General features: G+C 68.1%; 63 protein-coding genes (2 of these 63 cut by a window edge). 37 read left to right on the top strand and 26 right to left on the bottom strand.

Annotated elements, in window-relative coordinates; all coding sequences use genetic code 11:
• Positions 1-370, top strand: partial view of a pseudouridine synthase gene (locus ACVWZN_RS13090; protein WP_456954202.1) — the end only. The gene continues 440 nt to the left of window position 1, outside the view; the window shows 370 of its 810 coding nt (coding positions 441-810); its start codon lies beyond the left edge, outside the window; the stop codon is at positions 368-370.
• A 771-nt stretch (positions 371-1,141) separates the two neighbouring features.
• On the opposite strand, the gene ACVWZN_RS13095 is transcribed toward ACVWZN_RS13090, so the two are convergent.
• Positions 1,142-1,828, bottom strand: coding sequence for a glutathione binding-like protein (locus ACVWZN_RS13095; RefSeq protein WP_456954203.1), 687 nt, complete (start codon positions 1,826-1,828; stop codon positions 1,142-1,144).
• 148 nt (positions 1,829-1,976) lie between these two features.
• On the opposite strand from ACVWZN_RS13095, the gene ACVWZN_RS13100 reads away from it, so the two are divergent.
• Genes ACVWZN_RS13100 through acs form a run of 3 tightly spaced genes read left to right on the top strand, consistent with a single transcriptional unit; the run spans position 1,977 to position 5,953 of the window.
• Positions 1,977-3,347: an erythromycin esterase family protein gene (locus tag ACVWZN_RS13100; RefSeq protein ID WP_456954204.1), complete on the top strand. Its 1,371-nt coding sequence runs from the start codon at positions 1,977-1,979 to the stop codon at positions 3,345-3,347.
• Between the two features lie 28 nt (positions 3,348-3,375).
• Positions 3,376-3,954 carry a hypothetical protein gene (locus ACVWZN_RS13105; protein WP_456954205.1) on the top strand — a complete coding sequence of 193 codons (579 nt, stop codon included), beginning with the start codon at positions 3,376-3,378 and terminating at the stop codon, positions 3,952-3,954.
• A gap of 49 nt (positions 3,955-4,003) precedes the next feature.
• On the top strand, positions 4,004-5,953 hold the full coding sequence (acs, locus tag ACVWZN_RS13110; protein WP_456954206.1) for an acetate--CoA ligase: 1,950 nt from the start codon (positions 4,004-4,006) through the stop codon (positions 5,951-5,953).
• Positions 5,954-5,988: 35 nt separating this feature from the next.
• On the opposite strand, the gene ACVWZN_RS13115 is transcribed toward acs, so the two are convergent.
• Positions 5,989-6,882: a LysR family transcriptional regulator gene (locus ACVWZN_RS13115; RefSeq protein ID WP_456954207.1), complete on the bottom strand. Its 894-nt coding sequence runs from the start codon at positions 6,880-6,882 to the stop codon at positions 5,989-5,991.
• An 85-nt stretch (positions 6,883-6,967) separates the two neighbouring features.
• Between ACVWZN_RS13115 and ACVWZN_RS13120 the strand changes: the two genes are divergently transcribed.
• The 7 genes from ACVWZN_RS13120 to ACVWZN_RS13150 all read left to right on the top strand — a co-directional run bounded on the left by ACVWZN_RS13120 (position 6,968) and on the right by ACVWZN_RS13150 (position 11,438).
• Positions 6,968-7,141 carry a hypothetical protein gene (locus ACVWZN_RS13120; protein ID WP_456954208.1) on the top strand — a complete coding sequence of 58 codons (174 nt, stop codon included), beginning with the start codon at positions 6,968-6,970 and terminating at the stop codon, positions 7,139-7,141.
• A 43-nt stretch (positions 7,142-7,184) separates the two neighbouring features.
• A complete protein-coding gene (locus ACVWZN_RS13125) occupies positions 7,185-7,478 on the top strand; it encodes a cupin domain-containing protein (protein ID WP_456954209.1) in 294 nt (97 codons plus the stop codon).
• Positions 7,479-7,503: 25 nt separating this feature from the next.
• The gene (locus tag ACVWZN_RS13130) at positions 7,504-8,037 is read left to right on the top strand and encodes a GNAT family N-acetyltransferase (RefSeq protein ID WP_456954210.1); all 534 of its coding nucleotides are present in this window, start codon (positions 7,504-7,506) and stop codon (positions 8,035-8,037) included.
• A 46-nt stretch (positions 8,038-8,083) separates the two neighbouring features.
• Positions 8,084-8,953 (top strand): SAM-dependent methyltransferase, encoded by an 870-nt coding sequence (locus tag ACVWZN_RS13135; RefSeq protein WP_051234881.1) that lies wholly within the window; start codon positions 8,084-8,086, stop codon positions 8,951-8,953.
• A complete protein-coding gene (locus ACVWZN_RS13140) occupies positions 8,946-9,221 on the top strand; it encodes a hypothetical protein (RefSeq protein WP_456954211.1) in 276 nt (91 codons plus the stop codon). Before ACVWZN_RS13135 ends, ACVWZN_RS13140 begins: the two co-directional genes overlap by 8 nt.
• Before the next feature lie 125 nt (positions 9,222-9,346).
• Complete coding sequence (locus tag ACVWZN_RS13145) at positions 9,347-11,089, top strand: tetratricopeptide repeat-containing diguanylate cyclase (protein ID WP_456954212.1); 1,743 nt, start codon at positions 9,347-9,349, stop codon at positions 11,087-11,089.
• A 91-nt stretch (positions 11,090-11,180) separates the two neighbouring features.
• Positions 11,181-11,438 (top strand): hypothetical protein, encoded by a 258-nt coding sequence (locus ACVWZN_RS13150; RefSeq protein ID WP_456954213.1) that lies wholly within the window; start codon positions 11,181-11,183, stop codon positions 11,436-11,438.
• Between the two features lie 93 nt (positions 11,439-11,531).
• Here the strand turns inward: ACVWZN_RS13150 and rpmG are convergent, their stop codons facing one another.
• On the bottom strand, positions 11,532-11,696 hold the full coding sequence (rpmG, locus tag ACVWZN_RS13155) for a 50S ribosomal protein L33 (protein WP_027082328.1): 165 nt from the start codon (positions 11,694-11,696) through the stop codon (positions 11,532-11,534).
• A gap of 13 nt (positions 11,697-11,709) precedes the next feature.
• Positions 11,710-11,946: a 50S ribosomal protein L28 gene (gene rpmB / locus ACVWZN_RS13160; protein ID WP_027082327.1), complete on the bottom strand. Its 237-nt coding sequence runs from the start codon at positions 11,944-11,946 to the stop codon at positions 11,710-11,712.
• 377 nt (positions 11,947-12,323) lie between these two features.
• Here rpmB and ACVWZN_RS13165 point away from each other — a divergent pair, with 377 nt between their 5' ends.
• A complete protein-coding gene (locus ACVWZN_RS13165) occupies positions 12,324-12,737 on the top strand; it encodes a GFA family protein (protein WP_456954214.1) in 414 nt (137 codons plus the stop codon).
• A 32-nt stretch (positions 12,738-12,769) separates the two neighbouring features.
• Here ACVWZN_RS13165 and ACVWZN_RS13170 read toward each other — a convergent pair whose 3' ends face one another.
• From ACVWZN_RS13170 to ACVWZN_RS13185, 4 genes are all read right to left on the bottom strand, one after another.
• On the bottom strand, positions 12,770-13,096 hold the full coding sequence (locus tag ACVWZN_RS13170) for a lipid-A-disaccharide synthase N-terminal domain-containing protein (RefSeq protein WP_456954215.1): 327 nt from the start codon (positions 13,094-13,096) through the stop codon (positions 12,770-12,772).
• Positions 13,097-13,112: 16 nt separating this feature from the next.
• A complete protein-coding gene (locus ACVWZN_RS13175) occupies positions 13,113-13,838 on the bottom strand; it encodes a glycosyltransferase family 2 protein (RefSeq protein WP_456954216.1) in 726 nt (241 codons plus the stop codon).
• Between the two features lie 154 nt (positions 13,839-13,992).
• Positions 13,993-14,910 (bottom strand): ParB/RepB/Spo0J family partition protein, encoded by a 918-nt coding sequence (locus tag ACVWZN_RS13180; protein ID WP_456954217.1) that lies wholly within the window; start codon positions 14,908-14,910, stop codon positions 13,993-13,995.
• Positions 14,907-15,713: a ParA family protein gene (locus tag ACVWZN_RS13185; RefSeq protein WP_456954218.1), complete on the bottom strand. Its 807-nt coding sequence runs from the start codon at positions 15,711-15,713 to the stop codon at positions 14,907-14,909. The genes ACVWZN_RS13180 and ACVWZN_RS13185 overlap by 4 nt, the downstream gene beginning before the upstream one ends.
• A gap of 163 nt (positions 15,714-15,876) precedes the next feature.
• Here ACVWZN_RS13185 and rsmG point away from each other — a divergent pair, with 163 nt between their 5' ends.
• Entirely contained in the window at positions 15,877-16,527 is a 651-nt protein-coding gene (gene rsmG / locus ACVWZN_RS13190; protein ID WP_456954219.1) for a 16S rRNA (guanine(527)-N(7))-methyltransferase RsmG, read from the top strand.
• 73 nt (positions 16,528-16,600) lie between these two features.
• Here the strand turns inward: rsmG and ACVWZN_RS13195 are convergent, their stop codons facing one another.
• On the bottom strand, positions 16,601-17,200 hold the full coding sequence (locus ACVWZN_RS13195) for a 4'-phosphopantetheinyl transferase family protein (protein WP_456954220.1): 600 nt from the start codon (positions 17,198-17,200) through the stop codon (positions 16,601-16,603).
• A 69-nt stretch (positions 17,201-17,269) separates the two neighbouring features.
• Here ACVWZN_RS13195 and ACVWZN_RS13200 point away from each other — a divergent pair, with 69 nt between their 5' ends.
• Together ACVWZN_RS13200 and ACVWZN_RS13205 are read left to right on the top strand one after the other, a co-directional pair.
• Positions 17,270-18,637, top strand: coding sequence for an AMP-binding protein (locus ACVWZN_RS13200; protein ID WP_456954221.1), 1,368 nt, complete (start codon positions 17,270-17,272; stop codon positions 18,635-18,637).
• A gap of 160 nt (positions 18,638-18,797) precedes the next feature.
• Positions 18,798-19,070 (top strand): GlsB/YeaQ/YmgE family stress response membrane protein, encoded by a 273-nt coding sequence (locus ACVWZN_RS13205; protein ID WP_027082319.1) that lies wholly within the window; start codon positions 18,798-18,800, stop codon positions 19,068-19,070.
• Positions 19,071-19,138: 68 nt separating this feature from the next.
• Here ACVWZN_RS13205 and xth read toward each other — a convergent pair whose 3' ends face one another.
• Positions 19,139-19,933 (bottom strand): exodeoxyribonuclease III, encoded by a 795-nt coding sequence (gene xth, locus ACVWZN_RS13210; protein ID WP_456954222.1) that lies wholly within the window; start codon positions 19,931-19,933, stop codon positions 19,139-19,141.
• A gap of 69 nt (positions 19,934-20,002) precedes the next feature.
• On the opposite strand from xth, the gene ltaE reads away from it, so the two are divergent.
• Positions 20,003-21,007, top strand: a complete 1,005-nt coding sequence (ltaE, locus tag ACVWZN_RS13215; protein ID WP_456954223.1) for a low-specificity L-threonine aldolase — start codon at positions 20,003-20,005, stop codon at positions 21,005-21,007.
• 3 nt (positions 21,008-21,010) lie between these two features.
• Here the strand turns inward: ltaE and ACVWZN_RS13220 are convergent, their stop codons facing one another.
• On the bottom strand, positions 21,011-22,405 hold the full coding sequence (locus tag ACVWZN_RS13220; protein WP_456954224.1) for an aldehyde dehydrogenase family protein: 1,395 nt from the start codon (positions 22,403-22,405) through the stop codon (positions 21,011-21,013).
• Between the two features lie 43 nt (positions 22,406-22,448).
• On the opposite strand from ACVWZN_RS13220, the gene ACVWZN_RS13225 reads away from it, so the two are divergent.
• Genes ACVWZN_RS13225 through ACVWZN_RS13260 form a run of 8 tightly spaced genes read left to right on the top strand, consistent with a single transcriptional unit; the run spans position 22,449 to position 30,273 of the window.
• Positions 22,449-22,985: a gamma carbonic anhydrase family protein gene (locus tag ACVWZN_RS13225; protein WP_456954225.1), complete on the top strand. Its 537-nt coding sequence runs from the start codon at positions 22,449-22,451 to the stop codon at positions 22,983-22,985.
• Between the two features lie 49 nt (positions 22,986-23,034).
• Positions 23,035-23,583: an RDD family protein gene (locus ACVWZN_RS13230; protein ID WP_456954226.1), complete on the top strand. Its 549-nt coding sequence runs from the start codon at positions 23,035-23,037 to the stop codon at positions 23,581-23,583.
• Positions 23,580-24,293 (top strand): RDD family protein, encoded by a 714-nt coding sequence (locus tag ACVWZN_RS13235; protein ID WP_456954227.1) that lies wholly within the window; start codon positions 23,580-23,582, stop codon positions 24,291-24,293. The genes ACVWZN_RS13230 and ACVWZN_RS13235 overlap by 4 nt, the downstream gene beginning before the upstream one ends.
• Positions 24,290-25,306, top strand: a complete 1,017-nt coding sequence (locus ACVWZN_RS13240) for a stage II sporulation protein M (RefSeq protein ID WP_456954228.1) — start codon at positions 24,290-24,292, stop codon at positions 25,304-25,306. Before ACVWZN_RS13235 ends, ACVWZN_RS13240 begins: the two co-directional genes overlap by 4 nt.
• Positions 25,303-26,829 (top strand): DUF4129 domain-containing protein, encoded by a 1,527-nt coding sequence (locus ACVWZN_RS13245; protein WP_456954229.1) that lies wholly within the window; start codon positions 25,303-25,305, stop codon positions 26,827-26,829. Before ACVWZN_RS13240 ends, ACVWZN_RS13245 begins: the two co-directional genes overlap by 4 nt.
• Positions 26,826-27,971 (top strand): DUF4350 domain-containing protein, encoded by a 1,146-nt coding sequence (locus ACVWZN_RS13250; protein WP_456954230.1) that lies wholly within the window; start codon positions 26,826-26,828, stop codon positions 27,969-27,971. The genes ACVWZN_RS13245 and ACVWZN_RS13250 overlap by 4 nt, the downstream gene beginning before the upstream one ends.
• The gene (locus ACVWZN_RS13255) at positions 27,968-28,948 is read left to right on the top strand and encodes an AAA family ATPase (protein ID WP_456954231.1); all 981 of its coding nucleotides are present in this window, start codon (positions 27,968-27,970) and stop codon (positions 28,946-28,948) included. The genes ACVWZN_RS13250 and ACVWZN_RS13255 overlap by 4 nt, the downstream gene beginning before the upstream one ends.
• A 56-nt stretch (positions 28,949-29,004) precedes the next feature.
• The gene (locus ACVWZN_RS13260) at positions 29,005-30,273 is read left to right on the top strand and encodes a DUF58 domain-containing protein (protein WP_456954769.1); all 1,269 of its coding nucleotides are present in this window, start codon (positions 29,005-29,007) and stop codon (positions 30,271-30,273) included.
• Positions 30,274-30,323: 50 nt separating this feature from the next.
• On the opposite strand, the gene ACVWZN_RS13265 is transcribed toward ACVWZN_RS13260, so the two are convergent.
• On the bottom strand, positions 30,324-30,857 hold the full coding sequence (locus ACVWZN_RS13265) for a hypothetical protein (RefSeq protein ID WP_456954232.1): 534 nt from the start codon (positions 30,855-30,857) through the stop codon (positions 30,324-30,326).
• 185 nt (positions 30,858-31,042) lie between these two features.
• On the opposite strand from ACVWZN_RS13265, the gene ACVWZN_RS13270 reads away from it, so the two are divergent.
• Positions 31,043-31,504 (top strand): DUF3465 domain-containing protein, encoded by a 462-nt coding sequence (locus tag ACVWZN_RS13270; protein WP_456954233.1) that lies wholly within the window; start codon positions 31,043-31,045, stop codon positions 31,502-31,504.
• On the opposite strand, the gene ACVWZN_RS13275 is transcribed toward ACVWZN_RS13270, so the two are convergent.
• Complete coding sequence (locus ACVWZN_RS13275; protein ID WP_456954234.1) at positions 31,495-31,764, bottom strand: YkgJ family cysteine cluster protein; 270 nt, start codon at positions 31,762-31,764, stop codon at positions 31,495-31,497. The genes ACVWZN_RS13270 and ACVWZN_RS13275 overlap by 10 nt on opposite strands.
• Entirely contained in the window at positions 31,761-32,609 is an 849-nt protein-coding gene (gene aroE, locus ACVWZN_RS13280; RefSeq protein ID WP_456954235.1) for a shikimate dehydrogenase, read from the bottom strand. The genes ACVWZN_RS13275 and aroE overlap by 4 nt, the downstream gene beginning before the upstream one ends.
• Positions 32,610-32,697: 88 nt before the next feature.
• On the opposite strand from aroE, the gene ACVWZN_RS13285 reads away from it, so the two are divergent.
• Positions 32,698-33,579, top strand: coding sequence for a TolB family protein (locus ACVWZN_RS13285; RefSeq protein WP_456954770.1), 882 nt, complete (start codon positions 32,698-32,700; stop codon positions 33,577-33,579).
• On the opposite strand, the gene hemB is transcribed toward ACVWZN_RS13285, so the two are convergent.
• From hemB to ACVWZN_RS13325, 8 genes are all read right to left on the bottom strand, one after another.
• Positions 33,537-34,529, bottom strand: coding sequence for a porphobilinogen synthase (gene hemB / locus ACVWZN_RS13290; RefSeq protein ID WP_456954236.1), 993 nt, complete (start codon positions 34,527-34,529; stop codon positions 33,537-33,539). The genes ACVWZN_RS13285 and hemB overlap by 43 nt on opposite strands.
• Before the next feature lie 159 nt (positions 34,530-34,688).
• Entirely contained in the window at positions 34,689-35,789 is a 1,101-nt protein-coding gene (locus ACVWZN_RS13295) for a sulfate/molybdate ABC transporter ATP-binding protein (RefSeq protein WP_456954237.1), read from the bottom strand.
• Positions 35,752-36,564, bottom strand: a complete 813-nt coding sequence (cysW, locus tag ACVWZN_RS13300; RefSeq protein ID WP_456954771.1) for a sulfate ABC transporter permease subunit CysW — start codon at positions 36,562-36,564, stop codon at positions 35,752-35,754. Before cysW ends, ACVWZN_RS13295 begins: the two co-directional genes overlap by 38 nt.
• Before the next feature lie 28 nt (positions 36,565-36,592).
• Positions 36,593-37,453, bottom strand: a complete 861-nt coding sequence (cysT, locus tag ACVWZN_RS13305) for a sulfate ABC transporter permease subunit CysT (protein ID WP_456954772.1) — start codon at positions 37,451-37,453, stop codon at positions 36,593-36,595.
• A gap of 17 nt (positions 37,454-37,470) precedes the next feature.
• On the bottom strand, positions 37,471-38,472 hold the full coding sequence (locus tag ACVWZN_RS13310; RefSeq protein ID WP_456954238.1) for a sulfate ABC transporter substrate-binding protein: 1,002 nt from the start codon (positions 38,470-38,472) through the stop codon (positions 37,471-37,473).
• Between the two features lie 17 nt (positions 38,473-38,489).
• Positions 38,490-39,908 carry an OprO/OprP family phosphate-selective porin gene (locus ACVWZN_RS13315; protein ID WP_456954239.1) on the bottom strand — a complete coding sequence of 473 codons (1,419 nt, stop codon included), beginning with the start codon at positions 39,906-39,908 and terminating at the stop codon, positions 38,490-38,492.
• A 58-nt stretch (positions 39,909-39,966) separates the two neighbouring features.
• Entirely contained in the window at positions 39,967-40,158 is a 192-nt protein-coding gene (locus ACVWZN_RS13320; protein WP_036141596.1) for a YezD family protein, read from the bottom strand.
• Complete coding sequence (locus ACVWZN_RS13325) at positions 40,155-40,592, bottom strand: RrF2 family transcriptional regulator (RefSeq protein ID WP_456954240.1); 438 nt, start codon at positions 40,590-40,592, stop codon at positions 40,155-40,157. Before ACVWZN_RS13325 ends, ACVWZN_RS13320 begins: the two co-directional genes overlap by 4 nt.
• 114 nt (positions 40,593-40,706) lie before the next feature.
• Here ACVWZN_RS13325 and ACVWZN_RS13330 point away from each other — a divergent pair, with 114 nt between their 5' ends.
• Together ACVWZN_RS13330 and ACVWZN_RS13335 are read left to right on the top strand one after the other, a co-directional pair.
• Positions 40,707-41,537, top strand: coding sequence for an ABC transporter permease (locus tag ACVWZN_RS13330; RefSeq protein ID WP_456954241.1), 831 nt, complete (start codon positions 40,707-40,709; stop codon positions 41,535-41,537).
• Positions 41,534-43,096, top strand: a complete 1,563-nt coding sequence (locus ACVWZN_RS13335) for an ATP-binding cassette domain-containing protein (RefSeq protein WP_456954242.1) — start codon at positions 41,534-41,536, stop codon at positions 43,094-43,096. Before ACVWZN_RS13330 ends, ACVWZN_RS13335 begins: the two co-directional genes overlap by 4 nt.
• A gap of 1 nt (position 43,097) precedes the next feature.
• Here ACVWZN_RS13335 and ACVWZN_RS13340 read toward each other — a convergent pair whose 3' ends face one another.
• The 3 genes from ACVWZN_RS13340 to ACVWZN_RS13350 are packed head-to-tail and all read right to left on the bottom strand — an operon-like array spanning position 43,098 to position 45,583.
• Positions 43,098-43,346 carry a hypothetical protein gene (locus tag ACVWZN_RS13340; RefSeq protein ID WP_036141589.1) on the bottom strand — a complete coding sequence of 83 codons (249 nt, stop codon included), beginning with the start codon at positions 43,344-43,346 and terminating at the stop codon, positions 43,098-43,100.
• 9 nt (positions 43,347-43,355) lie between these two features.
• Positions 43,356-44,339: a chorismate transformation enzyme, FkbO/Hyg5 family gene (locus tag ACVWZN_RS13345; RefSeq protein ID WP_456954243.1), complete on the bottom strand. Its 984-nt coding sequence runs from the start codon at positions 44,337-44,339 to the stop codon at positions 43,356-43,358.
• Positions 44,336-45,583 carry an NAD(P)/FAD-dependent oxidoreductase gene (locus tag ACVWZN_RS13350; protein ID WP_456954244.1) on the bottom strand — a complete coding sequence of 416 codons (1,248 nt, stop codon included), beginning with the start codon at positions 45,581-45,583 and terminating at the stop codon, positions 44,336-44,338. The genes ACVWZN_RS13345 and ACVWZN_RS13350 overlap by 4 nt, the downstream gene beginning before the upstream one ends.
• A gap of 204 nt (positions 45,584-45,787) precedes the next feature.
• Here ACVWZN_RS13350 and ACVWZN_RS13355 point away from each other — a divergent pair, with 204 nt between their 5' ends.
• The 8 genes from ACVWZN_RS13355 to ACVWZN_RS13390 are packed head-to-tail and all read left to right on the top strand — an operon-like array spanning position 45,788 to position 52,144.
• Positions 45,788-46,054, top strand: coding sequence for a phosphopantetheine-binding protein (locus ACVWZN_RS13355; RefSeq protein WP_027082297.1), 267 nt, complete (start codon positions 45,788-45,790; stop codon positions 46,052-46,054).
• A gap of 1 nt (position 46,055) precedes the next feature.
• Entirely contained in the window at positions 46,056-46,745 is a 690-nt protein-coding gene (locus tag ACVWZN_RS13360; RefSeq protein ID WP_456954245.1) for a ketosynthase, read from the top strand.
• A gap of 7 nt (positions 46,746-46,752) precedes the next feature.
• The gene (locus tag ACVWZN_RS13365; protein ID WP_456954246.1) at positions 46,753-47,523 is read left to right on the top strand and encodes a lysophospholipid acyltransferase family protein; all 771 of its coding nucleotides are present in this window, start codon (positions 46,753-46,755) and stop codon (positions 47,521-47,523) included.
• Positions 47,524-47,526: 3 nt separating this feature from the next.
• Positions 47,527-47,814 carry a hypothetical protein gene (locus ACVWZN_RS13370; RefSeq protein ID WP_456954247.1) on the top strand — a complete coding sequence of 96 codons (288 nt, stop codon included), beginning with the start codon at positions 47,527-47,529 and terminating at the stop codon, positions 47,812-47,814.
• On the top strand, positions 47,811-48,785 hold the full coding sequence (locus tag ACVWZN_RS13375; RefSeq protein ID WP_456954248.1) for an LpxL/LpxP family acyltransferase: 975 nt from the start codon (positions 47,811-47,813) through the stop codon (positions 48,783-48,785). Before ACVWZN_RS13370 ends, ACVWZN_RS13375 begins: the two co-directional genes overlap by 4 nt.
• A complete protein-coding gene (locus ACVWZN_RS13380) occupies positions 48,712-49,353 on the top strand; it encodes a LolA-related protein (RefSeq protein ID WP_456954249.1) in 642 nt (213 codons plus the stop codon). Before ACVWZN_RS13375 ends, ACVWZN_RS13380 begins: the two co-directional genes overlap by 74 nt.
• Positions 49,350-51,704, top strand: coding sequence for an MMPL family transporter (locus tag ACVWZN_RS13385; RefSeq protein WP_456954250.1), 2,355 nt, complete (start codon positions 49,350-49,352; stop codon positions 51,702-51,704). The genes ACVWZN_RS13380 and ACVWZN_RS13385 overlap by 4 nt, the downstream gene beginning before the upstream one ends.
• Positions 51,701-52,144 (top strand): phosphotransferase, encoded by a 444-nt coding sequence (locus ACVWZN_RS13390; RefSeq protein ID WP_456954251.1) that lies wholly within the window; start codon positions 51,701-51,703, stop codon positions 52,142-52,144. The genes ACVWZN_RS13385 and ACVWZN_RS13390 overlap by 4 nt, the downstream gene beginning before the upstream one ends.
• 14 nt (positions 52,145-52,158) lie before the next feature.
• Here the strand turns inward: ACVWZN_RS13390 and ACVWZN_RS13395 are convergent, their stop codons facing one another.
• Entirely contained in the window at positions 52,159-53,094 is a 936-nt protein-coding gene (locus ACVWZN_RS13395; protein ID WP_456954252.1) for a GAF domain-containing protein, read from the bottom strand.
• A 149-nt stretch (positions 53,095-53,243) separates the two neighbouring features.
• Here ACVWZN_RS13395 and fabG point away from each other — a divergent pair, with 149 nt between their 5' ends.
• Positions 53,244-53,356: the beginning of a 3-oxoacyl-ACP reductase FabG gene (fabG, locus tag ACVWZN_RS13400; protein WP_456954253.1), read on the top strand. It continues 613 nt past the right edge of the window; only the first 113 of its 726 coding nucleotides appear in the window; it begins with the start codon at positions 53,244-53,246; its stop codon lies off the right edge, out of view.

The following is a 53,356-nucleotide window of genomic DNA, read 5'->3' on the forward strand; positions in this document are numbered from 1 at the left end:
GATCGCGCCTGCGTTGCCGTCGCTGGGGTTTCCGCTTGTGCGGGAGAGTCGGATCGAGCGGGGGGATCCGTTCTTTGCCATGCGCGAGGTGGAGGGTGTGCCGAACAGCCGCAGTCGTGTTGATGTGATCGAGCGTGGCGAGGTGATGTGGCGGTATGCGCTTGAGCCCGTGACGGGGCGGAAGCATCAGTTGCGGGTGCATATGGCGGCGCTGGGTGCGCCTATCTCAGGCGATGCGATCTATGGCGGAACCGTGGGTGGCTCCTGTGGCGGTAGCGACGCAACGCTGAAGCTACTTGCGCGGTCCATCGAGTTCGATGATCCGATCAGTAGCCAACCGCGGTGCTTCAAGAGCGGGCTTCGCCTCTAATCGGCGTCCCGTCGCGCCGCTGTTCGGGGAGGGATTGAAGAGCAACTGCGTTTCGTGCGCTTGCGCGCCCGAGTTACTTTTCTTTGCTGGTGCAAAGAAACGTAACCAAAAGAAAGCACCTTCCCCGATCAGATCTACAGCGCGCGATCGTGTGACTTCGCCACGATCCGCACACTCGCCATCCTGGCTCGGGTGCGGACGGCGCACATCCATGTGCGCCGCCCTTCGGGTCCCACGGTTAGGGTCGCCGGGCGCAGTCGTTTTTGCGCTCGCTCGCTTGCGCGTCGCGATGCGTTGCGGTCGTGGTGCCGGCCCGTCGTAGCTAGGACCGCGATGCCGCCCGAATTCTCACTCGGCCTCGCGAAGCGGCTCGGCCTGAGGCCGACTGCTGAGTGCGTGACATCGTCAGTTCGCTGCTCTCGGCAAGGAATGCGTTTAAGCGACAGCTCGCGGCGTCGCGCCGAGGCGCTGAGCGCTGAGGCCATCCGAACTGGTTCCTCAAACACGCGCTTTGCCCTTTCACCTCAACAGCCGCCCAAATCGTGAAGACCCCGAAGAGGCGGCGCGCAGGACGCGCGCCGTCGCCACCCGAGGCAGGATGCCGAGTGTAGCGATCGCAATATCGCGGCCGATCGCCGGCTGTAGATCCGTCGAGAAAGGTGCTTTCTTTTGGTTACCTTTTCTTTGCACCAGCAAAGAAAAGTTACTCGGGCGCGCCAGCGCACGAAACGCCTTCTATTTTCAGCCGCACAACGCGCAGCATGCCGCGCCTTATTTGGGCGGCGCCCCAAACAAAACCTTTCGCTCCTCATCCGTCATCGGTTTCGCGTACGACGCCTGCGCATCCGCATAAACCCGCTGCGTCGCCTCACGCTCTCCGACCCGCGCAAACCACCGCTTCAAATTCGGCGTGTCATCAACGTTCTGCTTGTGCGCCTCATGCGGAACGATCCACGGATAGATCGCCACGTCGGCGATCGTGTATTCGTTGCCAGCGACGAAATCTCGATCCATCAACCGCTTGTCGAGCACGCCATAAAGCCGCGCCGTCTCGCGCGTGTAGCGCTCGATCGCATACGGCACCTTCTCCGGCGCATACACATTGAAGTGTCCGTTCTGCCCCGCCATCGGCCCGAGGCCGCCCATCTGCCAGAACAGCCATTGCAGCGTTTCGGCGCGGCCACGCAGGTCGGCGGGAATGAAGCGGCCGGTCTTTTCGGCGAGGTACAGCAGGATCGCGCCGGACTCGAACAGCGACAGCGGGCCGCCACCGTCGGCCGGTGCGTGGTCGACGATCGCGGGGATGCGGTTGTTCGGTGCGATCGCGAGGAACTCGGGTTTGAACTGTTCGCCGGCGCGGATGTCGACCGGCAGGATGCGGTGTTCGACGCCCGCTTCCTCGAGGAACAGGCGGATCTTGTAACCGTTGGGCGTGGCCCAGTAATGCAGGTCGATCATGTCCGGCTCCGTGCAGGGGAAGCGGCGATGCTAGGCCGCGTGCGCGATGTCGATGTCGTCGTCGTGCGCACGCAGCGTTGCACGCGCCGATTGACCCAGCGGCGACGAGCCGCGCGCTAGCGTCGGGGCCTTCATCGGAGCGACGGCCATGGACCGACACACCGACCGCAGCACGCCCGCCACGCGCACATCGCAGTACGCGCCTCAACGACGCCCGCCCGCGCCCGGCCTGCCGACGCGCCTGCGCGAAGCGATCGAACCGCTGCCTGATATCGACGATCCCGCGTTCGCCGAAGCGTTCGACCGCTACGCCGACTGCCGCGTCGTGCTGCTGGGCGAGGCGAGCCACGGCACGTCGGAGTTCTATCGCGCGCGTGCCGCGATCACGCGACGGCTGGTCGAGCGCCATGGCTTTCGCATCGTCGCCGTCGAAGCGGACTGGCCGGACGCCGCCGTCATCGATCGCCATGTGCGCCATCGCACGCCCAACGAGGATGCCGCGCCGCCCTTCACCCGCTTTCCGACGTGGATGTGGCGCAACGCCGAGATCGCGGCGCTGTTTCGCTGGATGCGTCACTTCAACGAGACGCGCGACGCACGCGATCGTGCCGGCTTCTACGGCCTCGATCTATACAGTCTCAATGCGTCGATGCGAGCCGTGATCGACTATCTCGACGACGTCGATCCCGATACTGCCGCCGTCGCGCGCAAGCGCTACGCCTGCCTAACGCCGTGGGCGAAGGAACCCGCGCACTACGGGCTCGCCGCGCTGACGCACGAACACGCGAAGTGCGAGGGCGCGGTGCTCGACATGCTGCAGGAGATGCTTGAAAAGCGACTGGAGTTCGCCCGACAGGACGGTGCCGACGCATTCGAGGCCGAACAGAACGCACGTCTTGTCGCAAACGCCGAGAACTACTACCGCGCGATGTACCGCGGCGCGGCCGAATCCTGGAACGTGCGCGATGCGCACATGGCGGAAACGTTGATGCAGGTGCTGCGCGCACGCGGCGAGACCTCCCGCGCGGTCGTGTGGGCGCACAACTCGCATATCGGCGATGCACGCTTCACCGAGATGGGCCGCGAGCGTGGCGAGCTCAACCTCGGCCAGTTGTGTCGCGAACAGTTCGGCCAGGATGCGGCGCTGATCGGCTTTGGTACCAGCACCGGAACCGTCGCCGCGGCCAGTGACTGGGATTCGCCGATGCGCGTCATGCACGTCAAGCCAGCGATGGCGGGCAGCGTCGAAAAGCAGTTCGTCGATGCCGGCGAACCGCGTGGCGTCCTGCATCTGCGCGATGTCGACAAGTCGCTGCGAACCGAACTCGACAGCGAGCGCCTCGAGCGCTTCATCGGCGTGATCTACCGGCCGGAAACCGAACGTTGGAGCCACTACGCGGAAGTGTCGCTGGCGCGGCAGTTCGACGCCTACGTCTGGTTCGAGAAAACGCGCGCGGTCGACGCACTCGACGGCCCGCACGCGTCCGGCGTGCCCGACACGTATCCGTTCGGCGTATGACGACGCACGCACCGCGGCGCCGCGCCGCATGAGCGCCGATCCCGCCGTCATCGGTGCTGTGCCGGCGCACTGGTTGTGGATGCTGCTGGGCGCAGTGATCTACCCGCTATGGCTGGCCGCCGGCGTCGCCGACGTGCTGGTGCACTGGCGCGACCGCATCGAGCGCCGCACCGGTGTGCGCGAATCGCTGATGCACGTGGCGATGTGCATCCAGATGGGCATCCCGGTGCTGATGCTGCTGTTCCTCGAGTTCACCGCGCCGGTGTTCCTCGTCGCGACGGCCGCGGTAGTGGTGCATGGCTGGACGTCATGGCGTGACTCGCGATTCGCCGACAGCGTGCGCCACATCGGCCCGCTCGAGCAGAAGATCCACGTGGCGCTCGATGCGGTGCCGTGGATCGGCCTCGCACTCGTCGCGCTGCTGCATGCGCCGACGTTGCGCGGTCTGGTGATGCCGGGTGCAGCGGCCGACTGGAGCTGGCGATCGCGCGATCCGCCGTTGTCGCCTGGCTTGCTCGCGGTAATGCTCGCGAGCTCCGTGCTGCTCGGCCTGCTGCCGTCGCTGCTCGAACTGCTGCGCGCGTATCGGCGCTCACGCGCGCTGTAACGGGCTACGTCGCTGCGGCACACTGCGCAAGTCTTCCGAGGAGCCGCCCATGTCGTCCGAGACGATCCCCGTGCCGCGCGAGTTCGCCGCCAGCGCCCGCATCGACGCGAATGCCGCGCAACGCATGCGCGACGAAGTCGAGCGCGATCCGGACGCCTACTGGGGCCACATGTCGCAGCGTCTCGACTGGTTTCGTGCACCTACGCGCATCCGCGACGTCAGCTTCGACCACGACGACTTCCGCATCCGCTGGTACGACGACGGCGAGCTCAACGCGAGCGTCAACTGTCTCGACCGCCACCTCGCCACGCGCGGCGACCGCACCGCGCTGATCTTCGAGGCCGACGATCCATCGCAGGCGCCGCAGCACGTCAGCTATCGCGAGCTGCATGCACGCGTCTGCCGGCTCGGCAACGCGCTGCGCAAACTCGGCGTACGCAAGGGCGACGTCGTGACCATCTACATGCCGATGACGATCGACGCCATCGTCGCGATGCTCGCCTGCGCGCGCATCGGCGCGATCCACTCGGTGGTGTTCGGCGGCTTCGCGCCGCACTCGATTGCCGACCGCATCGCCGACTGCGCGAGCAAGCTCGTCATCACCGCCGACGAAGGCCTGCGCGGCGGCAAGCGCGTTCCGCTGAAAGCGAACGTCGATGCCGCGCTGAAGATGCAGGGCACCAACTCGGTGGAGACGGTGCTGGTGGTGCGCCACACGGGCGCGGCCATCGACATGCAGATGCCGCGCGATCGCTGGATGCATGCGGTGGTCGAAGGCCAGCCGGACACCTGCGAACCCGAACGCATGAACGCGGAAGATCCGCTGTTCATCCTCTACACCTCGGGCAGCACCGGCAAACCCAAGGGCGTGCTGCACACCACGGGCGGCTACCTCGTGTGGGCAAGCTGGACGCATGAAGCCGTGTTCGACCTGCGCGACGACGACGTCTACTGGTGCACCGCCGACGTCGGCTGGATCACCGGGCACAGCTACATCGTCTATGGCCCGCTCGCCAACGGCGCGACTGCGGTGGTGTTCGAAGGCGTGCCGAACTATCCGACCACGTCGCGATTCTGGGAGGTCATCGACCGCCACAAGGTCACGATCTTCTACACCGCGCCGACCGCGATCCGGGCACTGATGCGCGAAGGCGAAGCGCCGGTGAAGCGGACGTCGCGCGCGTCGTTGCGTCTGCTCGGCAGCGTCGGCGAACCGATCAATCCCGAAGCCTGGCGCTGGTATCACGACGTGGTCGGCGACGCGCGTTGTCCGGTCGTCGATACGTGGTGGCAGACGGAAACCGGCGGAATTCTCATCTCACCACTGCCCGGTGCGACCGCATTGAAGCCCGGCTCGGCGACGCAGCCGTTGCCGGGCATCCGTCCCGCGCTTGTCGATGCGAACGGCGCGATGCTCGACGGCGCGGCCGAAGGCAATCTCGTGCTGCTGGATTCCTGGCCCGGCCAGATGCGCAGCGTGTACGGCGACCACGCGCGTTTCATCGAGACCTACTTCAACGCGTATCCGGGCATGTACTTCACCGGCGACGGTTGCCGTCGCGATGAAGACGGCTACTACTGGATCACCGGTCGCGTCGACGATGTCATCAACGTCAGCGGCCATCGCATCGGCACCGCGGAAGTCGAAAGCGCACTGGTCGCGCATCACGATGTCGCGGAAGCCGCGGTCGTCGGCTATCCGCATGACCTCAAGGGCCAGGGCATCTATGCCTACGTGACGTTGAAGGCCGGCATCGAGCCGACCGACGCATTGCGCGCCGAGCTTGTAAAAAGCGTGCGCACCGGGATCGGCCCGATCGCTACGCCCGACCGCATCCAGTGGGCGCCTGGCCTGCCGAAAACGCGCTCGGGCAAGATCATGCGACGCATCCTGCGCAAGATCGCCGAAGGTGCGCCGGAGCAACTCGGCGATACGTCGACGCTCGCTGATCCGGCCGTCGTCGAGCAACTGGTCGATGGCGCGAAAGAACTGAAGTAGCGCCGCGCGTTCGACGTCGCGCACGAACACGCACGCTACGTCGCCAGGCACTCGCTGAAATACGCGATGGCCGCGGTCACCTTAGGCGGCGGTGTGCGTGCATACGGATGGATCGCATGCACGTCGATGCTGGAACGCACTTCGTCGGCCAGCACGCGCACCAGTGCACCGCTTTGCACGTGCGCATCGGCGAGGTAATCGGCGAGCAGCGCGATGCCGCCGCCCGCGAGCGCGACCTGCAACTGGCCCAGCGTGCTGTCCACCGCGATGCCGCGCCCGATCGGGAGCTCCAGCCCCGGCACCGACCACGTTCGCGCGTGCTCGTCGTAGCGCAGGCAGTCGTGCGTCATCAGGTCGGCGGTGGACGTGGGAATGCCGCGGCGCGCGAAGTAATCGGGTGACGCGACCACGGAACCGCGGATCGCGCCCAAGCGCCTCGCGACGAGCCCCGAGTCGGGCAGTCGACCGATGCGGATCGCGATGTCGTAGCGATCGCCGACCAAGTCCGCGACGGTGTCGTCCAGCCGCAATGCGACCTGCAGATCAGGATGGCGTTCAACGAGTCCAGTCAGCACCGGCGCCACGCGCGCGACGCCGAAGCTGATCGTTGCGGTGATGCGCAGCAGCCCGCGCGGAATGTCACGCAGGCGGCCGAGGTGCTGCTCGGCGGCGTCGGCCTGCTGCACCACGCTGCGGCAATACGCGAGCAGCGCGTCGCCGGCCTCGGTCGCGGCGACCCGGCGCGTCGTGCGGTTGAGCAGTCGCGTGCCGAGATGGCGCTCGAGCCGCCCGACCGCCTTGCTCACAGCGCCTTTGGTCAGCCCGAGCCGGCCACCCGCGGCGGTGAACCCGCCGGCGTCGAGCACCGCGGCGAATACGGCCATGTCGGCGAGGCGTTCGGTCAAACGCAGGTCGCTATTGGTGTGCATGTGGAAACAAAGAAGCCACGAGCCGACGGATTATCAACCGCAGGAACCCGCGCAACACTGGCCGCCCATCCGAGGAGGTACCGCCATGAGCCGTCCCACGTTCCTCAAGACCCTTGCCACCCTGCTCGCCGGCGCCCACACCGCCGGCCCGGTTTCGGCCGCCGGCTGGCCCGATGCCGAACGTCGCCGCGTGCCGCGGAAGACCGCCGTCCGCGCCGAAGCCGCCCGTCCCGCCCTGCGCCCGGCCGCCTGCCCGTGAGCGTCCGCGTCCTGCGCGGTGCCGAAGTCATGGCGTCCCGGCCTTGGGGCGCCGTGCCCGCCGCCGACTTCGGCGACTCGCCGCCCGCATCCACTGGACCGACGCCGCCTACCCCTGGCACGTCAACGACGGCGCCGAGCTGTTCGTCGTCCTCGACGGCGAGGTGCTGATGCAATGGCGCGCCCACGACGGCGCCCCGCTCGAGGAAGCCGAACTGCACGCCGGCGACGTCTGGTCCGCCCGCGACGGCGTGGTGCATCGCGCCATTCCGTGCGGTGAGGCGCGGGTGCTGGTGGTGGAGGCGCGGGAGGGGGAGACTTTGGTGGACTCCGCCTGAGGCGCGTGCCGTTAGCATGCGGAAGATGGCTTCCGACCTGGATACCGCGCGCTACCGACTGCGTTTGACGGCCCCGTCGGACCGCCAGCACTACATCGACCTCTATCGCGATCCCGAGGTCATGCGGCACATCGGCGACGTGCAGGGCGAGGCGCGCCTGCAGGCGGCCTTCGACCTGGTCTGTCGCCACAATCGTGCGCGGCTTCCGGGGCATCGCTGTTGGACGGTCAGCGATCGTCTCAGCCACGCCTTCGTTGGCATTACGGCCTTGCGCCGGGACGGCGAACGCGCGGAACTCGGAATCATGCTTCGCCCCGATGCATGGAATCGGGGCGTCGCCAAGGAAGTGTTCGACCCACTGCTCGAGTACGCCTTCGCCGCGATGCAGCTCGCAGTGGTCGACGCCGAACGCCGCGACGACGGGCATGCCGGACTGATCGACCGCCTGCTGTATACATTTGGCTTTTCCGACGTCCCCGCGACGGCGGCCGGGCTCCGACGTTGGGCGTTGCGCTCCGAGCGTTGGCGCGCCTCCACAGATAGCCGGCGATTGGCGTAGAGGGCTGGCCGGGTTAGGGTGGCTGGGTCGTTTGAGGGAGCGACCAATGTCCACCGCCGCGCGACCAGGCAGCCTGGTCTGCGTCGGGCTCGGGATGATGCTGGGGGCACATCTCGGACCACGCGCACGAAGTCATATCGAGCAGGCCGACGTCGTCTTCGTCGCGGCCTCGGATGCGCTTGTCGAATTGTGGCTGCAGGAGATGCGACCCGATGTGCGCAGCCTTCAGCCGTTCTATGCGGAAGGTAAGCCCAGGCATCTCACATACCGCGAAATGACCGAGGCGATGCTCACCGAGGTCCGCGCCGGGCGACGGGTCTGCGGCGCGTTCTATGGCCACCCGGGCGTGTTCGCGAAAGTACCGCACGATGCAATCACGCAAGCGCGAGCCGAAGGCTTCGACGCGTCCATGGAGCCGGGCATCTCCGCCGCCGACTGTCTTTACTCGGATCTCGGTATCGATCCCGGTAGCGTCGGGTGCCAGCATTTCGAAGCCAGCCAGTTGCTGTTCTACCGGCGCACCGTTGATCCGTCCGCGTATCTGGTGCTCTGGCAGGTCGGGCTGGTCGGAGATCGCAGTCATCGCCGCTTCGGCACGTCACCGGCGCACCGCCAGCTGCTGGTGGATCGCCTGCTGGCTTGGTATCCGTCGGATCACGAGGTGCTCATCTACGAGGCATCCACTTCCCCGCTTGCGCCGGCGCGATGCGAGCGCCTTGCCCTGGACGAGCTGCCGAGGGCCGATCTGTATATGCATTCCACGCTCGTCGTCCCCCCTGCTCGTTCGATGGAGCCCGACGGCGACATGCTCGCCCGCATTGCGGCATTGGACGCAGACGAGCGGTCAGCTCCTGCCGCGCGCAAACGCAAAGATGTTCCCACCGCTACCCAGAAAAGAGGCCAGCTCCATGTCTGAAGCCATCAGGTTCCTAGAAACGCTTGCGTGTAACCCGCGTGCCGACGTGGCCGATTTCGAGGCGCTGCGCGCGTTGCCGATCGCGGTGCGCCGTGCCGTGCTGCAACGGGATACTTCGCGCTTGACCGCCTTGCTTGGCGGCCGGATGACGATGGCTTGCGCAATCATGCTGCCCGACAACGAAGAACCGGCCGATGCGCCCTACGAGCCGCAGGATCAGCCGGACGAACCTGACCTGCCGGCTGACGGCATTTCCATGGCGGCCTAAGCGGTTATCCTCGGGTGTCCGGATCGGTCCGGACATCCGAGCGGTATCGCCGGCATGTGTCACTCATGAAAGCTCTCAGGCTCTGTCTCGCATCGCTCATCGCGATCGCTGCCGTCGTGCCTCGCATGGCGCCTGCGACCGACGCGGAGGAGCTGTTGCGCCGCGCGGACGAGGTCCGTAGCTCGGACCCAGCGACCTTCAACCGCCTGCTCGGTCAACTCGACAGGATGCGCCCTGACCTGACGGACACCGAGCGCCGTCGCTTTCAGCTGCTGGGGGCTTACAAGGCTTCGCTCGCAGGCGACTACGACGGCGCGATCAGGACCGCGTTGAGCCTCTACGAGAATTCGCCGGAAATTGAACTCAAGTTCCGCTCCGGGCTTCTTGTCGCAAACGTGGCGGCCGTCACTCGCGACTTCACGCTTGGTTTGCGCTACCTCGAACGTTCTTTGGCCCTCGAGTCTCGAATCGTCGAGCCACAGTTGCGGCAGCATGGTTACGGCGTTGCCGCCGCGCTGTACAACCAGTTCGGACAGTTCGAACTTGGCGAAAAGTACGCCGAGAAGATGCTTGACGAGCGCGCGACCGGTAGGAATCGGTGCGCCGCCAAGCAGTTCCGAATCGAAGCGTTGTTCGGGCTCGGCCGACTGACGGATTCCGACTCCGAAATTCAAGCAGCCATCGATGACTGCACGAGTCAGAAGGAAGCGATTTTCGCCAACCTCATCCGTCGCACGTTGGCTCAGCGCTGGGCTGCCGCAGGCAATGTGCGCGAAGCGGCGGCGCTCCTGCAAGCGAGCCTTCCCGAAGTGAAGGCAACTGGCTACACGCGCCTGATCGGCGAGATCCGTAGCCTGCTCGCCGAATACCGGTGGAAGCTTGGCGATTCCGCATCAGCCGAGTCCCATGCGCTCTACGTGACCTCCATTGAAGGCGAAGATCCGCGCTGGCTGCCGAGCGTGACAGCACATCACGTGTTGTACGAGCTTGCGCTCCGCCACGGAAACATCTCGAAAGCGTTGGATGAGTACCGCAAGTACGCCGAAGCCGACAAAGCTCGCCTCGATGACATCAAAGCGCGCGAATATGCGTTCCAGTTGAGCCGCCACGAACTCAATCAGAAGAACCAGTCGATCGCACTGCTGAAGAGCCAGAACCAGCTTCTGCTTTTGCAGCAGAAGGCGACACGCGCTTCCGCCTGGAATACCCGCCTTGCGATCGCGCTTCTGCTCGTACTCGTCGCCTCGGTAGGCTACTGGGGTTGGCGCGCGCGACGTACGCACGGCTCCTTGCGACATCTTGCCGACACCGATGGTTTGACGGGCCTGTCGAACCGCCGCCACTTCCGTTCGCGTTCCGAGGAAGCGCTCGCCGCCTGCGACCAGCGTCGTCGCCCGGCCTGCGTGCTGTTGTTCGATCTCGACCACTTCAAGCAGATCAACGATCAGTGCGGGCATTCGTCGGGCGACTGGGTGTTGCGTGAGGTCGCGCGGGTCGGGCGACTGCATTGCCGCGAGCAGGACCTGTTCGGGCGCATCGGTGGCGAGGAGTTCGCGATGACGCTGATCGACTGCGACGTCGAGGCGGCGATGCGCACGGCCGAGGCCTGCCGTCGCGCGATCGCGTCCATCGATTCGACCGCGGCCGGATGTGGCCTACCAGTCGCGGCCAGCATCGGCGTGGTCAGCACCTCGGTGTCAGGCTACGACTACGAGGCGCTGATCGCGCATGCCGACGCGGCGATGTACCGGTCGAAGGTCGGTGGTCGCAACCGGGTGACCCTGTACGAGCCGCCGGCCGTTCCGCAGCCAGGCGTGACGCCTATCGTCGACCGTCGCAATGCCGAGGCGATGCTCAAGCAGTACTGAGTCGGGCGTCCATACGGTTCGCGCCCCGCCTCGACACGGCCGCGACATTGCCGGCGTAGCGTGGATCGTCCGCCGACCCGCGAACCCCGCCATGGACGAGAACCGCCGCATCGCGGATTACCTGCGCTCGACCGCCGACCTGACCGAGTACTTCCGCACCTGCAAGCAGACCGGCGACATGACGCTGGTCGAGAGTGCGCTGCGTGACATGCCGGAGTGGGCGACCTTCCACGAGGTGAAGAGCGCGCTGGGCGCGGCCGGGCTTCGACTCGGTGTCGCGCCGCTGGGACCGGCGGACAAGGTGCTGCCCGAGTATTCGGAGCGCCGCAAAGGGCCTCGCAAGCACTGAGCACGCGCGACCGTCGCCCAACAAAAAACCCGCCTTTGGGCGGGTTTCTCGTGAAGTCCGATCGTGGAGCAGGCCGCCGTAGCGACCGTCGCATCACTTGATCTTGCCTTCCTTGTACGGCACGTGCTTGCGCACCACCGGGTCGAACTTCTTGATTTCCATCTTGCCGGGCGTGTTCTTCTTGTTCTTGTCGGTCGTGTAGAAATGACCGGTGCCGGCGGAGGAGATCAGGCGGATCTTGTCGCGCTTGGAAGCCATCGTCGTCTACTCCTCAGATCTTTTCGCCGCGGGCGCGAAGATCGGCGAGTACGGCGTCGATGCCGTTCTTGTCGATGGTGCGCAGGGCGTTGGCGGAAATACGCAGCTTGATCCAGCGATTCTCCGAAGCGACCCAGAAGCGGCGCTCGTGGAGATTCGGCATGAAGCGGCGCTTGGTCTTGTTGTTGGCGTGGGAGACGTTGTTCCCCGACACCGTACGCTTGCCGGTGACCTGGCATACCTTGGACATACGCACCTCGAAAGGTATTGGGCTTCCCTTGGCCAGGGAGGCGGCGGCCCCGACGCGCCGGACATCCGGGCATCGCGCGATACGGGCGGGACCCGCTGGGCGGGCGATTCGCAGGTGCCGGAAAACGCGCTTTCCGGTGGACGTCCGGGTTCCGGCGAGGCCGGCGGACGCAGCGAGCCGCGCATTATGGCCGCCGAGCCCTTTGCGGGCAAGCACTTAGGCGTGAATCGATCACGGAACGTGGCGATTGCGGTCACGTCCGGGGCGGCGCTCGATGCCCGGTCGATGCCTCGTGCCTTCGCCGGCCAGCGAGGCCCAATCGCTCCTCATCCGCCAAGCAGACGACTACGCTGGCCCAACCCGTCGAGGACCCCGCCATGGACGCCGAAATCACCCGCCGCGCCAGCTGTAGCTGCGGCCAACTCGTACTGACCTGCCGTGGCGAGCCACTGCCGCGCGTGTCGATCTGTCACTGCTATGCCTGCCAGCGCCGCACCGGCGCGCCGTTCGGCTGGCAGGTGCGATTTCCGCATGACGCGGTTACCGCGAGCGGTGAAGCGACGCGCTACCGGCATGCCGGCGACAGCGGGCGCTTCGCGGACTTCCGCTTCTGCCCGCGCTGCGGCAGCACGGTGTGGTGGACGATGGAGCGCGATCCCGACCTCGTCGTGGTGGCCGCCGGCGCGTTCGCCGACCAGACGCTTCCGCCGCCGATCGTCGAGGTCTACACCGGACGCCAGCACGCATGGACCGTGATGCCGGCGCTGGCCGACATCGAACACTTCGCCTAGCTCAGCGAGGACGATCGCCAACACGCGATCGCTCAGTGCGACGCCCGATCCCGGTTCCAGCCGCGATGGCGGATGTCCAGCCACAGGCTGTAGGTCGCGGTGAACGCCGGGAACAGGTTCTGGATGACGCCGACCGAATCCTGCTTCTGCGAGAACAGGAAGTAGCTCAGCGTCATCAGGCTGCCGATCACGCTCATGTACCAGAACACGCGCGGGATCACCGGCTTGCCGGCGCGCTTGCTGGCGACGAACTGCACCAGCCAGCGCCCGCCGAACATCGCTGCGCCGACCAGGCCGATCACCTTCCACGGCGAGGCGTGCAGGCCGGTCCAGGCCAGCCACGGGATCGGGCTGTTCATGACGTCAGCGACCACGTCAGATCTCCTCGACGCCGGTGACGCGCGAACGCTTGATCAGCCATGACACGCCGCGCAGGTCGCTGATGCCGACCAGCGCGCGATTGAGGTTGTTGTACTTCGACACGCCGCTCGCGCGGTGGCGATGGTTGACCGGCACGCTCACCGTCTGCCAGCCCGCGCGCTGCATCAGCGCGGGCAGGTAGCGATGCATGTGGTCGAAGTAGGGCAGGTCGAGAAAGGCGTCGCGCTCGAACAGCTTGATGCCGCAGCCGGTGTCGGGCGTGGAGTCGCGCAGCATGCGCGAGCGGATCGCATTGGCCGCCTTCGATGCCCAGCGCTTGCTGCCCGTGTCCTGGCGGTTGACGCGCCAGCCGGCGAACAGCTTCACGTTCGATGGCGAGGCATCGCGCTTTTCGAGCAGCTTGGGAATGTCGGCCGGATCGTTCTGGCCGTCGCCGTCGAGCGTCGCGATCCATGCACCGCGCGCGGCGCGCACGCCGTTGCGCGTCGCCGTGCTCTGCCCGCTGTTCCTGATATGCCGCACCACGCGCAGTTCCGGCGCTTCGGCCTTCAGCGCCTGCAACGCGGCGACGGTGCCGTCCTTCGAGCAGTCGTCGACATAGACGATCTCGAACTCGGTGACGCCACGCAGCGCGGCAACGATCTCGCGCACCAGTGACGCGACGTTGCCTTCCTCGTTGAAGACCGGCACGACGACGGACAGCGGCAGGGATGCGGTCATGGAACTCTCGATGGAAGCGGGACGGCCGCGTCGGCGGGGCGGAAGGTGGCCGTCCGTTGGAGCGGCATTGTCGCCGATCGTTCAATGCGCGCCGCGGACGCAGCGTTCCGACGATCGGCGGCGCGACGCGAACGGCGTCGCGCGATGCGCAGGCTCAGTCGGCGCGACGCGCGCGCAGGCGCTCGAGCACGCCTTCCAGCGACTCGAGATCGCTGTAGTGGATGACCAGCCGGCCCTTGTTGCCGCGGCCGTTGAGCACCGACACCTTGGTACCCAGCGTTTCCGCCAGCTCGCGCTCCAGCGACACGATGTCCGCCGCCGGCTTGGCCTTGGCCGCGCGCGGTTTGGCCGAACCGCCCGGCACCTGTCCGGCCATCAGCTGCTGCACGCGATGCTCGACCTCGCGCACCGACCAGCCGGCTTCGGCGGCCTGGCGCGCGAGCGCGACCGCGGCCTGCGGCGCGAGCGGAAGCAGTGCGCGCGCATGGCCCATCTCGATCGCGCGCGTCTCGACCAGCACACGGATTTCCGGCGGCAGCTCGAGCAGGCGAAGCAGGTTCGACACCGCCGCACGCGAACGGCCGACCGCTTCCGCGGCCTGCGCGTGCGTGAGGTCGAATTCGTCGATCAGGCGCTGCAGCGCCTGCGCTTCTTCCAGCGGATTGAGGTCTTCGCGCTGGATGTTCTCGATCAGCGCCATCGCGACGACGGTGCGGTCGTCGACCTCGCGCACCACCACCGGAATCTCGGCGAGGCCGGCGATCTTCGATGCACGCCAGCGACGTTCGCCAGCGATGATTTCGAACGTCTTGCCGCCGTGGTCGCGGATCTCGCGCACCACGATCGGCTGGATCACGCCCTGCGCGCGGATCGACTCGGCGAGTTCGTTGAGCTTGGCTTCGTCCCAGTGCCGGCGCGGCTGGTACTTGCCCGCGACCAGCGCATCGACCGGCAACTGCCGGAGCGCGTCACCCGGCTGCGCTTCGACGATCTGCGGCGCTTCCGCGGCGGCCTTCGGGCCGAGCAGCGCTTCCAGTCCGCGACCGAGGCCGCGCTTCTTCGCCGAGCTCATGCCGCGGCCTCCTTCAACGCCTTCTTAGCCGCAAGGTCGCGCTCACGCGCACGGCGCACCACCTCGCCCGCAAGGCCGAGATACGCGATGCCACCGCGACTCGCGCGGTCATAGCCGACGATCGACTGGCCGTGGCTCGGCGCTTCCGCCAGGCGCACGTTGCGCGGCACGATGGTGCGGAACACCTTGTCGCCGAAATGATTGATGAGTTCGGCCGACACCGCGTTCGCGAGGTTGTTGCGCACGTCGAACATGGTGCGCAGCACGCCTTCGATCTCGAGGTTCGGATTGAGCCGCTGGCGGATCGCTTCGATCGTGTCGACCAGCGCGCTGATGCCTTCCAGCGCGTAGTACTCGCACTGCATCGGCACGATCACCGAATCCGCCGCGGTCAGCGCATTGAGCGTGAGCAGCGACAACGCCGGCGGGCAGTCGATCAGGATGAAGTCGTAGTCGGCGCGCAGTGGTTCGAGCACGCGCTTGAGTTGCTGCTCGCGCTCGCCGCGATCCATCAGCTGGATCTCGGCTGCGGTGAGGTCGATGTTGCCGGGCAGCAGGTCGAAGTCTTCCGCGGTGCGCAGGATCGCGCCCTTCGCATCGGATTCGCCGAGCAGTACTTCGGTGATCGACGCTTCGATCTCGCGCTTGTTGACGCCCGAACCCATCGTCGCGTTGCCCTGCGGATCGAGGTCGACGAGCAGCACGCGCTGCGGCGCACGGGCGAGGCCGGCGGCCAGGTTGACGGCCGTCGTCGTCTTGCCGACGCCGCCCTTCTGGTTGGCGATCGCGATGATGCGGGCCATGCGGCTCGTTCCCCTGCTGGGCTGGAAAGACACGGAGTCGGCGGATCGACGCGGCTTGCGCAACGCCGGGTCGGGGCCAATCCGGAACCGCATAGTATGCCCGTGAAGGTCGCTGCCGACGGGCTCCGGATCGCCGTCCTGCGCCGCCCGTCATACTGTTCCGATGTCCGCCGACCTGCCCTCCGACCTTCGTCCGATGCTCGAGTCCGGGCTGGACGCGCTCGGCCTCGATCGCGCCCACGCCACGCCGCTGCTGGCCTACCTCGCGTTGTTGCTGCGCTGGAACGCGACCTACAACCTCACCGCGATTCGCGACCCCCGCGAGATGGTGACCAAGCACCTGCTCGACTCGCTGGCGATGCATCGGTTCGTCGATCCGCTGGTCGCCTCGGGTGGCGCGCTGGCCGACCTCGGCACCGGCGCCGGCCTGCCAGGCATCCCGCTGGCGATCGTGAAGCCGGGTTTGAAGGTCACGCTGGTCGAGAGCGCGGGTAAGAAGGCGCGCTTCATGCGGCAGGCGATCCGCGAGCTTGGGTTGACGGATGCCCGCGTCGCCGAGGCCCGCATCGAGGCGGTGAACGAACCCGGTGCTTATGCGGCGATCACTGCGCGGGCGCTGGCAACGATCCCGCTGATCCTGGAGCTCGGTCGTGACCTTCTCGCACCGGATGGCGTGCTGCTGGCCATGAAGGGCGTCCACCCGACGGACGAGCTGGCGCAGCTGCCGGCGGGTTGGGTGCTCAAGGCGAGCGCGCCACTGCGCGTGCCGGGGCTGGATGCGGAGCGGCATCTGGTGGTTGTCGGGCGCAGCTAAACGGAAATTAGGCCGGCCGGATCTCCGAAGATCGCGGTGCTAAATGCGGTGATTGCACCGCAACCGGCATCGATCAGGCGGATTTGTCGACTGTCTTGCTCGCCAGCAAAGGCCGCCAGGCGAGCGTCCCGACAAGGCCGGGCATCTCTAACGGCTCGATCGACCAGCTCGAGACTGAGCCTAGTTCGGGGTCTGCGACGACCAGCCGCGGCGCGCGTTCAAGCCCTTCGAACCGCAGCCGATCGAGACCGAACGCCAGCCCGCGCCCCTGTGCCTTGAGCACCGCCTCTTTCGCGCACCACAGCCGCAGAAAGGCCGCCTCACGGTCCCGGTCGGCTAATGCCTCCAGCGCCCTAGCCTCGTCCGCATGGAAATACCGCCGCGCCAGTTCCAGCGCGCGCGGACGCGGTTTCGGCGTCTCGATATCGATGCCGACCCGCACGCCCTCGCCGAGCGCTACCGCCAGCGTCGTGCCGCTATGGCTCCAGTTGCAGTCCAGGCCGGCCAGCCGCAGCAGCGGCCGACCGTGCTCCCCGCGATCGAAGCCGATGGCGTCTTCCGCCATGCCGAGCTCGTCGCCCAACCAGCCGCGCACCAGCACCTCGGCCGGCACGCCGGCGGGATGCGGCAGCGCGACCACGCGGACCGGGCCGAAGCGGCGGACGTCGGACAAGCGGCTTCTCGGCTGACCGGGCGGGCCCCGCAGCGTAAAGTACGGCGGGGGAAGCGTCAGGTCGGGCACATGTCGGCGGTTATCGAAACGGGTACGGAGCAGGCGCGGCGCCTGCGGACGCTGGTCACCGGCGCGCCGTCGCGCATCGTCGCGTTCGATCGCGGCGTTCCGGTCAGCCGCGAGCGCCTGGAGCGCCATGTCCGCGCCGTTGCCGCCACGCTGCCCCCCGCCGCGTACGCGGTGAACCTCTGCGAAGACCGCTACCGCTTCATCGTCGTGCTCTGCGCCGCCGCGTTGCGCGGGCAGGTGACGCTGTTGCCCCCGTCGCGCGCGCCGGCCGTCGTCGACGCGGTGCGCGCCGACCATCCAGATTCCATCTGCATCGGCGACGGCGCGCTCGATCCCGCACCGCCCGGCTACTGGCGCCTGCCGGACGAACTCGACGAACTCGACGGCGCGCCGCTCGAGATCGATCCCGACGCGACGCTGCTGATCGGTTTCACCTCCGGCAGCACCGGGCAGCCGAAACCGAACCCCAAGACGCTTGCAAGCTTCGTCACCAGCACGGAGCAGAACCTCGCCGCGCTCGACGACCTGCTCGCAGCGGATGACGTCACGCCCGTCGTCGCCACCGTGCCGCCGCAACACATGTACGGCATGGAGACGTCAGTGATGTTGCCGCTGCTCGGCGAGATCGCGGTGCATGCCGACCGCCCGTTCTTCCCGCAGGACGTCGCGCGCGCCGTCGCCGACTGCCCGCGCGCGCCGCTGCTGGTCACCACGCCGGTGCACCTGCGCGCACTCGTGCAGGCCTGCAACGACGATGCATCGTTCGCGATGCCGCCGATCGCCGCGATCGTTTCCGCCACCGCGCCGCTGCCGCAGGATCTTGCGCTCGCCGCGGAAACCGCGTTCGGCTGCGAAGTGCGCGAGATGTTCGGTTCGACCGAGACCTGCATCCTCGCGCGCCGCCGTACCGCGCGCGATGACGCATGGACGCTGCTGCCGGGTGTCACGCTCGCGCCACAACCCGACGGCACGCTTGTCGCTGCGCCGCACCTGGCAACGCCGGTCGCGCTTGCCGATCTCGTCGAACTGCTTGCCGACGGGCGGTTCCGCCTGTGCGGTCGCAATGCGGATCTCCTCGAGATCGCCGGCAAGCGCGCGTCGCTCGGCGACCTCACGCGCAAGCTGCTCGCAGTACCCGGCGTCGTCGACGGCATCGTCGTGCAACTCGATGCCGATGCGCATGGCGTATGTCGCATCGCCGCACTCGCAGTCGCGCCCACACTTGCGCCCGACGACATCCTGCGCGCACTGCGTCAGCAGATGGATGCGGTGTTCCTGCCGCGTCGTCTTCGTTGCATCGCGTCATTGCCGCGCAACGAAACCGGCAAGTTGCCGCGTGCGACGGTGCTCGCACTGCTGCACAGCTGAACATTGCTCTAAGTTTCACGCGACGCCCACGCCGACCGCAAAAAACAGCGGTTTAGCGCGAGAATTTAATACGCGGCCGTCACAGCCGCCTTCCCAGACTGGCGGCGCCCCCAATCGAAGGGGTGCTGAATTCACCCTCTGACTGGAAAGGAGATAAATCATGGGCTTCATCATTTGGCTGATCGTTGGCGGCATCATCGGTTGGGTCGCGAGCATGATCATGAAGACGGATGCCCAGCAGGGCGCGCTCCTGAACATCATCGTCGGCATCGTCGGTGCGTTCCTCGGCGGCTGGCTCGGCGGCATGCTGCTGGGCAATGCAGGCAGCATCAACAACGGCGACTTCTCGCTGTCGGGTCTGCTGATGTCGCTGCTGGGCGCGGTCGTCCTGCTCGCCATCGTCAACCTGTTCCGTCGTGGCCGCGTGCGCTAATACGCACAACGCTTCGAAATGAAAAAAGGCCCGGATTTTCCGGGCCTTTTTTCGTATGCGTGAGTTGCTTACGCGCGCGCCGCGAGTTCCACCCACGCCGGCGCGTGATCGCTCGGCCGTTCCCATTTGCGCGGTTCCTTGTCGATGCCGGCGGCGACGCATTCGCCACGCAATGCATCCGACACCAATGTCAGGTCAATGCGCAGGCCGAGGTTGCGTCGGAATGCGAACTGGCGGTAGTCCCACCAACTGAAACTGCGATCGTCGGGATTCAACGCGCGGAATGCATCGTGCAGCCCGAGTGCATGCAGTCGATCCAGTGCATCGCGTTCCGCGCGCGACGTCAGGATGTGTTCCTCGTTCCACTGCGTCGGATCGTGCACGTCGCGTTCGTCAGGCGCGATGTTGAAGTCGCCGAGCAATACCAGTCGCGGATGACGTTGCAGTTCGTCCTGCAGCCACGCATGTAGCGCATCGAGCCAGCGCAACTTGTACGCGTACTTGTCGCTGCCGACCGACTGCCCGTTGACGACATACACGTCGATGATGCGCACGTCGTTCACCGTCGCGGCGAGCACGCGCTTCTGCTCGTCCTCGAAACCGGGAATGCCGGCTTGCACGTCGCTGATGACGCCGCCGCCCGGCGCGTCCATGCGCGCGAGGATCGCGACGCCGTTGTAGGTCTTCTGCCCGGAGAACACGCTGCGGTAGCCGAACGTGGCGATGTCGGTGTCGGGGAAGCGCATGTCCTCGAGCTTGGTCTCCTGCAGCGCGACCACGTCGGGTCGCGCATCGGCGAGCCACTGCCCCAGGTGCGGCAGGCGCACGTTCAGTGAATTGACGTTCCAGCTGGCGATCTTCATGACGCGAGTCTATCCGCAGCCGCCACGCAGGCTGGCATCATCGCCATTCGCCACGTTCGCCCGACCGCCATGACGCCCATCGACCTGCGCAGCGACACCGTCACCCGTCCCACGCCTGCCATGCGCGGCGCGATGCTCAACGCGGAGGTGGGCGACGACGTCTACGGCGAGGATCCGACCGTTGATGCACTGCAGAACCGCGTCGCGGCGGACCTCGGCTTCGAGTCGGCGCTGTTCACCCCGAGCGGCACGCAGGCCAACCTCATCGCGCTGATGGCGCACTGCGAGCGCGGCGACGAATACATCGTCGGCATGGACGCGCACACCTACAAGTTCGAAGGCGGCGGCGCGGCCGTGCTCGGTTCGATCCAGCCGCAGCCGATCCCGCATGCGGCCGACGGCACGCTGCCGCTGGATGCCGTCGAGCGCGCGATCAAGCCGGTCGACCCGCACTTCGCGCGCAGCAAGATCCTCGCGCTGGAGAACACCTGGCATGGGCGCGTCATGCCGCTTGGCTACCTCGCCGACGCGCGTGCACTCTGCGACCGACGTGGGCTCAAGCTGCATCTGGACGGCGCGCGGCTGTACAACGCGGCGGTCGCGTCGAATGTCGCGCCCGGTGAAATCACGCGGCATTTCGACAGCGTGTCGGTCTGCCTGTCGAAGGGGCTCGGTGCTCCAGTCGGTTCGGTGCTGGCCGGTACGCACGAGCTGATCGAGCGCGCCAAGCGCTGGCGCAAGGTCTGCGGCGGTGGCATGCGACAGGCCGGCATCCTCGCGGCGGGTGCATTGCATGCGCTCGATCATCACGTCGCGCGCCTGGCCGACGACCACCGTCGCGCGGCCACGCTCGCGCGGGAACTCGCCGCGCTCGGCCTGCCGGTGCAGGCGCATACCAACATGGTGTTCGTCGACATTCCGGTCGACCGGCAGGCCGCGCTGAAGGCGCACCTCGCCGAGCGCGGCGTGGTGATCTCGACCGGCTACCTGCCGACGATTCGACTCGTCACGCATCTCGATGTCGACGACGATGGCATCGCGCGCACCATTAACGCGTTCCGCGACTTCAAGTAAGGCTCAACGCGCGAGCCAGCGCACCGCGCGGTCGATTCGCGAGTACGGCGGACGCAACAGGTCGGTCACCGCGAAACGCCGCTGCTCGAACATCGGCAGCAGCTTGCTGAAGGTGTCGAAGCCGGCCTTGCCGTGGATCGCGCCCATGCCGCTGGGGCCGATGCCACCGAACGGCAGGCCCTGCGCGCCGAAATGCAGCAGCGTGTCGTTGACGGTGACCCCGCCGGCGAGGGTGCCGTCGACCAGGCGCTGCACGGTGTCGCGCGATCGGCTGAAGGGATACATCGCGAGCGGTCGTTCGAGCGACGCGACGCATGCGATCGCGTCGTCCAGCGAGTCGTAAGCGAGGATCGGCAGGATAGGGCCGAAGATTTCGTCCTGCATCACCCGCAATGACGGCGGCGGATCGAGCACGAGCACCGGCGGCAGGAGTCGCGTCGGCGCATCGCCGTCGCCGAATGGCGCGATTACCGTCGCGCCGGCCGCGCGCGCTTCGTCGATGTAACCGCGCAAGCGTGCGAACTGCGCGTCGCTGATGATGCGCGTGTAGTCGGGTGTGCTCATGTCGCCGTATCGCGCTTTCAACTGCGCGACGACGGCTTCGACGAACGCATCGCGACGCGCGCGGTCGATCAGCGCGTAGTCCACGCCGATGCAGGTCTGCCCCGCGTTGAACCATTTGCCGGTGGCGATGCGCGATGCCGCGAGCGACACGTCGAAGTCGGGCGCGACGATCGCCGGCGCCTTGCCGCCCAGCTCCAGCGTCACCGGCGTGAGATTCGGCGCCGCGGCGGCCATCACCTTGCGGCCGACTGCAGTCGAGCCGGTGAACAGCAGATGGTCGAACGGCAGCGATGCGAAGGCGCCGCCGACATCCGCGGCGCCGAGCGCGACCGCAACGCGATCGTCGGAAAACACGGCGGCGAGAAGATCGCGCAACCACTCGCTCGTGCGCGGCGTGTGTTCGGACGGTTTCAGGTAGACGTGATTGCCGGCCGCGATCGCACTCACCAACGGCACCAGCGCCAGGTTCACCGGGTAGTTCCACGGCGCGATGACGCCGACCACGCCGACGCCCATCGGCCGCACTTTCGCGCGCGCCGGCCACAGCCGCCAGCCGACCGCCGCACGGCGCGGCCGCGTCCAGCGCGACAGGTGCGCGAGCGCGTGGTCGATCTCGGCGAGCACGACCAGCGTTTCGGCGATCAGGTTCTCGTGCATCGAGCGATGGCCGAAGTCGGCCTGGATCGCGGCATCCATCGTCGACTGCCGCGCGCGGAATGCGGCGCGCAGACGATGCAGGTCGTCGCGGCGCTGCGCGATGCCCGGCTTGTTCGCACGCCACGCGGCGAGCAGGCGTGCATGCGTGGCCGCGAGTTCGGGATTCAGCGTGTTCATGCGCACCGGCCGGCATCGGAAGGCCACAGCCTACAATCGCGGCATGGCGATCCGACCCTATCTCGAACATCTTCCGACCCTCGGCGCGCGTGCGTTCGTCGACGAGGCGGCCACCGTGATCGGCGACGTCGTGCTGGGTGACGACGTGTCGGTGTGGCCGGGCACGGTCATCCGTGGCGACGTCAACTTCATCCGCATCGGCGACCGCACCAACGTGCAGGACGGCACGGTGATCCACGTCAGCCACGACGGCCCGCACGCCAAGCTCGGCGGCTTCGCGACGCGCATCGGCAGTGACGTCACCATCGGCCACAAGGCGATCGTGCACGCCTGCACGATCGAAGACGCGGTGCTGATCGGCATGGGCGCGATCGTGCTCGACGGCGCGGTGATCAAAAAGCACGGCTTCGTCGGCGCCGGCGCGGTGGTGCCGCCGGGCAAGGTGGTCGGCGAGCGCGAGTTGTGGCTCGGCAACCCCGCGAAGATGGTGCGCGTGCTCAGCGATGCCGAAGTCGAGGCGCTGTACTACTCGGCGCAGCACTACGTGCGGCTCAAGGATCGCTATCTCGGCGCTGGCTGAGCCCGCGCGCGGACGGTAGAGTTCACCCGGGGATTCGGGGATGCAAACGATGGACGAGTCATGGGCCGTGGGATCGGCCGGGGACGCGCGCAATCCGTACGCGACGCCAGGCGTCCCGTGTGCTGACGCGCGCCTTGAGCTTGCGAGCCGGTGGCGTCGACTCGCCGCCGCACTGGTCGATCTCTTTTTCGGCGCAGTCACCCTCGTTCCCATCCCCGTGGCGATGTCGATCGCGGGGGGCGGCAATGCGAACGAACCGATCCTAATGATCGCGCCGTTGCTGATGGTCGTATTGCTCGCTGTGAATCTTCTGGGCCTGGAGCGTCGTGGGCAGACGCTGGGGAAGCGGGTATTTCGCATCCGCATCGTCAAGGTCGACGGCAGCCATCCTTCGCTTAGCTCAAGCTTCCTATGGCGCGCCGTCGCTCCGGCCGCGCTGCTCGTATTCGGCACGTTGGCGATCGCTCTGGTTCTTCCGTTCGGGCTCGGCGTCTATTGCATTCCGCTGCTGCTCGTTGACGGCTTGTGGATGCTCGGTCGCGAACGCCGCTGCCTGCACGACCTGCTCGCCGACACGATCGTCGTCCCCGCGCAATGACGTCACCGGCCCGCGGCGCGAACGCGCTGCTCGACACCCACCACGACGTGGTGACGCCGGAAGGCGTCGCGCTGCACCTTCCCGTCGCCGGCCCGGTGCCGCGCGCGCTGGCGTGGGCGATCGACGTTGCGATCCGCATGGCCGTGCTGTTCGCGTTGTCGATGGTGCTCGGGCTGCTGGGCGGCGCGGGCGCCGGCGTGATGGCGGTGATCGCGTTCGTCCTCTACTGGTTCTACCCGGTGTTCTGCGAGGTGCTGTTCGACGGACGCTCGCCGGGCAAGCGTGCGCTGGGCCTGCGCGTGATCGCCGCTGATGGTGCGCCGGTCGGTTGGCGTGCGTCGTTTGCGCGCAACCTGCTGCGCGTGGTCGACATGCTGCCGTTCGGCTATGCGTTCGGTCTCGTCACCTGTTTGGCTGATCCCGCTGCGCGGCGCCTGGGTGACATGGTCGCCGGCACGCTGGTCGTGCATCTGTTGCCCGAAGCCACTGGTGACGCTGCGCCTGCGATTGCACCGCATCCGCCGCGTGTGTCGCTGCGACCGGTCGAGCAGGCGGCGATCGTCGATTTCGCCGAGCGCGCGCCGTTGCTTACCGTGGCGCGTCGCGACGAACTCGCCGACATTGCTGCGCCCCTGGTGAATGCGCGTGGTGGTCACGCGGCAGAAGCGCTGTATGCGATCGCCGCCTGGCTGCTGGGGCGTCGCGCATGAAGCAGGATGCCTTCGTAGCGCGTCATTTCGTCGAATGGGATGCGTTCGAGCAGTGGCTCGACACGCGGGGCGAGAGCGCGCGACGCGCACGTTCCACGCACGATGCGAACGCCATCGACGACAGCGAGATTCCCGCGCGCTATCGGCGCATCACCCAGCAGCTCGCGCTGGCCTCGCGACGCGGCTACAGCGCGCAGGTCACCGGTCGCCTGCAGCAGCTGATGCAGCGCGGCCATGCGGTGCTTTACCGCACGCCGCCGCCGCGCTGGCATCGTATCGCCGCGTTCTTCCTCGCCGGCTTCCCGCGCCTGGTGCGCGAGGAACTCGCATGCATGCTCGCCGCCGCCGCACTGCTGTACGTGCCGATGGTGCTGGTGTTTGCGGCGATCCAGCTCGACCCCGATCTCTCGTCGGCGCTGTTTTCCCCGGAGCAGCTCGCGCAGTTCGAGGCCATGTACGACCCGGCGGACGCCGCGCGCAAGCTCGGTCGCGACAGCGGCACGGACGTCGCGATGTTCGGCTTCTACATCTTCAACAACGTCACCATCGCGTTCCGCACGTTCGCCAGTGGTGCGCTCGCGGCGGTGGGCTCGATCTTCGTGCTGATCTCCAACGGCGTGCTGATCGGCGGCGTCGCCGGGCATCTGCAGGCGGTCGGTCGCGGTGACCCGTTCTGGCGCTTCGTCTGCGGCCATTCCGCGTTCGAACTCACCGCGGTGGTGATCGCCGGCGGCGCCGGCCTGCAGATCGGCCTGCGTCTTCTCGCGCCGGGGCAGCGGCGTCGCATCGATGCACTGGTCGACGCCGGCAAGCGCGGCGCGCTGCTCAGCGCGGGCGCGCTCGCGATGCTGGTGATCGCCGCGTTCCTCGAAGCGTTCTGGTCGTCGATCGGCTGGATGCCCGCAGCGGTGAAGTATTCGGTCGCCGCGGTGCTGTGGTCGCTGGTCGGACTGTGGCTGTGGCGCGGTGGGCGACGTTACCTGCCGGGCGAGCTCGAAGGGCCGTCGACATGAGGATCGACGACCTCACCGTTGCGCTGCGCCCGCGTTCGTTGTGGGAAGCCGTCGAACTCGGCACCGCGCTGGTACGCCGTCACGCGCGTGCGATCTGGCGTCCGTGGCTTGTGTGCACGCTGTTCGCGTTCGCAATCGTCAATGCCGGTGCATGGGCGATCGGGCGGCCTGCACTGGCGATGTTCGTGATGTGGTGGCTCAAGCCGTTGTTCGACCGCATTCCGCTATTCGTGCTGTCGCGCGCCGTGTTCGGCGAAGTGCCGACGACGCGTGCGACGTTGCGCGGCGCATTTCGTGGCGGCGCACGCGCGATGTTCGGTTACCTCACGTGGCGACGCCTGAGCCCGGCGCGTGCACTGCTGATGCCGGTCGACGTGCTCGAAGGCGGGCCGGCATCGCAGGCGGGTGCGCGGCGTCGCGTGCTGGCCGGGCCGGCGTACGGCGTGGCGTCGCTATGCCTGCTGGTGTTCGCGAACTTCGAAGCCGCGCTGGTGTTCGGCTTCGCGCTGCTCGCCTTCCTGTTCGTACCGAACGAATACGTGCAGACCGCATTCGTGCATGTGTGGGAGCACCTGCGCGAATCGCCGGCGTGGCTGCTGCTGATCGAGAACGCGCTGGTGTGGGCGGCCACCTGCATCATCGAGCCGTTCTACGTCGGCAGCGGGTTCGGCCAGTACCTCAACCGTCGCACCGAGATCGAAGGCTGGGACATCGAGATCGCGTTCCGTCGCCTGCGTGCGCGCCTGCTCGCCGCGAGCAGCGCGACGCTGATCGTGATGTGCGCGCTGCTCGCGCCGCGCCCGTCGTTCGCCGCCGAGGGCGGCATGGCGAAGTGCCCGCTGCCCGTGCACGACACCGGCGCGCTCAAGCGCGCATTCGGTGCGCAGTATCGCGACCCGTCGCATTTCGAGTCGGCGGTCGATCGCGCGTTCCAGGATCCCCGCCTGCATCCGCAGCGCAAGATCTCGACGTGGAAGCCCAAGCATCCCGATAAACCGGACCAGCGCCCGCGCCGTCTTCCCGAATGGTTGATCGGCATCGGCAAGCTCATCGCCGCCGCGGGCGAAGGCCTGATGTGGGCGTTGGCCGCTGCGCTGGTGCTGCTGATCGGCTGGCTGCTCTATCGCTGGTGGCCGACGCTCAGGACGCTCGCATCGGATCCGCGCGTGACGGCGGCGCCGGTCGAGAAGGCCGCCGCGCCCGAACCGCAGCCCTTGCCCAGCGACATCGTCGCCAGTGTGCGTCGCCTGTGGAATGACGGCCATTCGCGCGATGCACTCGCGCTGCTGTATCGCGCCGCGGTCGAAGCGATGCTCGCGTCGACCGACCGCGTGCTGCCGCCCGGCGCGACCGAAGCGCAATGCCTGCGCGCATCGCAGGCGCTGCCGGAATCACCGCGACGCGCATTCGCGCGCGTGGTGCGCCTGTGGCAGTACGCCGCATGGGCCGAGCGCCTGCCGTCGCAGGACGACTTCGACGCCGCGCTCGGTGACGCCGCGCTGCAGTTCGGGTGGCGCGCATGAAGCGCCTGCACATCCTGCTGATCGTGCTCGGCGCCGGGCCGATCGTCGCGGTCGGCGCCTGGTGGCTGCACAGCTACAAGCGCGTCGATCAGTGGATCGACATGCCGCGCACCGGCGAAGCCGCGAGCAATCCGCTGTTCGGGCTGCGTGTCGCACTGGAGAAGGACAGTCGACGCGTGCATGCATGGCGACGCCTCGCACCGGATGCGATGCACCTCGCCGCGAATGACACCGTGCTGTACGACGGCGACGTGCGCAGCCTGTCCACACCCGCACGCAGCGCGGTGCTCGACTGGGTGCGCCGTGGCGGCCATCTCATCGTCGCGCTGCCCGAGCCCGACGCCGCGTTCGACGCGTTCACCCGTCGCGACGCGCATCTCGGCGGCGACGCCGAGCATGTCGACGTGCCGCTGCTGGACGACATCGGCGTGCGCGTGCGTCGCGGCGTCGGCGGCTGCGTCGACACCGAAGGCGCGGTGCCGTTCGACCTCTGCCGCACGCGGCGTTTCGATGCGCCGGCCGGAACTTCGCAACACCTTGGCGACGCGGAAGGCGACGTGCTCGCGCGCGTTCGCGTCGGCGCGGGCAGCGTCGACGTCATCGGGTCGCTGGAATTCCTCACTACCGATCACCTGAAGTCTCGCGCCAACGCAGCGTTCGCCGACCAGCTCATCGCCGGTGGCGATCCCCGTGGCGTCGTGCATCTCGTGCACAGCACCGACATTCCGTCGCTGTGGATGACGCTGCTGCGCCGCGGCTGGCCCGTGTGGTTGCCGCTGACGCTGCTGCTCGCAGGCTGGCTGTGGGCGCGCATGCGTCGCTTCGGCCCGTTGATTCCGTCGCCCGCGCTCGAGCGTCGCTCGCTGCTCGAACACGTCGCCGCGAGCGGTGAGCACCACTGGCGCTACGGCAAGGCCGACGTGCTCTACGCCGCATTGCTCGACGCCTTCCACGCGCGTTTGCGACGCCGCGATCCGCAGGCCGCCGCGCTGCAGGGCCACGTGCAGGCCGTCCGCCTCGTCGAGCGCACCGGCGTGCCCGAAGCGCAGATCGTCGACTCACTCACACCTCCCGATCCGCGCGATGCGAAAGCACTCGTCGCGCGCATCGCCACCCTTGTCCGCATGAGAAACCGGCTATGACCGACACCGCTTCCACACCGCTCACCGGCGATGCGCTCGCCGAGGCCGCCACGCGCCTGCGCGATGCGGTGTCCGGCGCATTCATCGGCCAGCCCGAGGTGCTCGAACAGATCCTCCTCGCGCTGCTCGCCGGCGGCCACGTGTTGATCGAGGGCGTGCCCGGCCTCGGCAAGACGCTGCTGGTGCGCGCGCTCGCGCAGGCGCTCGACTGCCAGCACGCGCGCGTGCAGTTCACGCCGGACCTGATGCCGAGCGACATCAGCGGACACGCGGTGTGGGATCCGAAGACCGAAACGTTCTCGATCCGCCGCGGCCCCGTATTCACCAACCTGCTGCTGGCCGACGAGATCAACCGCGCGCCGGCGAAGACGCAGGCCGCATTGCTCGAAGCGATGGCCGAGCGCCAGGTCACCATCGAAGGCCAGAGCTTCGAGCTGCCGCCGCCGTTCATGGCGCTTGCCACGCAGAACCCGCTCGAGCACGAAGGCACGTATCCGTTGCCCGAGGCGCAGCTCGACCGCTTCCTGCTGAAGGTGCTGATCGGCTACCCGTCGCGCGCGGACGAGGTGCGCATGGTCGCAGACGTCAGCCGCGGCGCGGCGAGCACGTTCGACCTGTCCAGCGTGCCGCGCGTGCTCGGTCCGGACGACATCGTCGCCATGCAGGACGCCACCGCGCAGCTGCACGTCGACGACGCGATCATCGACTACGCGGTGCGCATCGCCGCGAGCACGCGCGACTGGGCGGGCATCGCGCTCGGCGCCGGTCCGCGCGGTTCGATCGCGCTGGTGCGTTGCGCGCGTGCGCATGCGGTGCTGGCGGGACGCGACTTCGTGACGCCCGACGACGTGCGCGAGATCGCGCTGCCGGCGCTGCGCCACCGCATCGGCCTGTCGCCCGAACTGCAGCTGGAAGGCCAGTCGACCGACACCGTGCTGCGTGCGCTGCTCGCACGCGTGGAAGCGCCGCGCCAGTGAGCGAACCGCGCGCCCGCTGGCCGCGTCCCGCGCCGCCGCTGCTCGTGCTGCTCGCGATGTGGGCGGCGGTCGGCGTCGCGTTCGTGCTGTCGTTCGTCGACCGCGCGGCGTGGATGTGGGCCGGCGCTGCGATCGTCGCGCTCGCGCTGGTCGACGGCCTGCGCCTGATGCTGCTGCGCGCGCCGCGCGTGCGCCGGCAGATGCCGGAGACGTGGCCCGTCGGCAGCGAAACGCAGGTGACGTTGCTGTTCGACGAGGTCGCATCGCGCCACCTGCGCGCCGACGTATTCGACCTGCATCCCGGCGACTGGAACGTGCGCGACCTGCCACGCCGTGTCGACCTCAAGCGCGGTGTCGAAACCGAAATCGCGTATCACCTGACGCCGCAGGTGCGCGGTGACTTCGCGTTCGACGGCGTGCAGCTGCGCCTGCATTCGCCGTGGCGACTACTGCGTCGTGATGTCATCGCGGGCACGCCACAGAAGGTGCGTGTGTTCCCGAACTTCGCGCCGCTGGCGCGCTTCGCCATGTTCAGTGCGGACCAGGCGTCGCGGCTGGTCGGTGCGCACCTCAAGCGACGTCGCGGCGAAGGCACGGACTTCCACCAGATGCGCGAATACCGCGTCGGCGATTCGATGCGGCAGATCGACTGGAAGGCGACCGCGCGCACGCGCCGGTTGATCTCGCGCGAATACCAGGACGAACGCAACCAGCAGGTGGTGCTGATGCTCGACACCGGTCGCCGCCTGATGGCGCGCGACGACGCGATGAGCCATTTCGACCATGTGCTCGATGCGTCGCTGGTGGTCGCATGGCTCGCATTGCGACAGGGCGATGCGGTCGGCCTGCTCGCGAGCGGTGGCGATGCCGCGTGGGTGCCGCCGCAGCGCGGTCCGACCGCGATCGATCGCCTGTTGCTCGCGACCTATGCGCTGCAGCCGCGTCCGGTCGCCACCGACTTCCTCGCTGCGGCCACCGAGATCGCGCTGCGCCAGCGTCGGCGCTCGCTGGTGATGATGGTCACCAACCTGCGCGACGAGGACATGGACGACGTGCTCGCCGCGGTGCAGCTGCTGCGTCGTCGCCACTTGGTGTGTATTGCCAGCCTGCGCGAAGCCGCACTCGACACTGCACTGAGCGCCGACGTCACCGACCTGCAGGGCGCGCTCACCGCCGGTGCCACTGCGCAGTACCTCGCTCGCCGCGCCGAAGCGCACGACGCGCTGCGCAGCCACGGCGTGTTGGTGCTGGACGTGACCTGCGCGCAGCTGCCGGCCGCACTGGTCGAGAAATATCTTTCGGTGAAACGCGACGGCTTGCTGTAACGCGCGGTTACACGCGGAAGGTCAGGCGTGCACGTCGACGCAGCGTCCGATCAAGCAACGCGCGGTGCGTTCTCGGCAACGTCGTCGAACAGCGCGTTCTCCGCTTCGCGCACCAGGCCCTGGGCATAGATTGCCCACGCCAGATACGCGCGGATGCGCTGGAAGTAGCGATGCCCGAACGGCTCGCGTGCACGCACACGACGCTCGCAGCGGCGCTTCTGCTCTTCGAGGTACTCGCGGATGCGGATGAGCTTCTCGCGTGCACGCGGCACCGACAGGCCTTCGAGCGCGAAGAACGGCAGGGTTTCGTAATGCGGGTGCTTCGACAGCGGCGACTTGTTCCAGTTCACCGCGGCGATCGCCGCGAGCTGGCCCGGCGTGCCGCACTGGCCGCAGCTGCACAGCACTTGCCAGCGCTCGCCGTTGAACTCCAGCGGCGGCTCCTCGCTGCAGACCGCACACGGGTTGATCCAGCGCGCCGCCTCGAGCGGATCGTCCGAGCCGAAGTCGAGCCAGGACGGATCGATGTCGATCACGCGGTCCAGCGGGTTTACGGCGTGCAGATGATCGGGTCGGACGGACATGCATTTCCTCGGGGCAAGGCGATGGCGGCCGATCAAGGCCGGGTCCCCTGTAAGCGCGTCGCCGGCATGGAGCGACCGGCGCGCATTGTCGCCCCCGTTGTGTGAACGGTATGCGGTGGACAATGGCACGATGCGTCGCATGCCGGGCTCGTCCGGCGCATTCCAGCATCCCCGCGGAGATTACGATGCGCCGACCTGCGACCGTCGTCACGCTGCTGCTCGCGGGCGTCACCGCCGGGCTCGCCGGGTGCGAGCCCGAGGCACGTGAAGCATCGACGCCGTCGAGAGCGCTCGATGCAGGCGCGGCACGTCCTGAGAACGGATCCATCGTGGCCGCGGTGCGCGCCCATGCGCAGGCCGCCCAGGTGGACGGCCACGGGCGCGTGGGCCGCGTGCTGCCGGACGACCGCGAAGGCAGCCCGCACCAGCGCTTTCTGATCGCGCTCGATGACGGCACCACCGTGCTGGTGGCGCACAACATCGACCTGTCCCCGCGGCTGGATGGCATCGCCGCAGGCGACGACATCAGCTTCCGTGGCGAATACATCTGGAACCCCAAGGGCGGCACGCTGCACTGGACGCATCGCGATCCGCACGGCACGCATCCCGGCGGCTGGCTGCGCTGGCGCGGCCGCACCTACGACTGAGGCGCGGTCGCGGCTTCGAGTTGCGTGAGCGCGTGCAATGCCTCGTCACGGTCGACGCCGCACATCGACGGCGACGGACGCAGCGATACGCAGACGGCGGGGCGCCGCGGATCGCCGAACAGGCGGCATCGCAATTGGTCGTCGAGTTGCACGCAGGGCACGCCCGCAGGCTTGCCGTTCGGCATGCCGGGGATTGGCGAGCTGATCGACGGCGCGATGCAGCAGGCCGCGCAACCGGCGCGACAGGCGAACGCGTTCATCGCGGGTCGCGGCCTTCGCGCAGCGCGGCGTACACGGGCGCGGTGTCCGGCATTACGCCGTGCCACAAGCGGAAGCTTTCGGCGGCCTGTTCGACGAGCATGCCGAGACCGTCGATGCGTGTCGTCGCGCTGCGCTGCGTGGCCGCGTCGAGGAATGCGCGCGCGGTATCGCCGTAGCCGAGGTCGACGGCCGTCCAGTTGCTTGCGAAGTCGCGTGGCAATGGCCAGTCGATCGATGCGTCGCTGCGTGCCGCCGAGGTGGTGTTGATGACGATGTCGACGCCGGTTTCGTCGCGCACTTCGTTCCATGAGCGCAGCTGCACGCGCGGGTCGTCCAGTCGCGCGCCGAATGCCGCAAGACGCTCGGCCGATCGGTTCGTCATGACGAGCGCCGCAATACCCGCATCGAGCAACGCAGGTGCAACACCGGCTGCCGCGCCACCCGCACCGATCAACAGAACATTCGCGCCATCGAGCACAACGCCATGACGATCGCGCAGATCACGCACCAGCCCGATACCGTCGGTGTTGTCGCCATGCCAACACGCGGCGCCATCGGCATCGTCGACACGCACAAGCGTATTCACCGCACCCGCGCGCTCAGCGCGATCGCTGCGTGTCGCGCACAGGTTGAATGCCGCGACCTTGTGCGGAAGCGTCACGTTCGCACCGCGGCCGCCGTCGTCAGCAAACCGCTGCAATGCGGCAGCGAAATCATCCGGCGCAGCATCGATGCGCGCGTAGTCGAGTTCGACACCGCACTGCGCCGCGAACGCCGCATGGATGTAGGGCGAACGCGAATGCGCGACAGGGTGGCCGAACACGGCGAATCGGTTACGGTGCATCGGTCCTCGCTGCCGGATTCCACGCGTGCGCACCGTACACCACCGTTCCCGCGGCGTCCTCGCCGTTTTCGCCGCGCTGCTGGTCGCGATGCCGTGCACCGCGTTCGCGCCGTGGGGCATGGAAGGCGTCGGCGTGGTCTCCACGCGCGACAGCGAGGTCCGCGCGACGATCAGCCCTGACGGCACGACCATCGTCTGGGGAAGCCCGGACCGTGTGGGCGGACCGGGCGGCTGGGATCTCTGGCGCGCGACGCGCATCGACGGCCGCTGGCAGCAGCCGCGGCCGCTTGAACTCGACACGCCCGCGAAAGAATTCGACCCCATGTTCAGTGGCGACGGCCGCTGGCTGTACTTCTTCTCCAACCGCGACGGCGGGCAGGGCGGCGATGATCTCTATCGCGCGCCGGTCGCCGCCGACGGCGCGATCGGTACCGCAGAGAACCTCGGCCCGGGCGTGAACACGCGCGGCGACGAATGGGCACCGACGCCGAGCCGCGACGGCACGGGGCTGTTGTTCGCGAGCGATGGCGTCAAGGGCGCACGTCGCCACGACCTGTTCGTCGCGACCTGGAACGGCACCGCATTCGCCGACGCGAAACCCGTGCCCGGCATCAATACCGACGTCGACGAATTCGATGCGATGTGGATCGGCGATGGCGATGCAGTGGTATTCGCACGCTCGGATGATGTGGAATCGAAACCGATCCGCCTGTACACCGCGACTTGCCACGCCAAGAGCTACGGCGACGTCGCTCCGCTGGCGCTCGCGTTCAATACCGAAGATGCGTGGACGCTTGGTCCGTCCATCGACTGGAACAAGCCGAACGAGATGCTGGTGAGCGGCGCGGCGCCGTCACCCAAGGCCGGCAAACTCGACATCTACCGCATCCTGGTGCCGGCGCTGAAGGGCGACGGCACCTGCGGCGCTCAACCGTCCTCGCGCAACCAGCGCGCGGCGTCCAGGGCGTAGTAGGTCAGCACACCGTCGGCGCCCGCGCGCTTGATCGAAGTGAGCGCTTCGAGCGCGACCTTGCGCTCGTCGAGCCAGCCATTGATCGACGCGGCCTTGAGCATCGCGAACTCGCCGCTGACCTGGTAGACGAAGGTCGGCGCGCCGAATTCGTCCTTCACCCGGCGCACGATGTCGAGATACGGCAGGCCCGGCTTGATCATGATCATGTCGGCGCCTTCGGCGAGGTCGAGCGAGACCTCGCGCAGGGCTTCGTCGGAATTGCCCGGGTCCATCTGGTACGTCTTCTTGTCCGCCTTGCCGAGCGCGGTCGCGCTACCCACCGCATCGCGGAACGGGCCGTAGAACGCACTCGCGTACTTGGCGCTGTAGGCGAGGATGCGCGTGTGGATGTGGTCGTCCATCTCCAGCGCGGCGCGGATCTCGCCGATGCGGCCGTCCATCATGTCACTGGGCGCGACGATGTCGGCACCAGCACGCGCATGCGAAAGCGCCTGCTTGACCAGTGCATCGACGGTTTCGTCGTTGAGCACGTAGCCGTTCTCGTCGATCAGCCCGTCCTGCCCGTGCGAGGTGTACGGATCGAGCGCGACGTCGGTGATCACGCCGAGTTCGGGGAAGCGCGACTTGAGCGCGAACACCGCGCGCTGCACGAGGCCTTCGTCGTCCCACGCGGCAGCGGCGTCGAGCGACTTCGCTTCGGGCGCGGTGACCGGGAACAGGGCGAGCGCCGGCACGCGCAGCTCGGCGGCCTGCTCGGCGACACGCAGCAGCTCGTCGACCGACAGCCGCTCGATGCCGGGCATGGACGCGATCGGCGCGCGGCCGGCGAGTTCGTGGACGAAGACGGGATAGATCAGGTCGTTCGCGGTCAGGACCGTCTCGCGCATCAGGCGACGCGAGAACTCGTCGCGGCGCATCCGCCGCGGGCGCACGTAGGGATAGCTCATGGCGAAAAGTTTACTCCCGCCGGCCGCTGTCGCCTCGACGCCACGGCCGCCGGGTCAGGGGCGAGTGGGCAGTGTTCGGTGGACGCGTGCAGGGACGGGCCCCTGTGTGCGTCGACCCGACGAAGAGACGTGGGTCCCTGCTCGTGTTGCGGCTGCCGACTAGGGCTGCGGAAACACGCGATAGCGCCGCGGCTGCAGATGCACTGTGTCGCCGCGCCCCGGCGTGGCGGCCGTGCGATCGACATCGACTTCGACTAGCCCGCCACGCGCGAGTTCGATCTCCAGCGTCGTGGTGCCGGCCAAACGCCGCACGTCGACGACGCGACCGGCAAGGCCCGCGTCCGCCAGCGCCATGTCGTGCGGCCGCATGTACAGCCGTGATGGACCGGAAACGCTGTCCGTCACGAGCGCGAACCCGTCCCCGCCAACGAAGCGGCCGTCGCGAACCTCGCCGTCGATCGACGACGCGCGGCCGATGAAGTCGAACGCGAATGCCGACGCAGGCGACTCGTAGATCTCCGCCGGCGTACCGATCTGCTCGATGCGGCCGTCGCGCAACAACACTACGCGGTCGGCGAGTTCCAGCGCTTCTTCCTGGTCGTGGGTGACGAACAGTGTGGTCTGCCCGGTTTGCTCGTGCAGTCGGCGCAGCCACCGACGCAGCTCGACACGCACCTTCGCGTCCAGTGCACCAAAAGGCTCGTCGAGCAACAGCACGCGCGGTTCGATAGCGAGCGCACGCGCGAGCGCGATGCGTTGCTTCTGTCCACCCGAGAGTTGTTCCGGATAGCGGCCGCCGTGTTCGGGCAGCTGCACCAGCGCGAGCAGTTCCTGCACGCGTCGTGTGATCTCGGCTTTCGCAGGTCGACGCGCACGCGGGCGGCTGCGCAGGCCGAAGGCGATGTTCTCGGCGACGGTCATGTGCCGGAACAGCGCGTAATGCTGGAACACGAAGCCCACGCCGCGTTCGCGCAGCGAGAGTTGGGTGGCATCGCTGTCGTCGAACTGCACGCGGCCCGCATCGGGCGCGAGAAGGCCTGCAATGACGCGAAGCAGCGTGGTCTTGCCCGAACCCGACGGCCCGAGCAACGCGACGAGTTCACCCGCACCGACGTCGAGATCGACCGCGTCCAGCGCGGCGAGTCCTTCGTAGTGCTTGGTGAGGCCGCGCACGGTCAGGCGCGTTCCGGTGGCGCGGGCGGTGGTCACGACGGGCGCGAACTCAGTGGCGAATGGAAGGGCGAGCGAGGGCGTCGCCATGGCGGGACTCCAGCCAGAATTTCAGGATGAGCGTGACGAGGGCGAGGCCCGCGAGCAGTGACGCGGCAGCGAACGCGGCGGTGCTGTCGAACTCGTTGTAGAGGATCTCGATGTGCAGCGGCAGCGTGTTGGTGAGCCCGCGGATGTGGCCCGAGACGACGGACACCGCGCCGAACTCGCCCATCGCACGCGCCGCGCACAGCAGCACGCCGTAGAGCAGGCCCCATTTGATGTTGGGCAGCGTCACGCGACGGAACATCGTCCACGCACCGGCACCGAGCGAACGCGCGGCGAGTTCCTCGTCGGCACCTTGCTGCTGCATCAGCGGAATGAGTTCGCGTGCGACGAAGGGAAAGGTGATGAAGATCGTCGCCAGCACGATGCCGGGTCGCGCGAACAGGATCTTGAGGTCGTGCGCTTCGAGGAAGGACGCGAACCATCCGTGCGAGCCGAACAGCAGCACCAGGCACAGGCCGGCGACTACCGGCGACACCGCGAACGGCAGGTCGATCAATGCGAGCAGCAGGCGCTTGCCGCGAAACTCGAAGCGCGTCACCGCCCATGCGAGCAGCAGGCCGAAGAAGGCATTGAGCGGCACCGCGATGCCCGCGGTGAACAGCGTGAGCTTCAGCGCGGCGATGGCGTCTTCCGTTGCAAGCGCCTCCCACCACGTGCGAAAGCCCTGACCGAACGCCGCGCCCAGCACCATCGCGAGCGGCAACACCACCAGTGCGGCCATCAACACGAAGGCCAGCACGATCAGCGGCCAGCGCATCCACGCCGGCGCATCGAGCGGATGACGCTCAGCCACGACGTCGCTCCTTCGAATGTGCGAACAGCGATGGAATCGCATTGATCGCGAGCAGGCAGACGAACGACGCGACCAGCAGCAGCGCAGCGATCGCGATGGCGCCGTTGTAGTCGTATTCCTCGAGGCGGATGGTGATCAGGAGCGGCGCGATCTCGGTCTTGTACGGAAGGTTTCCGGCGATGAAGATCACAGAGCCGTACTCGCCGAGTGCGCGCGCGAATGCGAGCGAAAAACCGGTCAGCGCGGCGGGCAACACTTCCGGCAGTACCACGCGACGCCATGTCGTGAAGCGCGACGCACCCAACGACGCCGCGGCTTCCTCCTGCTCGCGACCCAGCGTCTCCAGCACCGGTTGCACCGTGCGCACGGCGAAGGGGAGACCGATGAAGACGAGCGCGATCACGATGCCGATCGGCGTGTACGCGATCTTCCATCCCAGCGATTCCGCGTACTGACCGACCCAGCCTTTCGGCGAATAGATCGCGGTGAGCGCGATGCCGGCGACCGCGGTTGGCAATGCGAATGGCAGGTCGACCAGCGCGTCCAGCAGGCGTCGCGCGGGAAAGCGATAACGCACCAGCACCCACGCGATGAGCACGCCGGCGAGCGATGCGATCACTGCCGCAACGAACGACGCACCGAAGCTGAGCGTCAATGCGTGCTGCACGCGCTCATCGCGGATCGCCCGCAGCCAGCCATCCGCACCGAGACCCGCCGCGCGCACGGCGAGCGCGAGCAAGGGCAGCAACACGACCGCGCCCAGCCACGCCATGCCGAGCCCGAGGCTCAGGCCGAAGCCGGGCAACGGCGAGCGCCGCGCACGTCGAGGCGTGCGCGGCGTCGGGCCTTCGATCGCGGTCGCCGCTGACGTCACGGGCGGTAGATGCGGTCGAAGAAGCCGCCGTCGGCGAAGTGCTGCGCCTGCGCCTTCTTCCAGCCGCCGAACGCGCCGTCGATGGTGACGAGCTTCACCTTCGGAAAGCGCGCGAGATCCGCGGCTGCAACGCCGGTGTTATCGATCGGACGGAAGAAGTGCTTGGCCGCGAGCTGCTGGCCTTCCGGCGAGTAGAGGAAGCGCAGATAGGCCTCCGCCTGCCTGCGCGTGCCGTGCTTGGCGACGTTCTTGTCGACCCACGCCACCGGCGGCTCGGCGAGGATCGACACCGACGGCACAACGATCTCGTACTTGCCGGCATTGCCCGGCTGCGCGAGCGTCAGTAGTGCTTCGTTCTCCCATGCGATCAGCACGTCCCCGATGCCGCGTTCGACAAACGTCGTCGTCGCGCCGCGCGCGCCGGAGTCGAGCACCGGCACGTTCTTGAATAGCTTGCCCATCCAGTCGACGACCTTGTCGCCGTCGCGCAACTGCTGCGACGCGTACGTCCAAGCGGCGAGGTAATTCCAGCGCGCGCCGCCCGAGGTCTTCGGGTTCGGCGTGATCACCGCGACTCCCGGCTTCACCAGGTCGCCCCAGTCCTTGATGCCCTTCGGGTTGCCCTTGCGTACCAGCAGCACGATGGTGGACGTGTAGGGCGCGCTGTTGTGCGGCAGTCGGGTCTGCCAGTTCGCCGGCAGCAACTTGCCGCTCGAAGCGATGGCGTCGATGTCGCCGGCGAGCGCCAGCGTCACGACATCGGCTTCGAGGCCGTCGATGACGGAACGCGCCTGCTTGCCGGAGCCGCCATGCGATGCGCGGATGTCGAGCGTCTCGCCGGTCTGTTGTTTCCACTGCGCCGCGAAGCGCGTGTTGACGTCCGCGTAGAACTCGCGTGTCGGGTCATAGGAGACGTTGAGCAGTTGCAGGTCTTTCGCGTGCGCGGCGCCGGCGAGCAGTGCCGCGGCGAGCACGGCGGTGCGGAGCAAGATCTTCATGGGGGAGGTCTCTGCGGTCAGAAGGAAACTTGGGCGCGGGTGAAGAAGGTCTTCTCGCTCTCGCGGTCGGCGCCGGCGATCGCACCGCCGACGAAGTCGGCCTGCGAGTAGTTGGCGACGAGCTTGAGGTTCTGCGTCAGGTACCAGTTGACGCCGACCGTCCACGCACGCGTGCGGCGTGCCGATGCGGCGGAGTCGGCGAACAGCGGGAAGGCGTCGTCGTCTATCTCCAGGGCGCCGATGCGCGCCGCGAGTTCCACTGCACCGAAGCCTGCGCCGCCGACGTTAAAAGGATGGTTAGGGCGCGTTACGCCGCGATAGGACGCGTCCTCGCCGGTGAGCACCCAGCTCGCGGCGAGCTGCCAGGCGCGGTTGTCCAGCGATGCGGCGGTCGCGCCGACGCGGACGTCCTGCTTCGACTCGATGTATTCGCCGAGCACCCCGAACGGGCCGACGTACCAGTACGCCTGCGGCGACCAGCGACGACGCTCGCCATTAGCCAGTACCGCGGCGCGATAGCCGAAGAACTGCACCTGCCCCGGCGTGCGGTAGCGCGGCAAGGCATTCGCGCCGGTGCCGGTCACGTCGCCGGTGCTCGCGGCGATGCCGAAGCCCAGGCCCGATGCGGCACTCGCGTCGTCGCGGAACGGTTCCCAGAACACGCGCGCGGCGTATTCGAGATGCGTATCCGGATTGCTCGACATCGGTGCGTCGCGGCCATCGGGCGCGCCGTTGAACGCGCCGGCCGCGTAGGTTAGCCCGTTGCCGAACTCGCCCTGCAGCTGAACACCGTAGTCGCGGTTGGGCGCCAGTTCGGACGGTAGGCCGAGCTCCATGAACGTCGTCGCGCCCGATGACTGCAGGCGCTCCAGCCCGATCGGCGTCTTGAACTTGCCGGCGCGCACCGTCGCGCGCGGGTCGAACTTCAGGTCGACGTAGGCATCGGCGATCGTCGCGCTATCGCCGGCGAATTCCGGCATCAGGCGGAAGCCGACCAGCTTGCCGAAGCTGCCTTCGAGGATGGGCTGCACGCGGCGCAGCAGGAAGGTGTCGTTCTGCGGCAGCGCGCGGTCGTCGATCCAGGCGCGGCCGTCGGCCTGCACCAGCCCACGCAACTTCACTTCGACGCCTTCGCTGGCCGGCGACTTGAACGAAACGCCCTTGGCCGCGCTGACGGTGAGCGTCGAGGCGGTGGCCGCCTTGTTCGCGTTGTCCTCGACCTGCAGCTCGAGCTGGCGTTCGATGACTTTCAGGCGTTGGTCGAGATCGGCGACTGACGGGCCGGACGCATCGGCCTCGGCCGGCACGCCGAGCCGTTGTTCGAGCACGCGCAGGCGTTCGGACAACTGTTCGACGGTGGGCGGCGCGGCCTGCGCATGCGCGGCGCCGGTGGCGGCGAGCAGCGCGAGCGCGAGCAGGGTGGGACGTGGTGACATCGGGTTCTCCGGGAAATGAGTGGTCGCGCGTCCGGCGGTCCGGTCGGCGCGTATCGGGTCAGCGTCCGTCGACGCGCACTTTCTGGCTGCGCGTGATCTGGACGATGCGGTCGCTGTGGACGACGACCTCGACCGAGCCGTAATGCAGCTCGCGCAGTGCGGCGAGCACGGCTTCCTCGGCTTCGGTGACGGGAATGGCGAGCCGCGGTGGATCGCGGCGGGGCGTCGTCGGAAACGGCGTGGCGGTCATGCGGGGGTCTCCACGTCGAGCAGTTCACCGCTGGCGAGCGCCTGCACGCTGACGCCGTCGAGCACCCGCGACAGCGCGTCGCGGGCCTCGCGCATCACGGCGCGCAGGCCGCAGGTGTCCGGGTCCGGGCATTCGGGGCAGGCCTTGTAGGCGGTGACGCTGGCGCAGCGCACCGGCGCGAGCGGGCCGTCGATCACCCGGATGACGTCGCCGAGCATGATTCGCACGGCGGGCTTCGCGAGCGCGTGGCCGCCGGTGGGGCCGCGGCGGCTGTCGACCAGGCCGGCGTCGCGCAGCTCCACGAGGATGGCCTCGAGGAATTTCTCCGGCGTGCCGCTGCGCTCGGCCAGCGTGCGCGCCTGCAGCCGCGCGCCGTCGGCCTGCGCCAGCGCGCTCAGGGCGCGCAGTGCGTACTTGGCCTTCATCGTCAGCATTTCCCATTCACCATGTGGGAAATCTGCCCGGCGCGCCGCTCGCTGCGGAAACGGCGCCTGCTCATCACCTCATGCCGGGTCGGCATGTCGGCGTCACGCGGCTACGATGACCGCATGCAGTCGCCGCTCCCGACCCTCGCCCGGACGAGCCTCGCCGTCCTCGGCGTGCTGGCCCTCGTCTGCACGGTCGGCCCGTGGTTGTTGCCGTTCGACGGACAGTCGCCCGACTGGAACGCGCTGTCGGTCGCGCCGGGCGTCGCGGGGCATGGCCTCGGCACCGATGCGATCGGCCGCGATGTCCTCGCGCGCACCCTGATGGGGGGCCGGCTCTCGCTCGGCATCGGTGTGCTGTCGAGCGTGCTCGCGCTGTTCATCGGACTGACCTACGGCGCGGTCGCGGGCCTCGCGGGCGGGCGCGTCGAACGCCTGATGGTGCGCGCGCTCGACGTGCTCAGCGCGATCCCGTTCCTGCTGGTCGTGATCCTGCTGCTCACCTTGTTCGACCGTTCGCTGACGTTGCTGCTCGCCGCGATCGGCGGTTATGTCTGGATCGACTTCGCACGCGTCATGCGCAGCGAGGCCGCGCGACTTCGCAGTGCACCGTTCGTGCTCGCTTCCGAAGCGATGGGCGCGACCTTTGGCCAGCGCCTGCGCCTGCACGTGGTGCCGAACCTGTTGCCGCTGGCGATGGTGTACCTCGGCCTGATCCTGCCGCAGGCGATCCTGGTCGAAAGTTTTCTCGGCTTTCTCGGCCTTTCCATCGACGAACCCGGCGCGAGCTGGGGTTCGCTATTGAGCGACGGCGTGCAGGAACTCGACAGCGCACCGTGGACGCTGCTGTTTCCCGCCGCGTTCCTCGTCGCCACGCTCGCCGCATTCCAGATGCTCGGCGACGGCCTGCGCGATTGGCTCGACGTGCGCACGCGTCCGCAGGCGGCGGCGTGACTGCGTTGCTCACCTTGCGCGACCTCGACGTGCGCGCGGGCGAGCGTCGCCTGCTCGCGTTGCCGCAATTGGAGTTACGCGCTGGCGAATGCACGGCATTGGTCGGCGAGAGCGGCAGCGGCAAGAGCCTCACCGTGCAGTCGCTGCTCGCGTTGTTGCCGCATGGGCTGCACGCGCGCGGCACGCTGACGTTCGACGGTCGCGACATCGCGCTTGATTCGACGGCGCATCGCGCGCTCGCGGGGCATGGGCTTGCCTGGGTGCCACAGGACCCGCTGGCGTCGCTGCATCCACTCAAGCGCGTCGGCGCGCAGCTGGTCGAGACCTTGCGCGCGGTGCGTGGGTTGTCGTCACGCGATGCGTCGATCGAAGCGCGTGCATTGCTCGATCGCGTGCAGGTGCCGGAGCCCGACGCCGCATCGCGTCGCTATCCGCACGAGTTCTCCGGCGGGCAGCGCCAGCGCATCGCGATCGCGTTGGCGCTGGCCACGCGTCCGCGCGTGCTGGTTGCCGACGAACCGACGTCGGCGCTCGATGCACGCATCGCCCGCGACGTGCTGCGGCTGCTCGATAGCCTGCGTCGCGACGATGGCCTCGCGGTGTTGCTGGTCAGTCACGACCTGCCGCTGGTCGCCGCTCACGCGCAGCACGTGCTGGTGCTTAAGCGAGGTGAGCTCGTCGAAAGCGGTGCCGCACGCGACGTGCTCGAATGGCCGACGCATCCGTATACGCGCGAACTCGTCGCGAGCGAGACGGCAGGCGATGTCGATGCGGTAGGGGACGCGACTTCGCCCGACATCGTGCTCGAGGCGCGCGACCTGCGCCTGCGCTATCCCGGCGCGCCGCGCGATGCGCTGGATGGCGTCGACCTCGTCCTGCATCGTGGCGAAGCGCTGGCGCTGGTCGGCGAGAGCGGCAGCGGCAAGAGTTCGCTCGGTCGCGCGTTGCTGCGGCTCGTGCGCAATGCGCGTGGCGAAGTGCGGCTGCACCACCAAGGCGTCGCGCACGATCTGTTGCGTCTGTCGCCGCGCGAACTGCGCGAGGTGCGGCGTGCGATCGGCGTCGTCTTCCAGGATCCGTATGCATCGCTGGACCCGCGCATGCGCGTGGTCGATCTGGTGACCGAGCCGTTGCGGCTGTTCGGCGAACGCGATGCGCCGACCTTGCGCGAACACGCCGTGGCGCTGCTGCACGACGTCGGCCTCGATGCCTCGATGCTCGACCGCCATCCGCGCCAGTTCTCCGGCGGGCAGCGTCAGCGCATCGCGATCGCGCGTGCGCTGGCGAACAATCCGGCACTACTGCTGTGCGACGAAGCGGTGTCGGCGCTCGACGCGCATCACCGGCTGTCCATCCTCAACCTGCTCGACCGCCTCAAGCGCGAGCGTCGACTGTCGTTGCTGTTCATCACCCACGATCTCGCCGGTGCCTCGCGCGTGGCCGAACGCATCGCGGTGATGGAGCAGGGGCGCATCGTCGAGATCGGTGCGACGCGCGATGTACTCGCGTCGCCGCAACATGCACACACGCGGGCGCTGCTCGACGCGCGCCCGGCCTAGATCAGAGCACGCCCCAACCGAGGTGCAGGCGGATCACCGCCACCACGATCACGACGAGGTTGATCACCAGCCCGGCCTTCGCGCGGCCGCGATGCTCGCGTCGCGTCAGTGCGAACGCGATCGCACCGAGGATCGCGCCGAACGCGGCGAATGGAATCACCAGCCAGTTCATCGCGCCGAGCAGCGGAATGAGCGCGAGCAGCATCCAGAGCAGCATGCCGATGCCCCACAGAAGGCTGATCAGACCCATCGTTTCACCTCAACCGTGGCAACCGTCGATTTCAAGGCGCAGTTCGCGCCGGCAGACGCGCGCATGCAGCACCACGCGCGGTGCATCCGGCGCGGCCGCGGCGAGCGCGGCGTCGACCGCATCGATCTCGTCGGCTTCGCGCACGTAGGCCTTCAGCACCGTCGATGCGCCGAGTTGCGCGGCCAGATCCGGGCGACGCGTGCGCGCGACGCCGATCAGCGCGCGGATGTTTTCCAGCGTCTCGTCGAGCTGCGCATTCGGGCAGTCCGGATGCAGCGATTCGTGTCCACGGATCGACGCGGTGCCCGACAGCAGCAACGGCATCGGCGCGGGCGGCAGCATGGCGCGCGCGAAGCTCGGCGGCTGCGGGCCGTACTGGCGCGGGTAGCGATAAGCGCTGACCTGTCGCGGGTTTTCCAGCGGCACGCCGGCCGCGCGCGACGCCAGCCAGTAGACCTGCAGACGACCGTTCGGATTCACACGGCCGATCGCGGTGGCCGCCGGCAAGGTCGTGGTCGACAGCGCTTCGCCGAGACCTTCGGCGCGACCCACACAGAAATGCTTGTAGCGCTCCTCGTCTCCTTCGCCGACGGTGATGTCGTCAAGGTAGTTCCAGATGCGCAGCAGATGCGGATAGCCGAGCGTCGCCGTGTGCGTGCGCAGTGCGGCGTACGCATGCTCGGCCGCAGCGCGGATGTCGCCGTCCACTTCCGGCACGTCCATCGCGGCAACCAGCAGCGCACCGTCGTGCGCGTACGCCAGGTCATCGATGCGCCCGTGCGCGACGCGGCCGCCGCTGCGCCAGACTTCGAACGGCGCGGCTTCGCGCGGCTCCAGTGCGACGCGGATCAGGCGCGGGTCGTCGGACGTCGGTGCGTCATCGCCGAACGCCACGACCGCAAGCACGTCCGGCGACGCGAGCAGAACGTCCAGCGATTCGTTCGAATACGCGACCGACAGCGCCGGCGCGCAGGTCGACAACGGCAGGGTCATGGCGCGTCCTGCAGCGTGTCGCCATCGAAACCGGTGCGTGCATGCCGACGACGCGCGAACCAGTCGCGTACCGCGGTGCGCAGCATGCCGAGCGCATTCAAGGCATAGATGATGCGGAACACACGCAGGCGCCAGATCACGGCGCGTGCCTGGAACACGTCCCCGGCAAGCATGGACACCACCGCGCGCTCCACGCCCCAAACATCGCGCGGATTCGCGAACAGGTGCTTCATGGTCGGCGAGGTGAAGCGGTAGATGAACCACTTGAACTCGTCGATGCCGCCGTCGAATTCCTTCTGCAGCGCGCGCAGGATGGACGCTTCGCGCGCAGGCTCGCGCAGCACCGCGTCGACGGCCTTCGCGCCCTGCTCGGCGCTGTGCATGGCGAGGTAGACGCCCGACGAGAACATCGGGTCGACGAAGGCATACGCGTCGCCAACCATCAACCAGCCCGGGCCGTGCATGCGCGTGCATTCGTAGGCGTAGTTGCCGGTGGCGTGCACCGGTGCGCAACGTTCGACGCCGACCATGCGCGCGGCCGCTTCCGGCACGGACATGATGGTGCGCATCAGGAACGCCTCGCTGTCGCCGCCTCGTTCCTTCAGATAATCGGGCGAACACACCGCGCCGATGCTCATGACGTCGTCACGCAGCGGGATGAACCACATCCAGCCGTGCGCGTGGCGGTAGACGGTGATGTTGCCGGCGTCCTCGCCTTCGCGACGCGCGACGCCGCGGTAGTGGCTGAACACCGCGGCCGACTGGTGGCGGTCGTTGCGCTTCTTGAGCTTGAGCGCGCCGCCGATCAGCGTGTCGCGGCCGGTCGCGTCGATCAGCATGCGAGGACGCAGCGCGTACGCGCCGTCCGGGCCGATCGCATTCACGCGCGACGGGCGGCCGTCGGCATCGAACTCGACCTTGCCAACCTTCGTGTTTTCGCGCGCATCGACGCCGGCATCGCGTGCATGCTGGAACAGCAGGTGGTCGAACTCCTCGCGCTTGACCTGGAAGGCGAAGTCGCTGCTTCCACGCAGCGCGTGGTCGAAATGGAAGACGTTGTAGCGGCCGCCGTCGGTGGGGAAGTCGGCGCCGCGCTTGAGCACACCGATTTCGCGCACTTTCTCCAGCACGCCGAGGCGTTCGAGGATCGGCATATTCATCGGCAGCAACGACTCGCCGATGTGGAAACGCGGATGCACCGCCTTTTCCAGCATCACCACGGACCACCCGGCCCGCGCCAGCATCGTCGCTACCGTGCTGCCCGCCGGACCGCCGCCGACCACACCAGCACATCACACGCCTCCGGGGCATCGGTGGCAGAATTTCGCACTTCACTCATCCTGCCGATGATACCGGGCGCGCCGCGCCGGACGGGCCTGAACCGTTCACGGCTTGCGGTCCCGTAGCGGCCGGCGGATGGTGGCATCCCTGAATTGACGGAAGACCCGATGTCCCAGACCGCCGCCGAAACCGAACTGGCCGAGCTTCTCGTCCAGAGCCTCAACCTCGAAGGCGTGAACGCCGCCGACATCGATCCCGCGGCGCCGCTGTTCGGCGACGGCCTCGGCCTCGATTCGATCGACGCGCTGGAACTCGCGCTGGCGATCAGCAAGCGCTACGGCTTCCAGCTGCGCAGCGACAGCGACGAGAACCGCCGCATCTTCGGCTCGCTGCACGCGCTCAGCGAGCACGTCCAGGCCAACCGCACCGCCTGACATGAACATGGCGCTCGCGCGCCTGCTGCTCAGCGCGGCGTACCCGCTGCTCGCGCACGCCGCGAGCGCGGCGCACGACCCGCGCCTCGCCGCCCTCGCGCTTCTCGACATCGTCCTGATCGTTCTGGTCGTCCCGCTCGGCCAGCGTCGCGCGTGGGCGTGGGCGACGGTCGCGCTGTCGGCAGTGCTGCTGTGGTTCGCGCAGAAGTCGGTGCCGCTGCCGGTCGCGCTGCTGCTGCCGCCCGTGGTGTTCCCGTGGCTGGTCGCGTGGTTCTTCGCGCGCACGCTTCGCGCCGGACGCACGCCGCTGATCAGCCGGATCGTGGCTGGCCTGGAAGACTGCACGCCCGCCGACCTCGCGCCGCCGCTCAAGCGCTACACGCGCAACCTCACGCGGCTGTGGGCGATCGTGCTGGTGTGTATCGGTCTGGCGAACTGCGTGCTCGGCATCATCGCGGTGCCGGACGGGCTGCTCGTGCGGCTTGGTTATGCGCCCGTCGTGACGGTGCCGCAGATCGTGTGGTCGTGGTTCGCCAACCTGCTCGACTACGGCGTCGCCGGCCTGTTGATGGCGGTGGAATACGTCGTGCGCATGCGCCTGTTTCCCGATCGTCCGTACAAATCCCTTTCCGAATTCATCCGCCGCCTGACTGCACTCGGTCCCGCCTTCTGGCGCGACGTGATGCGCTGACCGACTCATGTCCGCCTCGACCGAATCCATTTCTTTCAATGAACCCCTGCCGCTGCGCGCGGCGTGGCTCGCGTTCAATGCATTGCAGTTCGCTTTCACGCTTGCGTGGACGGCGGCGGGCATCACGGTCGCGCTGACCGTGCGCGCGATCACGCGCAGCACGCGCATTCCGCTACGCATGGCCGCATGGATGTGGGCGCCGGTGCTGATCCGCGGCGCGGGCGCGCGGGTGGACGTACGCGGCGTGGAGAACGTCGACTGGTCGAAACCCTGCGTGCTGGTGGCGACGCACGAATCGGTGATCGACATCTGTGCGCTGTTCCGCGCGGTGCCGGTGCCGCTGCGCTTCATGCTCAAGCAGGAAATGACGCGCGTGCCGTTCGTAGGCCGCTATGCGAAGTCGATGGGCATGTGCTTCATCGAACGCGACGGCAACCGCGCGTCCATGGTCAAGAGCCTGCGCGCGGCGTCCGATATCGTGAAGGCCGGCCACGTGCTGTGCATCTTTCCGGAAGGCACGCGCACCAAGAACGGCCGCGTCGGTGAGTTCAAGGCCGGCGCGTTCCAGGTCGCGCTGGCGACCGGCGTGCCGGTGATCCCGGTCGCGATGACGGGAAGCGGCGCGATCCTGCCGCCTAACGGTTTCCGCGTGCGGCCCGGCACGATCCGCCTGCGCATCGGCACGCCGCTGCTGCCCGAAGGCAAGGGCGGCGACGCGCGCCAGCATCTCGCCGACCGCGCGCGTCAGGCGATCCTCGCGCTGATGGCGCAGGATTGAGCGATGGACTTCGTCGTCGACGTCACGCATCCGAGCCTGCCTGGGCATTTTCCGGGCAATCCGATCGTGCCCGGCGTGGTTCTGCTCGATCACGTCGTCGAAGCGATCGAAGCCGCGCACGGCCCGCTCGCGCGACTGCGCCTGCCGCAAGTGAAGTTCCTCGAACCGCTGCGTCCGGGTGAACACGCGCGCATCGAACTCGACGGCGCCGCGCCGCGCTGGAAGTTCCGCGTGATGCGCGATGCGACGCTGCTTGCGAGCGGCGACGTCGTCGACGGAGACGCGCCGTGAACGACGCCTGGGCGAAGCGCCGTCCTGGTGGCAACTGGTTCGGCCTGTGGCTCATCCGCAACATCGGGCGTTATGGCGGACGCGGCGTCGCGCGCGTCCTGCTGTATCCGATCACGCTGTATTTCCTGCTGCGTCGCGGCTACGAGCGCGAACAGTCGAAGCGTTTCCTGACGCGCGCACTCGGCCGGCCGGCAACGCTGATCGACAGCGCGCGCCACATCCACACCTTCGCTGCGACCATCCTCGATCGCGTATTCCTGCTGAGCGGCGAACTCGATCGCTTCGACATCCGCACGACGGGTCTCGACGAGCTGCATGCACCTCTCGATCGCGGGCAGGGCGTACTGCTGGTCGGCTCGCACCTCGGCAGTTTCGATGCGATGCGCGTGCTCGGCATGCGCCGCCCGCAGACCAAGATCCGCGTAGTTCTGCACAAGCAGCACAACGCCGCGATGCAGGCGCTGCTCGATGCGCTGAACCCGGAACTCGCCGCGAACATCATCGACGCCGGCATGGACGGGCCGTCGATCGTGCTCGCGATCAAGGAAGCCACCGACGCGGGCGCGATCGTCGCCATGCTGGTCGACCGCGCGCGCCCCGGCGAAGCCACCGTCGACGTGCCCTTCCTCGACGGCATCGCGCCGATGCCGACTGCGCCGTGGATGATCGCGGCCATGCTACGCCTGCCCGTCTGCGTCGCCTTCGGCCTGTACCGCGGCGGCAACCGCTACGACCTCGACTTCACCATGTTCAGCGACGGTCTGGTCGCCGACCGGCATAACCGCCGCGCGGTCATCGACGACTGCGTGCGCCGCTATGCCACCGCGCTCGAGGCGACGGCCAAGCAGTCGCCGTACAACTGGTTCAACTTCTTCGACTTCTGGCGCGAGACCGACCATGCCGCGACGCTCCCTGCTTCCGCTCCTGCTGCTGGCCCTGGCGACGCCGACGCTCCACGCCGCCTCGCCTGAGATCGATACCGGCTGGATCCTGTCGAAGCTGGCGCGACCGGCGCCAATGCGCACGCAGTTCCTCGAACTGCGCGGCTCGCGACTTCTCAAGGCGCCGCTCCGCATCGAAGGCGAATACGCGAGGCCGACCGACGACACGCTGGTGCGCGACGTGCGCGCGCCGTACGCCGAGACGTCGACCATCCGCGCCGGCAGCGTGACGATCAAGCGCGGCACGTCCTCGCATACCTATTCGCTGGATCGCGCGCCGCAGCTCGCGGGCCTGCAGTCGAGCTTCGGCGCGCTGCTCAGCGGTGATCGCGCGCAGCTCGAACGCGCGTTCAACCTCACGAGCAACGGCACTCGCGAGCAGTGGACGCTGCACCTGTCGCCGAAGGACGCGCGCATGGCCGCCTACGTGCGCGACATCGCGTTATACGGTCGCGGCTCCGAACTGCGCTGCATCGAGACGCAGCCGAGCAAGGGCGACCTGCAGCGCACGCTGCTCGCCGGGGCGGCGCAGTCGGCATCGAACGTGGCCGATGCCGCATCGCTCGCGATGCTGTGCCGCGGCACGCCCGTGCGATGAGCCACGAACCGCGCACGCTCACGCCCGCACTTCGTCTCGTACTCGCCTTCGTCTGGCTCGCGCTGCTCGGCCTGCTGGGCTGGGCCGCAAGCCGCACGCTCGATCTGGGCGGCGACCTGCGCAAGTTCATGCCGGCGCCGCAAACGCCGGCGCAGCACCTCTTGATCGACGAGCTCGGCGAAGGCCCGGGCTCGCGACTGCTTCTGCTTGCGATCGACGGTGGCACGCCCGAACAACGCGTCGCACAGTCGCGCGCACTTGCCGCGAAGCTGCGCGCGACCAAGGGCATCGCACTCGTCGCCAACGGTGATGCCGATCTTTCGGCGATTCCCGAACGCCTGCGTCCGTATCGATACCTGCTGTCGGACGAGCCGTCGACCGGCGGCCTGGGCGCGGCCGCACTGTCCGACGAACTGCAGCAGCGCGTCGCCGATCTCGGTTCGCCGATGGCATCGATGATCGAACCGATCATCGAGCGCGATCCGACGCTGGAGATGCTCAAGCTCGCCGAACGCTGGCAGCCGGCCGCGTCGCCGCAGAAGGTCGACGGCGTGTGGATGAGCCGCGACGGCAGGCGCGCACTGCTCGCCGTGCAGACCACCGCCGCGGGGTTCGATCCGAAGGGGCAGGAAGCCGCGGTCGGTGACATCCGTGCGGCGTTCGATGCGGTGCATGCGAAGTCGCCGACGCATCTGGTGCTCACCGGCCCGGGCGCGTTCGCGGTGGAAGTCGCCGGGCGCACGCAGCGCGAGGCCAGCCTGATCGGCACCGTCGATTCGATCTGCTTCGTGCTGCTGTTGTGGATCGCGTATCGCTCATGGAAGGCGCCGCTGCTCGGCGGCTTGCCACTCGCGACGGCGGGCCTCACGGGTCTCGCCGCGGTCGCGTTCTGCTTCGACGGCGTGCACGGCATCACGGTCGCGTTCGGGTTCACGCTGATCGGCGTCGCGCAGGACTATCCGATCCATCTCTTCAGCCACCAGCGGCCCGGGCTGTCGCCGTGGGCAAGCGCCAAGGCGTTGTGGCCGACGCTGGGCACCGGCGTCGCGTCCACCTGCATCGCGTATATGACGTTCCTGGTGTCGGGCGTCGACGGCCTGCGCCAGCTCGCGGTGTTCACCGTGGTCGGGCTCGGCAGCGCCGCGCTGGCCGCGCGCTTCCTGCTGCCCGGCCTGATCGATCCCGCACCGCGCGACGTCGCGCAGTCGCGTCGCCTGCGTTCGTGGTGGGCACACATCGAACGCTGGCCGCGCCTCGGTGTCGTGTCGGGGCTGGTGATCGCCGCGCTCGCGCTTGCCGGCATGGCGTTCGCGCCCGGCCCCTTCTGGGAAAACGACCTGTCGCGCCTGACGCCGGTGCCGGCCGCGTCGCTGCAGCAGGATTCGCAGCTGCGCGGCGAACTCGGCGCACCCGACGTGCGTTATCTGGTCACGCTGCAGGGCCGCGACGTCGAATCCGTGCTGCAGCAGAGCGAGCGCCTGATGCCGGTGCTGGATCGACTGCGCGCCGAGCACACGATCGCCGGCTACGACCTCGCCGCGCGCTACATGCCCAGCGCGGCGACGCAGCGTCAGCGTCAGCAGCGTTTGCCGGACGACGCGACATTGCGTCGCGATCTCGGCACCGCAGTCGAAGCGACGCCATTCCTGCCGGATGCGTTCGAAGGCTTCGTCGCCGATGTCGACACCGCACGCACCGCGGCGCCACTGACACCGCGTGATCTCGCCGGCACGCCGCTGGCGAGTGGCGTCGAAGGCCTGCTGCTGCAACGCGCGGATCGTGCGACCGCATTGGTCACGCTCACCGGGCTTACCGATCCAGCCGTCGTCGCCACCGCACTGCGCGGCACCGGCGCGCAGCTGATGGATCTCAAGGACGCGTCGGAATCGCTGGTCGCCGCGTATCGCGGCCGTGTGCTGTGGGCGCTCGCGCTCGCCGGTGTGCTGCTGATCGTCACCGTCTTCATCGCACTACGCTCGCCGCGTCGCGTGCTGCGCGTGCTCGCACCGATGGCGCTGACCACGCTGCTGATCCTCGCGGTGCTGCGCCTCACCGGCGTCGAGCTCAACCTGTTCCATCTGGTCGCGCTGATCCTCGCGGCAGGTCTGGGCCTGGACTACGCACTGTTCTTCGACCACGCCGGCGACGACTACGAGGAGCAGGTGCGCGCGCTGCACGCGATCATCGTCTGCTCGCTGACCACGCTGCTGGTGTTCCTGCTGCTCGGCCTGTCGACGATTCCCGTGTTGCGCGCGATCGGCCTGCCGGTCGCGATCGGTGTCGCCGCGAACTTCGTGTTCGCGCTGCTGATCGTGCGGCACGACAGCGTGCCGACCGAACAGATCGCATGACCGCATTACCCGACAGCCGCGACGCGATCGCGCGACTCGTGCCGCACCAGGGCCGCATGTGCCTCTGGCAGCGCGTGGTCGCGGCGGACGAACGCAGCATCCGCGTGCAGGCCTTCGATCATGGCGACGCCGCGCATCCGCTGCGCCATCGCGGTCGTCTCGGCGCCGTGCATCTCTGCGAATACGGCGCGCAGGCCATGGCGGTGCATGGCGGGCTGCGCGTGCACGCGATGGGCGGTGCGCCACGCCCGGGCCTGCTGGTCGCGTTGCGCGGCGTGGTGCTGCATCGCGATCGAATCGACGATCTCGATGGTTCGCTCGAAGGCGAAGCCGAAGTGCTAATGGAAAGCGACACCGGCGCGCAGTACGCGTTCGTGATCCGCCATGCCGGCGACGTCATCGCCGAAGGTCGCGCGGCGGTGATTCACCCGTCGATGTAAACGACGGGCGGCGGTCAGTGCCACATGCGCGCCGCAAGACGCGATGCGGCGTTCTGCATGTCGACGCGCTGGGACTTGCGACGACTGAGTTCCTCGTCCGCGCGCTGGAACACGGACAACGCATTTTCCGTCGGCGAGGTACTGGCCGCTGCGGCGGCGATTGCTTCGGTGCCGAGGATCGCGGCCGATGAATTGCCGACGCGCTCGATGGCCTGCAGCCGTTCGGGTGCGACCTCGCCATTGAGTGTCAGCACCAGCTCCGGCGCACCGCTCACGCGATTGAGCGCTTCGCCCGGTTCCAACAGTCGTTCGAGCGCCGTGCCGCACTGCTGCAGCGCCTGCTCGACTGCGCGATGCCCGCGCTGTGCGACCGTGCGTGCATAACCCTGCAGTTCAACGATGGCGACGGAATAACCCGACTTCGACGGCGCCGTTTCGACCGCGGCCTGCAACGCCGACGCGCGCTGAGCATCCAGCAGCTGCCGGCGCGATTCGAGCAGGTTCATGGTGATGCGCGCCAGCGCAGCGAGTGCTTCGCGCTGCGACGAATCGAGATGGCGCGGCTTGTGGTCGATCACGCACACCGTGCCGACCGCGGTGCCGTTCGGCGTAACCAGCGGCATGCCCGCATAGAAGCGAATGCCGAGTCCGCCGGTGACGTCCGGATGGTCGGAGAAACGCAGGTCAGTGCTCGCATCGGGAACTTCGAGCAGCACCTGCGGTTCGCGGATCGCCTGGTCGCAGAACGCGACGTCGCGCGAGGTTTCGCTGGACTCGATGCCGAGGCGCGACTTGAACCATTGGCGGTCGCGATCGATCAGCGACATCGTCGCCACCGGCGCATCGCACAGGCGCGCGGCCAGGCGCACGATGTCGTCGTACGCGGCTTCCGGCAACGAGTCGACGATGCGGTAGGTGTCGAGATCGCGCTGGCGCTGGCGTTCGGGCATTGCAGGTCTCCGCGGCGCGTAGCCCATTGTCGAAAACCCGCGTGCAGGCGCAATGGGCGAAAACCCCCAGATCGCGTACCGGATTCGCGAACCGCGACGGCCGCCACGCCCTGCGCCACAATGCCGCGGAATTCACAGGGATTTCGCAGATGACCCTTCGACGCGCACTCGTCACCGGCGGCAGCGGCGATCTCGGCGGCGCGATCGCGCTTCGGCTCGCGTCGCAGGGCGCGCACGTCATCGTGAATGCGAACCGCGGGCT

The organism is Lysobacter sp. HA35 (assembly GCF_054061195.1).

Bases quoted from the DNA above. Each gene is read 5' to 3' on its own strand.
- ACVWZN_RS13095 (WP_456954203.1), bottom strand. From the start codon at position 1,828: ATGATCGACCTGCATTACTGGGCCACGCCCAACGGTTACAAGATCCGC.
- ACVWZN_RS13100 (WP_456954204.1), top strand. From the start codon at position 1,977: ATGGACCGACACACCGACCGCAGCACGCCCGCCACGCGCACATCGCAG.
- ACVWZN_RS13105 (WP_456954205.1), top strand. From the start codon at position 3,376: ATGAGCGCCGATCCCGCCGTCATCGGTGCTGTGCCGGCGCACTGGTTG.
- acs (WP_456954206.1), top strand. From the start codon at position 4,004: ATGTCGTCCGAGACGATCCCCGTGCCGCGCGAGTTCGCCGCCAGCGCC.
- ACVWZN_RS13115 (WP_456954207.1), bottom strand. From the start codon at position 6,882: ATGCACACCAATAGCGACCTGCGTTTGACCGAACGCCTCGCCGACATG.
- ACVWZN_RS13120 (WP_456954208.1), top strand. From the start codon at position 6,968: ATGAGCCGTCCCACGTTCCTCAAGACCCTTGCCACCCTGCTCGCCGGC.
- ACVWZN_RS13130 (WP_456954210.1), top strand. From the start codon at position 7,504: ATGGCTTCCGACCTGGATACCGCGCGCTACCGACTGCGTTTGACGGCC.
- ACVWZN_RS13135 (WP_051234881.1), top strand. From the start codon at position 8,084: ATGTCCACCGCCGCGCGACCAGGCAGCCTGGTCTGCGTCGGGCTCGGG.
- ACVWZN_RS13140 (WP_456954211.1), top strand. From the start codon at position 8,946: ATGTCTGAAGCCATCAGGTTCCTAGAAACGCTTGCGTGTAACCCGCGT.
- ACVWZN_RS13145 (WP_456954212.1), top strand. From the start codon at position 9,347: ATGGCGCCTGCGACCGACGCGGAGGAGCTGTTGCGCCGCGCGGACGAG.
- ACVWZN_RS13150 (WP_456954213.1), top strand. From the start codon at position 11,181: ATGGACGAGAACCGCCGCATCGCGGATTACCTGCGCTCGACCGCCGAC.
- rpmG (WP_027082328.1), bottom strand. From the start codon at position 11,696: ATGGCTTCCAAGCGCGACAAGATCCGCCTGATCTCCTCCGCCGGCACC.
- rpmB (WP_027082327.1), bottom strand. From the start codon at position 11,946: ATGTCCAAGGTATGCCAGGTCACCGGCAAGCGTACGGTGTCGGGGAAC.
- ACVWZN_RS13165 (WP_456954214.1), top strand. From the start codon at position 12,324: ATGGACGCCGAAATCACCCGCCGCGCCAGCTGTAGCTGCGGCCAACTC.
- ACVWZN_RS13170 (WP_456954215.1), bottom strand. From the start codon at position 13,096: ATGAACAGCCCGATCCCGTGGCTGGCCTGGACCGGCCTGCACGCCTCG.
- ACVWZN_RS13175 (WP_456954216.1), bottom strand. From the start codon at position 13,838: ATGACCGCATCCCTGCCGCTGTCCGTCGTCGTGCCGGTCTTCAACGAG.
- ACVWZN_RS13180 (WP_456954217.1), bottom strand. From the start codon at position 14,910: ATGAGCTCGGCGAAGAAGCGCGGCCTCGGTCGCGGACTGGAAGCGCTG.
- ACVWZN_RS13185 (WP_456954218.1), bottom strand. From the start codon at position 15,713: ATGGCCCGCATCATCGCGATCGCCAACCAGAAGGGCGGCGTCGGCAAG.
- rsmG (WP_456954219.1), top strand. From the start codon at position 15,877: ATGTCCGCCGACCTGCCCTCCGACCTTCGTCCGATGCTCGAGTCCGGG.
- ACVWZN_RS13200 (WP_456954221.1), top strand. From the start codon at position 17,270: ATGTCGGCGGTTATCGAAACGGGTACGGAGCAGGCGCGGCGCCTGCGG.
- ACVWZN_RS13205 (WP_027082319.1), top strand. From the start codon at position 18,798: ATGGGCTTCATCATTTGGCTGATCGTTGGCGGCATCATCGGTTGGGTC.
- xth (WP_456954222.1), bottom strand. From the start codon at position 19,933: ATGAAGATCGCCAGCTGGAACGTCAATTCACTGAACGTGCGCCTGCCG.
- ltaE (WP_456954223.1), top strand. From the start codon at position 20,003: ATGACGCCCATCGACCTGCGCAGCGACACCGTCACCCGTCCCACGCCT.
- ACVWZN_RS13220 (WP_456954224.1), bottom strand. From the start codon at position 22,405: ATGAACACGCTGAATCCCGAACTCGCGGCCACGCATGCACGCCTGCTC.
- ACVWZN_RS13225 (WP_456954225.1), top strand. From the start codon at position 22,449: ATGGCGATCCGACCCTATCTCGAACATCTTCCGACCCTCGGCGCGCGT.
- ACVWZN_RS13230 (WP_456954226.1), top strand. From the start codon at position 23,035: ATGGACGAGTCATGGGCCGTGGGATCGGCCGGGGACGCGCGCAATCCG.
- ACVWZN_RS13235 (WP_456954227.1), top strand. From the start codon at position 23,580: ATGACGTCACCGGCCCGCGGCGCGAACGCGCTGCTCGACACCCACCAC.
- ACVWZN_RS13240 (WP_456954228.1), top strand. From the start codon at position 24,290: ATGAAGCAGGATGCCTTCGTAGCGCGTCATTTCGTCGAATGGGATGCG.
- ACVWZN_RS13245 (WP_456954229.1), top strand. From the start codon at position 25,303: ATGAGGATCGACGACCTCACCGTTGCGCTGCGCCCGCGTTCGTTGTGG.
- ACVWZN_RS13250 (WP_456954230.1), top strand. From the start codon at position 26,826: ATGAAGCGCCTGCACATCCTGCTGATCGTGCTCGGCGCCGGGCCGATC.
- ACVWZN_RS13255 (WP_456954231.1), top strand. From the start codon at position 27,968: ATGACCGACACCGCTTCCACACCGCTCACCGGCGATGCGCTCGCCGAG.
- ACVWZN_RS13260 (WP_456954769.1), top strand. From the start codon at position 29,005: ATGTGGGCGGCGGTCGGCGTCGCGTTCGTGCTGTCGTTCGTCGACCGC.
- ACVWZN_RS13265 (WP_456954232.1), bottom strand. From the start codon at position 30,857: ATGTCCGTCCGACCCGATCATCTGCACGCCGTAAACCCGCTGGACCGC.
- ACVWZN_RS13270 (WP_456954233.1), top strand. From the start codon at position 31,043: ATGCGCCGACCTGCGACCGTCGTCACGCTGCTGCTCGCGGGCGTCACC.
- ACVWZN_RS13275 (WP_456954234.1), bottom strand. From the start codon at position 31,764: ATGAACGCGTTCGCCTGTCGCGCCGGTTGCGCGGCCTGCTGCATCGCG.
- aroE (WP_456954235.1), bottom strand. From the start codon at position 32,609: ATGCACCGTAACCGATTCGCCGTGTTCGGCCACCCTGTCGCGCATTCG.
- ACVWZN_RS13285 (WP_456954770.1), top strand. From the start codon at position 32,698: ATGCCGTGCACCGCGTTCGCGCCGTGGGGCATGGAAGGCGTCGGCGTG.
- hemB (WP_456954236.1), bottom strand. From the start codon at position 34,529: ATGAGCTATCCCTACGTGCGCCCGCGGCGGATGCGCCGCGACGAGTTC.
- ACVWZN_RS13295 (WP_456954237.1), bottom strand. From the start codon at position 35,789: ATGGCGACGCCCTCGCTCGCCCTTCCATTCGCCACTGAGTTCGCGCCC.
- cysW (WP_456954771.1), bottom strand. From the start codon at position 36,564: ATGCGCTGGCCGCTGATCGTGCTGGCCTTCGTGTTGATGGCCGCACTG.
- ACVWZN_RS13310 (WP_456954238.1), bottom strand. From the start codon at position 38,472: ATGAAGATCTTGCTCCGCACCGCCGTGCTCGCCGCGGCACTGCTCGCC.
- ACVWZN_RS13315 (WP_456954239.1), bottom strand. From the start codon at position 39,908: ATGTCACCACGTCCCACCCTGCTCGCGCTCGCGCTGCTCGCCGCCACC.
- ACVWZN_RS13320 (WP_036141596.1), bottom strand. From the start codon at position 40,158: ATGACCGCCACGCCGTTTCCGACGACGCCCCGCCGCGATCCACCGCGG.
- ACVWZN_RS13325 (WP_456954240.1), bottom strand. From the start codon at position 40,592: ATGCTGACGATGAAGGCCAAGTACGCACTGCGCGCCCTGAGCGCGCTG.
- ACVWZN_RS13330 (WP_456954241.1), top strand. From the start codon at position 40,707: ATGCAGTCGCCGCTCCCGACCCTCGCCCGGACGAGCCTCGCCGTCCTC.
- ACVWZN_RS13340 (WP_036141589.1), bottom strand. From the start codon at position 43,346: ATGGGTCTGATCAGCCTTCTGTGGGGCATCGGCATGCTGCTCTGGATG.
- ACVWZN_RS13345 (WP_456954243.1), bottom strand. From the start codon at position 44,339: ATGACCCTGCCGTTGTCGACCTGCGCGCCGGCGCTGTCGGTCGCGTAT.
- ACVWZN_RS13350 (WP_456954244.1), bottom strand. From the start codon at position 45,583: ATGCTGGCGCGGGCCGGGTGGTCCGTGGTGATGCTGGAAAAGGCGGTG.
- ACVWZN_RS13355 (WP_027082297.1), top strand. From the start codon at position 45,788: ATGTCCCAGACCGCCGCCGAAACCGAACTGGCCGAGCTTCTCGTCCAG.
- ACVWZN_RS13360 (WP_456954245.1), top strand. From the start codon at position 46,056: ATGAACATGGCGCTCGCGCGCCTGCTGCTCAGCGCGGCGTACCCGCTG.
- ACVWZN_RS13365 (WP_456954246.1), top strand. From the start codon at position 46,753: ATGTCCGCCTCGACCGAATCCATTTCTTTCAATGAACCCCTGCCGCTG.
- ACVWZN_RS13370 (WP_456954247.1), top strand. From the start codon at position 47,527: ATGGACTTCGTCGTCGACGTCACGCATCCGAGCCTGCCTGGGCATTTT.
- ACVWZN_RS13380 (WP_456954249.1), top strand. From the start codon at position 48,712: ATGCCGCGACGCTCCCTGCTTCCGCTCCTGCTGCTGGCCCTGGCGACG.
- ACVWZN_RS13385 (WP_456954250.1), top strand. From the start codon at position 49,350: ATGAGCCACGAACCGCGCACGCTCACGCCCGCACTTCGTCTCGTACTC.
- ACVWZN_RS13390 (WP_456954251.1), top strand. From the start codon at position 51,701: ATGACCGCATTACCCGACAGCCGCGACGCGATCGCGCGACTCGTGCCG.
- ACVWZN_RS13395 (WP_456954252.1), bottom strand. From the start codon at position 53,094: ATGCCCGAACGCCAGCGCCAGCGCGATCTCGACACCTACCGCATCGTC.